Here is a 56,595-nt window from a genome sequence, read left to right as displayed (position 1 = left end):
GCAGTCCGTAATCGTGCAGCCATTGCCCGGAAGCGAGGCCGCGCGGCGTCGATTCCAGATATTCCGGCGTCACCGCGAAAGTCTTGCGATGCGCCGAGGCATCCCTGACCAGCGCACAGCCCGCCTCGAACGGTGCATGCAGCCATTTGTGCGGATCAAGCGCAATGGAATCGGCCCATTCGATGCCGGCGACGCGATGCGCATTCTCAGGCGCAATCGCAATCAGCGCGCCGATGCAGCCGTCGACGTGGAACCACATGTCTTCCTCGTGCGCCAGCTTGGCCAACGCCTGCAGATCGTCGATGGCGCCGGTGTTCACCGTGCCGGCATTGCCGATGATGCAGGCCGGCTTGAACCCGGCCGCGCGATCCTCAGCAATCGCCGCCCGCAAAGCCGCGATATCGATGCGCAGGCTGGCGTCGCTGGCAATCCGGCGCAACGCCCTGTTGCCGAGGCCGAGCGCCTCCATCCCCTTGCGGTGGCAGGAGTGGATCTGGTCCGAACCATAGAAGCGCAACGGCTTCTCGATTGCAGCAACGCCATGCTCGCGCACGTCGATGCCGGCCTTGGTGTTGCGCGCCACGGTGAGCCCGATGATGTTGGCCATCGAGCCGCCGCTGACCAGCGTGCCGCTGGCCGAAGCCGGCATGCTCATCATCTGCTTGCACCAGTCGACCACCTGGCCGTCCATCAGGGCGGCGGCATGGTTGCCGCCGCCGAGATTGGAGCCCTGGACGGCCGCCAGGAAATCGCCGAGGGCGCCCGTAAAATTGCTCGACCCCATATACCAGGACCAGAAGCGCGGATGGATGTTGCCCATCGGATAGGGCATCACCTTGTCCACGACATCGGCATAGATGTCGGCAAGCGGCGTTGGCGATTGCGGCAGGGACGCAGTGAAGAAGTCTCTCACATCTCCAGGCATCTCCTGCCACACCGGCCGTTGCCTGACATCGCGCAAATAGGCGACGGCATCATCAACGATCCGATGCGACAGGACCCGCACATCGGCCCAGTCCGAGGGGTCAAGCGTTTCCTCGGTGCTGGTAGCCGAGTGTCCAGACATCGCGTCCATGCAGATTGCTCCCGCGCCATCATGCCGGGAACTGGCAACCGGGCGTCGAGCGCGAAAGAGCAAGCTCTTCCGCATTCATCTCGGCCTCGATGCCATCGAACAGCGGCGTCGACATATAGCGTTCGCCGGTATCGGGAAGCATGCACAGGATCACAGAACCGGCAGGCGCCGTACCGGCGATCTGGCGCGCCACGGCGAAAGCCGAGCCGCCGGAAATGCCAGTGAAGATGCCCTCCTGCTGCGCCAGCGCCTTGGCCCATTTCATGCCCTCCGGCCCCGCGATCGGCATCACCTCGTCATAGAAGTTGCCATCGATCGCTTCCTGCAGGACGTTCGGGATGAAGTCCGGCGTCCAGCCCTGGATCGGGTGCGGCTCGAAGGCCGGATGGCTGGCAGCCGGCGCGCCGCCTGCGCCACGCACCTGTGGCCTGCCGCTGCCAACAAGCTGTGCGTTGGCGGGTTCGGTCAGCACGATCTTGGTCTCGGGCCGCTCACGGCGCAGCACACGCGCCACGCCGGCAACAGTGCCGCCGGTGCCGTAGCCGGTGACGAAATAGTCGAGCCGCGAGCCGGCGAAATCGTTGACGATCTCGCGTCCCGTGGTCGCTTCATGAATGTCGGCGTTGGCCTTGGTCTCGAACTGGCGGGCCAGGAACCAGCCATTGGCTTCGGCCAGTTCGACCGCCTTCTTGTACATGCCGAAGCCTTTCTCGGCGCGCGGCGTCAGCACCACCTTGGCGCCCAGCATGCGCATCAGCTTGCGGCGTTCGACCGAAAAACTGTCGGCCATCGTCACCACCAGCGGATAGCCCTTCTGCGCGCAGACCATGGCAAGGCCGATGCCGGTGTTGCCGCTGGTCGCCTCGATGACGGTCTGTCCCGGCTTGAGCGCGCCGGTGCGCTCGCCTTCCTCGATAATGTTGAGCGCCAGCCGGTCCTTCACCGATGCCGCCGGATTGAAGAACTCAGCCTTGACGTAGATGGTGGCGTGCGCCGGGCCGAGATTGTTGACGCGTATGACCGGCGTGTCGCCGACCGTGTCAAGAATGCTGTCGAACAGACGGCCGCGGCCGGCCGTGGTTCTGATTTTCTGCCGATGCAACATGGATAACTCCTGGTTTTGCTCACGGGCCGGTTACAAACCGGCGGTTTGGGCGGCGAGGTTTCGACACCTTGCCGCACTACAGGTCTTTGACGTGCCGCAATGTGGTAAACCCCACATCCGGCGCGCAAATTTGCAAGCCGGGTGCACTTTGTCGTGTTCGGTGATAAAGCAGGGGCCGGCGGGCCAGCGTGGGAGAAGGCGTGGTATCCGACGTGGAATCGAGCGTGGAGAGCAGCCGTAAAGGTCTTAGCGTGCGCCTGTTTGGGCCGCCGGCGATTGCGCGCGACGGCGTCCCGGTGGTCCTGCCGGCATCGCGCAAGTTGCGCGCGCTGCTGGCCTATCTGGTGCTAGCGCCCCACCCGGTCGGGCGTGGCAAGCTGTGCGAAGTGCTGTGGGATGTCCCAAATGACCCCAGAGGCGAGCTGCGCTGGTGCCTCAGCAAATTGAGGGCTGCTCTCGACGAGCCGGGGCGCCGCAGGATCGCAACCGCTGATGATACGATCGCGCTTGATCTCGACGGCATTTCGGTCGACGTGCTGGATGTCGCGGCGGCGACTGCCGCAGGCATCGAAACGCTCGACCCCGAGCGACTGCAGGCGCTGTCGAAGCTCTTCGCCGGTAATTTCCTGGAGGGGCTGGAGATCGACCGCAGCCCGCTCTTCAACAGCTGGCTGACCGCGCAGCGCCGTCGTTTCGGATCCTGCCACGCAGCCATCCTGGAACATCTGGTCAAGACGCTCCCGGCCGATTCCGAAGACGTCTCCTCCCATCTCGAAAAATGGTTGGAATTGACCCCGTTCGACAGCTGCGCCCACATCGCGCTCCTGGCAAGGCTGGCGCGGCGCGGCCAGTTCGGCGCCTGCGAGGACCATCTGGCAGCAGCAGCGCAGCTGTTTCAGTCGGAAGAGCTGGATTTCGGCCCGGTGCGCCAAGCGTGGCTGGCCATTCGCGCGGAACGTCATTGCGCGACTTTGCCGGCACAGCCGGCAACGGTGCCGGCTGCGAAACAGGCGCCGATCATGCTTGCCGGTGCCGAGCCCTCGACACCGCACAAGGCCTCGCTTGCCGTGATGCCGTTCGCCGAAGACGCCGGCAGCGGCATTCGCGGCGGGTTGGCCGACGGCTTTACCCACGACATCATCACCCGCCTGGCCAAGCTCAGGGATTTCTTCGTCATCGCCCGTGGCTCGGCCTTCGCGCTGGCCGAGAAAAACATCGCGCCGGAAGATGCCGGTCGCCGGCTGAATGTCGACTATGTCGCCACCGGTACGGTGCGCAGCGTGACAGGCCGCCTGATCGTCACCGTCGAGCTTGTCGAGGTGCGCACGGCCAGGATCGTCTGGGCCGAGACCTTCGAGCGCAGGCCCGACGACCTCTTCGCGATCCTCGACGATATCGGCAACAGCATCGTGGCCTCCATCTCATCCGAGATCGAGACGGTCGAGCGCAACCGCGCCATGCTGAAGGCGCCCAATTCACTCAATGCCTGGGAGGCCTACCACCGGGGCCTCTGGCACATGTATCGCTTCACCCGCAGCGAAAACGACCTCGCCCGGCATTTCTTCGATATAGCCGTGCAGCAGGATCCGACCTTCGCCCGCGCCTATGCCGGCCTGTCCTTCACCCATTGGCAGAGCGCCTTCCAGCGCTGGGGCAACCGCGACCAGGACAGCGCGCTCGCCTACGAAGCGGCCGGCCAGAGCCTGTTGGTCGACGATCACAATCCGGCCGCGCACTGGTCTATGGGCCGGGCGCTGTGGCTGCGCGGCGAAGGCAACGCGTCGCTTGTCGAGCTGGAAAGGGCTGTCGATCTCAGCCCCAATTTCGCGCTTGGCCACTATGCGCTTTCCTTCGTGCAGTCGCAGTCGGGCGACCCGCAAGCCGCGATCGGGTCGTCGGATCACTCGCGCCATCTGTCGCCGTTCGATCCGTTGCTGTTCGGCATGCTGGGTGCACGCGCCATGGCGCATGTCCGCCTCGGCCAGTTCGATGATGCGGCGCATTGGGCGCTCAAGGCCGCGGCCCGCCCCAACGCCCATGTCATTATCCTGTCGATCGCCGCCCATTGCCTGGCGCTGGCCGGACGGCTCGACGAGGCCAAAACCTTCGCCGCCGCCATCCGCAAGACGCTTCCGGACTACAGCACCGACGACTTCATCGGCACCTTCCGCTTCGACCCGGATGCCACTGCCCTCTACAAGCTCGGCGCCAAGCGCATCGGGTTGAACTGATCCAGACCGGCGCCTGGTAGGAACCCTACCGCCTCAACACCGCGCTCAGCACATCGCGTATGCCGATGGCGCCGACAAAGCGTGACTGGTCGTCGAACAGCGCCACAGGTGCCGTCTGCGAGCGGTGCATGGCCAGCATCACTGTCTTCAGCGAGGTGCCCGGAGTGGCCCAGAATACCTGCGCCGTCTCCTCCGGCTGGGCCTCGACATCCACGCACGACACCCACACTGCCGGCTTGCCGTCGCGTTCAGCCGCCGCCACCAGCCCGTGATCGTCGATCTTGAAGCGCGTCGTCTTGCGCCGGTCGAGCCACACCCAGCCGTTATCGCCGTGCTCCAGGTCGCGGCGGTCGCGCATGACGTTCCAGGCGGTCAGCACCGAGAGTGGGTTCACGTTGGCGATGAAGTCGCGGACATAGTCGTTGGCGGGCCGCAGCACGATGTCTTCCGGCGCGCCGGTCTGCACGATGCGGCCGCCTTCCATGATGGTGATGTGGCTGCCGATCTTCAGCGCCTCTTCCAGATCGTGGCTGACGAAGATGATGGTCTTCTTCAGCTCCGCCTGCAGCTGCAGCAGTTCGTCCTGCAGCTTGGTGCGGATCAGCGGATCGAGCGCCGAGAACGGCTCGTCCATCAGCAGGATCGGTGCCTCGGTGGCAAAAGCGCGGGCCAGGCCGACGCGCTGCTGCATGCCGCCGGACAGTTCATGCGCGTATTTCTTCGACCACTGGTCGAGATTGACCAGCTTGAGCTGCTTGTGCACGCGCTCCTTGCGTTCTGCGTCCGGCACGCCGGCAAGTTCGAGGCCGAGGCCGACATTTTCCTCGACCGTACGCCATGGCAGCAGGCCGAACTGCTGGAACACCATCGCCACCTGCTTCTGGCGCAGCCGCCGCAGCGTCGCCTGGTCGCAGGTCACGACATCGACAATGTTGTCGCCGTCCTTGACCAGCACCTGGCCGCGCGACACCACGTTGAGCCGGTTGACGGCCCGGAGCAGCGTCGACTTGCCTGAGCCGGACAGGCCCATCAGCACCGAGATTTCGCCCTCATGCACGGTAAGGCTGGCGCCGGCGCAACCCAGCACATTGCCGGTTTTTTCGAGGATTTCGGCGCGCGTGGCGCCGCCGTCGATCAGTGCCAGCGAACCGGCCTGATCGGTGCCGAAGACGATATCGACGTTCTTGAAATCGACTGCGACGGTCATTTCTTGCCTCCAACGCCGATACGCGTCATCCGGTCGAGCACGATGGCGAGCACGACGATCGCCAGGCCGGCTTCAAGGCCGAGGTCGATGCGGCGCGAGCCGAGCGCGCGGTTTATTTCAGTACCGAGCCCGCCAGCGCCGATCAGGGCTGCGAACACCACCATCGACAGCGACAGCATGATCGACTGCGTCAGGCCGGCCATGATGGTCGGCAGCGCCGACGGCAGTTCGACCTTCCACAGCAGCTGCTGCTTGGTGGCGCCAAACGCCTCACCCGCCTCGATGATCGACTTCGGCACTGAGACGACGCCGAGATGGGTGAGCCGCACCGCGGTCGGGATGACGAAGATGATGGTGACGATGAGGCCAGGCGCATTGCCGAGGCCGAACAGGGTCAAGACCGGGATCAGGTAGACGAAGGTCGGCAGCGTCTGCATCAGGTCGAGCACCGGCAGCATGATGCGGTAGACCTTCGGCTTGTGCGCGGCCCAGATGCCGAGCGGCACGCCGATGGCCATTGCCATGGCGGCGGCGGCCACGACCAGCACCAGCGTCTGCACCGTCTGCTTCCAGAGGTTCTGGTTGATGATGAAGATCAGGCCGAGAAAGACGCCGATGGCCAGTGGCCGCGAGCGCTGCAGCAGCCAGGCAATGATGGCAATGACCAGCGCCAGCAGCACCGGCGGCACCACCAGCAGGATGTCGACCAGTCCGTCGAGCAGGAAATTGAGGCCGTTCGAAAAAGCCCTGAACACAGTGTCGAAATTGTCGGTGAGGAAACCGAAGAAGGCCTTTCCCCAGGCGCCGATCGGTATCTTGTGATCGACCATGAATTTCGAAATCGGATCCATATCGCCCCTCTCATGCGCGAGACCGCCTGCCCCCGGCCTCTGCTGTCGTTACGTCATCTTCTCACAGGATATGAAAAAGGGCAGCCTTTTCTAGATTGGCTGCCCTTCCTGGTTCGGCTTTGCCGAATTCAGTCGGCTCAGCTTCCGAGCGCGGTCTTGACCGCTGCGGCCGCATCGCCGCCATCGAAGGTGGTGACGCCGGCAATCCATGGCGCAACCGCGTCAGGGTGCTTCTTCAGCCAGTCGGCTGCGACCGTGTTGGCGTCGCCGCCTTTCAGGATCGCGTCCATCATCTCGCCTTCCATGTCGAGATTGAACTTCAGGTTGGCGATGAACTTACCGGCATTCGGGCATTCGGTGGTGTAGCCCTTGCGCACATTGGTGTAGACGGTAGCGGCGCCGAAGCCGCTGTCGCCCATGCCGTCGAGATAGGTGATCTTCATGGCGCCCATCACCGGATGCGGCGTCCAGCCGAGGAAGGCGATCCACTCATTGTTCTTCATCGACTGTTCGGCCTGCGTCAGCATGCCGGCTTCCGAGGATTCGACCAGTTCGAAGCCTTCGAGATTGTCCTTCGGGTTCTTGATCATGTCGAGGATGATGCGGTTGCCGTCATTGCCGGCCTCGATGCCATAGATCTTGCCGTTGAACTTGTCCTTGAACTTGCCGATGTCGGTCAGCGACTTGACGCCGGCATCGGCGACATAGGTCGGCACGACGATGCCGTAGCCGGCGCCGGTCAGGTTGGTGCTGATCGTCTCGACCGAACCGTCGGCGGTATAGTCCTTGATGTCGTTGGTCATCGACGGCATCCAGTTGCCGAGGAAGACGTCGAGATCCTTGTTCTTCAACGACGCCATGGTCACCGGCACCGAAAGCTGGATCGTCTGCGGCTCATAGCCGAGCGCGGTGAGCAGCACCGAAGCGACGCCGGTCGTGGCCTGGATGTCGGTCCAGCCGACATCGGAAAGGCGCACCGCCTTGCAGCTCTCCGGATCGCCGGCAAGGGCTGCGCTCGTGGACAGGAAAGTCGCCAGACCGAGGCCGGCGACGAAGGTGTTCATACGCGACATTGATAGTCTCCCATTGTGATTCTTTGGCGAAGCGTAGTTACGGTTTCTTTGCCCGCCTTGTTTCGTCAGCCAAACACCATTCTGGTGTGGTTTCAAGCGCTAAGGCAATCACGATCAACGGCGCGGGCTGGCCAAACAGCGACACGCCTGCCGCTTTTTCGATGGCAGACGGCTTTTCCGGTGAAATGCTGCGGTGCCCCCTCCCCGCGGCAGGACAACTCGGCTTAAAAGGACGGCATGGCCAAGCTTTACTTCCACTATGCGACGATGAACGCCGGCAAGACGACGATGCTGCTGCAGGCGTCCTACAATTATCGCGAACGCGGCATGACGACGATGCTGTTCGTCGCCGGCCACTATCGCAAGGGCGATACCGGGCTGATCTCGTCGCGCATCGGCCTGGAGACCGAGGCCGAGATGTTCCGCGATGGCGACGATCTCTACGCTCGCGTTGCCGAGCATCATGAACACACGACCGTGCATTGCATCTTCGTCGACGAGGCGCAGTTCCTCGAGGAAGAGCAGGTCTGGCAGCTTGCCCGCATCGCCGACCGGCTGAACATCCCGGTGATGTGCTACGGCCTGCGCACCGATTTCCAGGGCAATCTGTTTTCCGGCTCGCGTGCCCTTCTGGCCATTGCCGACGACCTGCGCGAAGTGCGCACTATCTGTCGCTGCGGCCGCAAGGCGACGATGGTCGTGCGTCTCGGCCCTGACGGCAAGGTGGCCAGACAGGGCGAACAGGTGGCGATCGGCAAGGACGTCTACGTCTCGCTCTGCCGCCGCCATTGGGAAGAGCAAATGGGCCGCGCCGCGCCCGACGACTTCATCGGCTTCACCAGAGGCTGAACGGCCGGGGCAACATGAGAATTCTCCAGTTCACAGTCGATTGCCCGTTTCCGCCGGTATCCGGCGCCGAGATCAGGAACGCCGCGAATGCGCGCGCCTTGGCATCGATGGGCGAGGTTCTGACGGTAAGCCTAACTGGCGCCCCGGCGCCTTCTCCACCGCCAAATATCCGTCACCGGATCATCGAGGCGGCGCGCGGCAGAGGTCTCTGGGGCAGGCGCAGCCCTCACCCGACCGTGCATATGATGCCGGACGACGAACTGGCTGAAGCCGACGCGATCTGGAGAGAATTCTCGCCCGATCTCGTGGTGGTCGAGGAGATCCCACTGTCGCAGCTGCTGACGCTGGCGCCGAAGCATCGCGCACGCACCGTTCTTGACCAGCACAACATCGAATCCCGGACGGTCGCCGACCGGATCGCCGGCCTGACGCTGTGGCAGCAAATTCGAGGCTGGCGCCAAAACAGGCGCAAGAAGGCAGAGGCGCACGACGCCGACAGGCGTGCGGCTGCCATGGCCGATCAGGTCTGGGTCTGCTCGCGGACCGACGGGGCGCTGCTGTCCGCTCTCGGCCCCGTCGGCGACGTCAGGCTCATCGCCAACCCCATTCCGGACGAGACTGTGCTTTCCCTGCCGATTGGTGCCGAGCGGTACCGTGAACTCAGCTTGTGCTTCATCGGCCATCTCGGCTATTTCCCCAACATCGACGCTGTCAAGCAGATCGGCCGCAAGATGGTGCCGCGCCTTGCCGCGTCCGGTCAGCCCTGGGCGATCACCGTCGCCGGCAGGAACCCGCGCGATGTGGTGCGCGGGATTTGCGCGAAGCACGGTCTGCAGCTGATCGAGAACCCGCCATACCTGCCGGACCTGCTTGAGCGCTCGGGCTATGCGCCGATCCCGCTTCGCTTCGGTGGCGGAACCCGCATCAAGGTGCTGGAGGCGATGGCGGCGGGCCTTGTCGTCGCCGCTACCGAAAAAGCCGTCGAAGGGCTCGGCCTGCAGGCGGACAGGCATTTCCTGTCGAGCAACGATGCCGGCGAACTCGCGTCGAAAATCGTCGATCTCGCGAAACGCCCGCAAGCGGCGGCCGAGATGGCGGAGAGCGGCCGCACCTTCGTGCGTGACAACCACTCATCGGCAGCAATTGAAAAAGCGATCCGGCAGGCAATCGCGGAAATGCCGCTCCACCGAACGGGATAAGACCCGCCTTGCAATCCAGCCACCATGCGGCGTTTGTTAAGGCCCTACAGCCTATTTTGTCCGCAGCCAGAGCCAGCCGGGGACCGCCATGCTTAGAGCCATTTCGTCAGCACTTGTCATTTACTTAGCCGGTATCGCGGCCGCGCAAGCCGACGGCGATGCTGCGCTGGGCAAGAAGGTTTTCTTCAGATGCATGGCTTGTCACGAGGCGGCAACCGACCGCGACAAGGTCGGCCCGCATCTCCTGGGTGTTGTCGGCCGCACCGCCGGCACGGCCGCGAATTTCAAATATTCGCAGGCCATGAAGGATGCCGGCGCCGCCGGCCTCGTCTGGGACGAAGCCAACCTCAAGGCCTATCTCGGCGCCCCCAAGCTGAAAGTACCCGGCAACAAGATGGCCTTCTCCGGCCTGACCAGCGACGAGGACATTGCCAACGTCATCGCCTATCTGAAGGCCGATCCGAAGCCCTGAACGGCTGGATGCGTACCGTGATGGCGATGGCTTTGGCCAGCTGTCTCGCGCCTGCAACCGATTGAGTTCTCTGTCGAATTTCAGGACGTCCGCACCGGCCGAGATCGACTGCTTTGCCGGCGTCAAAGTTCAATGACAGTTGAACAATGCGTGGCCGGCTGGTTATTCACGCCATGACCCCGCCTTCATTGACTTTCAAGACGATGACGGATTTTTTTGTTTTCGGGGCGGGTCTTGTCTTGCGTCTTTCAATCCCCGGATGCCCCACATATATTCGCCGCTGTTCGCAGCCAGCGACCGGAAGCCGAAGCGGGAGGCCCCTATGGCGACATTGCAGAATTTTGATGCCGAAATTGCCAAGACCAGGCAGGTTGTGCAGGACATGCGCACCAAGATCGAGCAGTCCGGCACCGTGCTTGATACTTTGGCCACCGCTGACAAAAAGATCGGCGACGCCAATTTCGACATCGAGAACGCCCGCATCGAGGATGTGCTGAAGCAGCAGAAGGTGATGGAAGGCAACATTGCCGACCTGATCATCGGCCTGGAAGACGCCACCAACGTCTTCGGCACCGAATTCGAAAGCATGAAGAACTATACTGGCTGGGAAAGCTTCGTCGGCGTCTTCTCCGCGCAACGCAAGCAGCGCATGCGCACCGACCGCGTCCGCAACATGTCGCTGGCCGGCAATCTGCAGGAGCTTCTGGTCAAATCCGACACAATCGTCGGCATTCTGAAGGCGCAGAAAGAGGTCCTCGACCAGCGCTACAAGACCTCCGAAGCCAGCTTGTCGCAGGTGATTGAGCGCCGCAAGGTCACCATGGCCAACCTCGAAGCGGTGCAAAAACGCATCGAGGAGGTCAACCCGCTGCTGCTCGACATCGAGAACAAGATCGCGGCCTCGACCAGCCAGAAGGAACGCACGCAGCTTGAGGGCGAGCGCTCGAAACTGGCCACCGAATACAATGAAAAGCAAGCCAAGGAGCAGGAATTGCTGGCCGAGAGCCAGACGCTGGAACGCTACACCTCGATGTTCCAGACCTTCGTCGATTCGCTCAACAACCAGATCGCCGCGCAGTCGACGCTGATCAACAAGCTGACCATCGATACCGAACAGCGCATCGTGCTTTACAAGGCCCTGGAAGATTCGCTGAAGACTGCCGCCCAGCAGGACGTCGCCCACAAGATCAACACGCTGGGCAGCCAGGTCGACAACACCGCCGAAGAGACCATGGCCGGCATTGGCGCCGCCTCGCAAAAGCACATTGGCGATCTCCTCGAAATGCACGAGAAGAACATGGTCGCCAGCGCCGACATCCAGCGCCGCAAGAAGCTTGCCGACGATGCCTTCGCCCGCCGTTTCGACGACGTGATGAAGAAGCACAATTCGGCCAACTACGTGCAGTCGTAAGGAGCGGCTGCACGCGAGCACACCCGGCATGACTCCCGAAAACGAAGCAGCGGCGCGCTATTTTTCCGCCATCACCGCCGCACTCAGCGGCCTTGAAGTGTTCATGCGCGACGACCGCTCACCGCTTTACCGGCACGGTATCGTTGCCAAGATCGTCGCCGAATACATTGCCCGGCTGGACAAATCGTTCTCCTGCTGGCGCAACCGTCTCGGCTTCATGGACACGTTCCGCATTTCGCGCGCCGACAGCGGCTATCCCGTCTTCCAGAACCTGCTCGAGCTGGAAAACGATCGCCGCCAGGCCGATGCGCGGCTGGCCAACATCCCGCTCGCCGGCGAATTGCGCGAGGAAATGGCCGACTTCATTCTGCGCCACAAGGAGTTCCCCGAGGCGCTGCAAAAGTCGATGGCCGAGCGGCTCTATCTCGAAGACGTCAAGAGCGAGCAGACCTTCGGCCCGTTCTCACTGGCGCAGACGGCCAAGGTCTCGGTCAATCCAAAAACCTTCCGGCCCTATTACCTCGTCCACTGGGCGACATTCGACGGCAGCGCCAACCTGCCGCTGGTCTACATGGTGACGGTGGAGGATTCCTCCGAAGCCATGATCCGCCAGCTTGTCGACAGCAACGGCAAGCTCAACGAACAGGTCGACATCCCGCTGCCCGTCGATGGCCTGCTCAACCCCGAGCTTGCCCACCGTTTCGACGACTTCACCGAAAAGAATTCCGCCTACACGCTGTCGCCGGCGACGATTGCGGTCAATCTCGACAAGGATTTCGAGCCACTGCACCCCAAGCAACTGCGCCGCGTCGTGCTTGGCCCCTTTTATTCCGCAGGGATTACCGACAACAATTCGACGGTGACCGAGGTGCTGGCCAAGGTGCGCAAGCCCGAAAATGCCTGGCTGCTCACCTGGACCATCCAGGAGGTCTATTCCAAGGGCGAGAAACCCGGCCGCAAGGGCCTGTTTTCCAGCGAGAAGACGACGCAGGAATTCTTCATCAACACCGACGATCTCGAAGCCGCGCGCCAGGGCGTGTCGAGCTACGAGAACCACGCGCTGATCCCGCATGAAGCCTACCAGGCTCTCTACGCCGCCGGCGAGGCGCAGAAGATCTTTTCCGGCTACAAGGTTCACATCCTGTCCAACGGGCAGGTCATCTCAGACGTCTGACCGTCACACCACGGAGCATCCTTCATGGACACCGGCCTGACTACCATCCCGGAAGCCGCGATCGAAAAGCACCGCGCCACGGCGCAGAGCTTCATCACCCGCGTCGTCGTGCTGGAAGACCCTTCGCGAGAATCCGGTACCGCGCTTGCGGGCACCAATCGCCGCTTCGTCTCGACCGTCTCCGTCGGCTCGGTGCGGCGCACGCGGGAGGTCGAACTGACCAAAACCGTCGCTGCCATCCACCCCGACGACCAGCTGATGAGCATCCCGCAGCACACGCTGTTGTTTCGCGCCCGGCGCGGCCTGGCGATTTCGCTCGCCATTTCCGATGTCTTCGCCGAGGGCTCCGATCTTGAAAGCCTGCAGGCCAAGAACACACGCGCGCCGCTGGAAGGCGACGAAGCCGCCACCTTCAAGAAGCTTCTGTCAGCCTCGGCTTACGTTTCAGCCTTCAGTCTTGCCTCCTATCTGTTCCAGCTGATCGACAGCGACGGCGAGGCGCCCAACGATATCCCCGAGCCGGACTTCCTGTTCGACACGCCGCAGGATGCGGTGAAGTCGATTGTCGCCGGTCTCGACAAAGCGATTGCCGGCTCCAAGGACGATGGCGATTTGACCACCCGGGCGCGCGCCTTCGCCCGCGTCGCCATTGACGGGCTCTTGGCCCGCAAAGGCCGCTTCGATGGTATCGGCCCGTTCGAGGACGCTCATATCCGCATCGACGCTGACGATTTCACCCTGGATGGCTTCGACGTCGCGCCGGGCAAGCGCTCCAAGCCGCTGGTGATGACCTTCAAGAAGCCGGAAGAGGTCGTCGGCAACCACATCGCCAAATATCACTCGGTCAAGCTCGCCAAGATGCTAATGGCCTATGATTTCGAGCGCGAGCTGAATCCGTTCGTCGAACTCGGCGGCTTCCTCTTCACCTTCATCGGCGACGGTGCGCCGGGCACCGGCAAGACGACGCTGATCCAGATGATCGCGGGCCTGGTCAACGGCTACTGCCAGGTCGCCGGCTATCCCTTCGCCTATGAGAATTTCGGCGTCGACCAGATTTCGTCCTACCAGGGCAAGTCCGGCCAGAATTGCCGCCAGTTCATAAACAATGTCTTGAACCCGCGCGCCATCGGTTTCGGCACCGTCGACGACATCGACCAGGTGGCGGCACGCCGCTCCGACGACCGCGCCTCGGCTGGCCAGCAGGAAATCACCGGCGTCTTGATGGATGCCTTTGCCGGTGCCGGCACGGTGGTGCGTGGCAACTGCTCGTTCGGCATGTTTTCCAACTATCCCGAAAATGTCGACGACGCCCTGCGCCAGCGCGCCGGCGCCCGCTGGCTGGTCGACGGCCCGCAGAGCCGCGACGACTATATCGACATCTTCGTTTTGCTTGCCGGCAAGAACCACAAGATACCGCTCGGCGACCACAAGCTCTATGCCGCGCAGGAAATCCAGCGTGCTGTGGCCGAGGCCTATGAGGAGCATGAGAAGCCGCAGGAAGATGGGCTGATGAAGGTCTATGAGCGCTACATGAAGGAGAATGGCGCGCCGAAATCGATGGCCGACATCGGCACCTATCTGCACCTGATCAAGGACGCCGAGCCCCGCTTCACCGGCCGCGCCATCAAGAACGTCACCGACGCCATCAAAATGCGCGCCATGGATATCGAGCTTCCCGACGACTGGTTCGAGAAGCCGGAAGCCTTCATGCACAAGGGCTATGACGAGAAGAAAGCCATGATCGAGGAACTGCGCGGCCCCTTCTCGATGGACATGGTCATGCAGGAGATCAACCGCTACGCCGATTCCGAGTTCCGCTATTCCGACAAGTCGGACGATGCGGCGGTCGAGAAGCTGCTCCGCGATGCGCGGCTGCGCGAACGTGCTGGGCGGGAGATGGAGGAGATGAAGAAGAAGGGGCTGTGGAATGCGTGAAGCACGCCGACGCCCCCTTCTCCCCTTGTGGGGTCCGAAGGACGGGGCGAGACAAGTGGCTCGCCCCCGGGCGATGTCGCCGAAGGCGACGGATGAGGGGTGTTCCAGCTTGGCAAGGACGGCGATCCTTCCAACACCCCTCAACCGTCTCGGCGCTACGCGCCGATCCACCTTCTCCCACAAGGGGAGAAGGGAACGCGGTCGCGCCCCTCATCCGCCCTTCGGGCACCTTCTCCCCGTGAACGGGGAGAAGGAAAAGTGACCCCCGCCCAAAAACCCGACCTGCTGCGCGACAACGAGCTGATCTACGGCCGCCTACTCGCCGTCGATGAGTCGCACCTCATCCAGCGCTACAACAAGGCGCTTGTTGCCTTCGGGTTGAAGCCGACCAAACTAAAGAGTTTCCAGATCGACCGCACCGGCTTCTCGCCCGAGGTGGCCGAGGAATGCGGCGACTACGATTATCTCGATCCCAATGAGGTCAACCGCCGCTTCATCATCCTGACGCCGTCGCAGATCGACCTGCCGGTGGTGCACACCGCCTTCTCCAACACCTCGCAGCTGATGTTCGAGTTCATGTCCAAGAACCAGCGCGCCGTCGATGCGCTGACCATCAAGGACGTCATCTACGGCGAGATCGAAGATTCCGTCCCCGTGGTCAACGACATCGAGGATCTGCTGTCGATCAGCCAGGTCGAGTTCAAGGTGCTGTCGGCCGAGGACGTGCTGGGCAAGGCCGCCGAACTCGGCAAGCTTGTCGACCGGCTGAAGCAGGAGCCGGACGCCTGGCGCGATAGCGCCATGCTCAACCGCATGGTGGAGCTGGCCAAGGTCTGCGGCGATATCCGCGAAAATGCGCTGGTGCCCGACCAGGTGATCTTCCGCCACAACGCCTACTGGACCAGCCATTTCGGCGGGCTCTACGTTTTCGTCGACCCTAACATGACCACCGTCATCGGCGACCCGGCCGCACCCGGCTTCCGCCGGTCGCGGCCCTGGCAGGTCAGCTACCTCTCAATCAACGATGCCGACAAGGTGTTCAAATTCCTGGCCTCGACCGGCCGCATCGAACTGCCGCGGGCGTCATGGGTCGAAAGCTCGGGCTATCTCGAGCATCGCGCCGAGATGGTTGTGCGCTCGCTGATCCGTGACACCGAACCGAATCGCAATTTGACCGATGTCGACAAGGTCTGGCTGCAGACCTGGATCCACGGCCATGCTGATCTCATCACCAGCGACGGCAATTTTCCCTTCCTCAACGCCGCCAAGCGCGAAATCGCCCAGCTCGGCCATCTCAAGATCGAGGATGTCGCGCCGCGCCAGCGCTTCCTGGTCGTGCGCGGCAAGCCCGATCATCCCGATGCCTGGCTGACCAACCAGCTGATCTCGGATTTCGTACCGCAGGACTTCGTCTCGCGCTACGTCTTCAACAAGCCCGGCTTCTACAAGGACTATGACGGCTACAGCGACGCTTGGCGATCGCATGTTGTGGACGTTCTGAAAACCACATATTTGAAGGACAAGGTGGCGTTTCGAACGCGCCTCTACGGCCTGACTGACTGAGAGGTGACATCGCCATGCTCGATCCGATCGTGAACTTCTTCACCCGGATTTTCCAATGGATCGGCCGCGGCATCGGCCTGGTCATCGGTGCGATCCTGTGGCCGTTCCTGTGGGCCGGGCGCTGGTATACGCAGCGCGGCTGGATCCTGAAGGCGGTGGTCGGCCTGGCGCTTCTGGTGCTGATCGGCCTCTACGCCAACTTCTTCTACGCCACCCAGTGGTGGAACAAGTTCGACCCCAACTACGTCGACAAATACACCTTCGAGAACCGCAACATTTCCGCCGGCGAACAGGTCGCGGCCGGTGCCGGCACCGAGACCGCCAAGACCTGTGGCAATTCGGGCATCGCCCAGGTCGCGGCCGACCTCGCCGATTTCAACGTCAACCAGAATGCCTGGGTCTCGTCGATGATCCTCTACAAGCTCGGCCTGTTCGGCGTCGACTGGGATCACACGCCGTTTATGGACAACAAGGCCTCGTTCCAGCGCGGCATCAACCAGGCGGTGCGGCGCACCGCCACCGAGCTTGCCGACAATCTCGGCCGCGTGCGTACGACATCGCAGATCGACGCCGATCTGCAGGATGCGCGCGGCAATCTGCAGTTCGACGAGGAAACCTGGTATTTCGGCCTGAACCCGTTCGGACCGAAGACGCCGACGCCGAGCTATTATCGCGATGCCGTCAACAAGCTGCGCTCCTTCAACGCCCGCCTGGCCACCTGCCAGGCGACGTTCGACGCCCGTGCCGACAATCTGAAGCAGTATATAGACCGCATCTCGTCCGACATCGGTTCGACCTCGGCGATCCTCAAGGAACGCGCCGAGAACCACAATGATGGCTGGTTCGACTTCCGCGCCGACGACCGCTTCTGGTTCGCCTATGGTCAGCTCTATGCCTATTACGGCCTGATGAAGGGCGCCCAGGCCGACTTCGAGGACGTGATCAAGGAAAAGCATCTCGGCAATCTGTGGGACACGATGGACGCCCAATTTGTCTCGGCGCTGCGCATCCAGCCCTTCATCATAGCCAATGGCCGCGAGGATGGCTGGATCATGCCGACGCATCTGACGACGATGGGCTTCTATGTGCTTCGGGTGCGCTCCAACATGGTCGAGATCAGCAACGTTCTGACCCAATAAGCTTTCGCGGCCTTGTGAAAGCGATGGCGAATTTGCGCCGTCGCCTCTGTCGCATTCCGTGCATTTGGCGGCTGTTTTGAGACGGCGGAACGTCGCTTCCTCTGGCTTCTATACGGCGCGGCAACGGAGCCAGGAAGAACCGACGGCAGGTCGGCCCGGCCGCGGAGACACTTTCTTCATAGGAAACATAGTTGCATGCAAGTTGACGCCGCGGCAGCGACAGGGTTAGAACATGCCCGCGCCCGGGTTCAACATGCCTGCGAGTGAGATCAAACCCGTCCCCTCCACCGTCCAGTCCGAAGGAAAGCCGTCATGGCCGAAGTGAAGTCCGACATAGAGATCGCGCGCGGCGCCAAGAAAAAGCAGATCCAGGAGATCGGCAAGAAGATCGGCATCCCGACCGAGCACCTTTTGCCCTACGGCCACGACAAGGCGAAAATCTCGGCTGAATTCATCAAGTCGGTTAAAGGCAACAAGGATGGCAGGCTGATTCTGGTCACCGCCATCAACCCGACGCCGGCCGGCGAAGGCAAGACGACCACCACCGTCGGCCTCGGCGATGGATTGAACCGCATCGGCAAGAAAGCGATCGTCTGCATTCGCGAGGCTTCGCTCGGGCCGAATTTCGGCGTCAAGGGCGGTGCCGCCGGCGGTGGCTATGCGCAGGTCGTGCCGATGGAGGACATGAACCTCCATTTCACCGGCGATTTCCATGCCATCACCACCGCGCACAACCTTCTGTCGGCGCTGATCGACAACCACATCTACTGGGGCAACGAGCTCGGCATCGACACCCGCCGCGTCGTCTGGCGCCGCGTCATGGACATGAACGACCGCGCTCTGCGCGAAATCATCGCCTCGCTTGGCGGCGTCGCCAACGGTTTTCCGCGCGAGGCCGGCTTCGACATCACCGTCGCTTCGGAAGTCATGGCGATCCTGTGCCTCTCCAACGACCTGAAGGATCTTGAAAAGCGCCTCGGCGACATCATCGTCGCCTACCGCCGCGACAAGACGCCGGTCTATGCCCGCGACCTCAAGGCCGATGGCGCCATGGCGGTGCTGCTCAAGGACGCCATGCAGCCCAACCTGGTGCAGACGCTGGAGAACAACCCGGCCTTCGTCCATGGCGGCCCGTTCGCCAACATCGCGCATGGCTGCAACTCGGTGGTCGCCACCACGACGGCGCTGAAACTCGCCGACTATGTCGTCACCGAAGCCGGCTTCGGCGCTGACCTCGGTGCCGAAAAATTCTTCGACATCAAGTGCCGCAAGGCAGGGCTGAAGCCAGCCGCGGCCGTCATCGTCGCCACCGTGCGCGCCATGAAGATGAATGGCGGCGTCAAGAAGGAAGACCTCGGCAAGGAGAACATCGAGGCGGTGAAGAAGGGCTGCGCCAACCTCGGACGCCACATCGAGAACATCAGGCAGTTCGGCGTGCCGGCGGTGGTTGCCATCAACCACTTCTATTCCGACACCGACGCCGAGATCCAGGCGATGAAGGACTATGTCGCCTCGATGGGCGAAGAAGCGATCCTGTGCAAGCACTGGGCCCATGGCTCCGCCGGCATCGAGGATCTCGCCAACAAGGTGGTGGCGCTGGCCGAATCCGGTGCCTCGCAGTTTGCACCGCTCTACCCAGATGCCATGCCGCTGTTCGAGAAGATCAACACCATCGTCCAGCGCATCTATCGCGGCTCCGAGGCGATCGCCGACAAGTCGGTGCGCGACCAGCTGCATGCCTGGGAGCAGGCCGGCTACGGCCACCTGCCGGTCTGCATGGCCAAGACCCAATATTCCTTCTCGACCGACCCGAACCTGCGCGGCGCGCCGACCGGCCACACCGTGCCGGTGCGCGAGGTCAGGCTGTCGGCGGGCGCCGGCTTCGTCGTCGTCATCTGCGGCGAGGTCATGACCATGCCGGGCCTGCCCAAGGCGCCATCTTCGGAAAAGATCTTCCTCAACGAAGCCGGCCAGATCGAAGGCCTGTTCTAAAAATCTTTTGTCTCGACAATCAAAAGGCGCCGCAGCGATGCGGCGCCTTTTTTGTTTCCAGAGAACTAAGCCGCGTTGCGCGCCAGCGCCCGCTGGTTGGAGGCGTAGATCGTGTCGCGCTTGGGCAGGGCGCCCGTCTTCAGGCCATCGATCCATTCGGCGGTGTCGAGCACGGCCGCGAAGCGCGACTGCAGAATGATGGTCACCACGCGGTGGATTTCCTCTGCCGAGGCATAGCCGGCGCTGTTGGCGTAGGGCACCGAGCCGGTGGCGTCGGACAGGAATTCGACCGCAAAGCCGACATGCGCGGCGTGGATGATGGTCGACAGATCGCAATTGTGCGTCATGTAGCCAACCACTGTGGTCGTATCGATGGCATTGGCGCGCAGCCACGCCTCGAGGTCGGTGCCGGCAAAGGCGCTGGGCAGCGACTTTTCGACATAGTGGTCGCGCTTGCGCTTGGCGATCTCGGAATGCAATTCGCCGCCATGGCTGCCCTTGGCGAAGATTGGCGACGTCTCCGGCGCCATCTGCTTGACGACCACCACCTTCACGCCGGCGGCAGCGGCAGCGTCCATGGCGCGCGCCACATTGACGACGCTGTCGCGGAACGGCGGATGCTTGATCGCGAGGTTGCCGCCATCATAATCATTCTGGACATCGATGACGATGAGTGCGCGGCGCGGCGTGGTATTGGCGGACATGGTGTTTTCCTTTCGGGCTTGACTGGGACGAGCCGAAAATAGGCGGATCGCCCGGTTGCCAAAAGTGGCCCGATTGACATCGTTCGAAAGAATTGGGACAATCCGCTTTCGCTTGCTGGAAACGCCCATGACTGATCCGATCATTGCCGTCCTCGCCTTTGACGGCATCAGTCCCTTCCACCTCTCCGTACCGTGTGTGGTGTTCGGCACCGACCGCACCAAACTCGGCCTGCCGCGTTTCGACTTTCGCGTCTGCGCGCTCGACAATGGGCCAATCCACACCGATGCCGGGCTGACGATCGCGGTGCCGCATAGGCTCTCCGCGTTCGACGATGCCGACATCGTCATCATTCCGAGCTGGAAAGATCTCGACGCCCCGCTTCCCACCCCGCTCCTCGAAGCGCTTACGCGCGCGAACCGACGCGGCGCACTGATCGTTGGCCTCTGTCTCGGCACCTTCGCCATCGCCGCTGCCGGGCTGCTTGCCGGCCGGCGGGCGGCCACGCATTGGTCCTCCACCGACCGGTTGCAGGCGCTGCATCCCGACATCGAAGTCGACGCCGACGTGCTTTATGTCGACGATGGCGACATCGTCACCTCGGCCGGTGTCGCCGCCGGGCTCGACTGCTGCCTGCACATCGTGCGCGCCCGCTATGGCGCGGAGGTAGCGCTGCGGCTGGCCAGGCACATCGTGCTGTCGCCGCACCGGCAGGGCGGGCAGGCCCAGTTCATCGAGCGCCCGCTGGCGAAAACCCCGGCTGCCGACCGGCTCACCCAGGCGCTCGACACCGTGCGGGCAACGCTGGGGCAAACGCACAACCTCGACCGTGTCGCCGAGGCCGCCGGCCTGACCCGGCGCACCTTCACCCGCCGTTTCCAGAAATCGATGGGCACCAGCTTTGGCGAGTGGCTGGCCGGCCAGCGCATCGAACTGGCGCAACGGCTGCTGGAGGCGACCGAGAAATCGATGGACATGGTGGCTTTCGAGGCCGGCTTCGGCAGCGCCACCTCGCTGCGCCAGCATTTTGCCGCACGAATGCGGACCTCGCCGGCGCAGTACCGGCGCGAATTCTCCAGGCGGACCGGCGAGCAGGCGATGTCCGCCCTGTCTCATTGATCATCGGCGGACGCGTATTCAGCAGCGTTTGACCGCCCGCGCCGGGTTGCCGACCACGGTGGTGTTGTCAGGCACGTCGCGCGTCACCACCGCGCCGGCGCCGACAATGGCGCCATCGCCGATGCTGATGCCGCCGAGGATGATGGCGCTGCCGCCGATCCAGGCACTGTCGCCGATGGTGACCGGCCTGGCGATCTCCAGCCCCGCCTGACGGCCTGCTGCCTCCTTGTGGTGCTCGGCGCAGTAGATCTGCACATTGGGGCCAAGCAGTGTCCGGTTGCCGATACGCACCGGCGCGGTATCGAGGATGGTGCAGCCGGCATTGAGAAACGCGCCTGCGCCGAGATGGATGTTGAAACCGTAGGCGCAGTGGAAGGGCGCCTCGATGCGGGCGCCCTCGCCCGCGCTGCCGAGCAGCGCCGATAGCGCTGGACCGATGTTGCCGCGCGGTCGGGGCGGCAGCGAATTGTGCTCGAACACCGCATCGCGCGCGATCACCCGCAGCGCTTCCAACTCGTCGTCGATGCAGGTGTACCATTCGCCTGCAATCATCTTCGTGCGTTCGCTTGCGGACATGGCCACGCCTCCAATCTGATCTCCTGCCAAAGCACAATCCTCCGCCTGGGAAAACCCCACTGTCCAAATGCCCGGCCTATGCTAGCTTGCCGCGGACCGTCCGAGGTTCTGCGTTGAGGGGATCAACCATGCTCTATCTGCTTGCACTTCTGATCGGCATCATCGCCGGTCTTCGCGCCATGACAGCACCGGCCGCAGTCGCCTGGGGCGCTTATCTCGGCTGGCTGCCGCTTGCCGGCACCTGGGCAAGTTTCATGGGCCATTGGGCCGCCGTCGGCATCTTCACCATCCTCGCCATCGTCGAGCTGGTCACCGACCAGTTGCCGTCGACCCCGAGCCGCAAAGTTCCGCAGCAATTCGGCGCCCGCATCCTCATGGGCGCCTTTGCCGGCGCAGTGATCGGCGCCACCGCCGGTTCCACCATAGGCGGCCTGATCGCCGGCGCCATCGGCGCCGTTATCGGCACCTATGGTGGCGCCGAAGCGCGTGGCCGGCTGGCCGCCGCCTTCGGCAAGGACTTGCCCGCCGCCCTCGTCGAGGACGCGGTGGCGATCATTGGCGGTCTGCTGATCGTGGCGGCGGTGGCATGACGGCGAAAACCTTCGACGCCATCATCATTGGCGCCGGCCAGGCCGGCACACCGCTCGCCGGCAGGCTGAACGCAGCCGGCATGAACGTGGCGCTGATCGAGCGCAAGCTGGTCGGCGGCACCTGCGTCAACACCGGTTGCATCCCGACCAAGACGATGGTGGCGAGCGCCTATGCCGCGCATCTCGCCCGACGCGCCGCCGATTATGGCGTGACGCTCAGTGGCCCTGTCGGCGTCGACTATAAGGCGATCAAGGCGCGCAAGGACAAGGTTTCGGGCGCCTCCCGCACCGGGCTGGAAACCTGGATCGCCGGCATGGACAAATGCACGCTCTATCGCGGCCATGCGCGTTTCGAATCCGCCAACACGGTGCGCGTCGGCGACGATCTTCTGACCGCCGAAAAGATCTTCCTCAACACCGGCGGCCGCGCCTCGGTGCCGGATCTACCCGGCATCCACGACATCGACTACCTCACCAATTCCTCGATGATGGATCTCGAAATTTTGCCGCGTCACCTCGTCGTCGTCGGTGGCAGCTACATCTCGCTGGAATTCGCGCAGATGTTCCGCCGCTTCGGTAGCGAAGTCACCGTCTTCGAGAAGAGCCCACGCCTGGCCGGCCGCGAGGACGAGGACGTATCGGCGGCGATCCTGTCGATCCTCGAAAACGAGGGCATAGCGGTCCATGTCGGCGCCGACGACATCGGCTTCGCCAAACAGGGCAACGACATCGCCGTGACCTTCTCATCCGGCAAACCGCCGGCAGTCGGCTCGCACGTGCTTCTGGCGCTCGGCCGCACTCCCAACACCGACGACCTCGGCCTCGAAAAGGCCGGCGTCGAGGTCGACCGGCGTGGCTTCGTCACCGTCGACGACCAGCTGCGCACCAGCGTGCCCGGCATCTGGGCGATGGGCGATTGCAACGGCAAGGGCGCCTTCACCCACACCTCCTACAACGACTATGAGATCGTCGCCGCCAATCTGCTCGACAACGATCCGCGCAAGGTCAGCGACCGCATCGAGGCCTATGCGCTCTACATCGATCCGCCGCTCGGCCGCTGCGGCATGACCGAGGCCGCGGTGAAGAAATCCGGGCGCAAGGCGCTGGTCGGCCAGCGGCCGATGACCCGCGTCGGCCGCGCGGTCGAAAAGGGCGAGACGCAAGGTTTTATGAAGATCCTCGTCGACGCCGACACCAGGGAAATCCTCGGCTGTTCGGTACTTGGCCCGGGCGGCGACGAGGCGGTGCACTGCGTGCTCGACCTGATGTACGCCAAGGCGCCGGTCGACACGCTGGCGCGCGCCGTGCATATCCATCCCAACGTCTCGGAGCTGTTGCCAACCATCGCCCAGGAGCTGAAGCCGCTCGCCTGAAGTAACTCTGCGTCAAGCTCCGCGCTTTCTGCATTGGTGCATTGCAGCAATGTGCATTGCGCGCGTCATAGCTTCTCGTTCAGTCTGAAATTGAACCGATTCAGTCTGGACTTTCCATGCCTTTGCCGATCCTTGCGCTTGCCATAGCATCCTTCTGCATCGGCACCACCGAATTCGTCATCATGGGCCTGTTGCCCGAGGTTGCCGCCGATCTAGGCGTGTCGATCCCCTCGGCCGGTCTGCTGGTCACCGGCTATGCGCTGGGCGTCGTCTTCGGCGCCCCGATCGTCGCCATGGCCACCGCGAATTTGCCGCGCAAGCCGGTTCTGGTCGCGCTGACAGCGATGTTCGTCGTCGGCAATCTGTTTTGCGCCATTGCGCCCAATTACTGGCTCTTGATGGCTGCGCGCGTCTTCACCGCCTTCGGCCATGGCGCCTTCTTCGGAATCGGCTCGGTCGTTGCCGCCAGCCTGGTGCCGCGCAACAAGCGCGCCAGCGCTATTGCATTGATGTTCGCCGGCCTGACGCTCTCCAACATTCTGGGCGTTCCCGCCGGCACTGCGCTCGGCGAAGCCTTCGGCTGGCGCTCCACCTTCCTCGCCGTCGTCGGCATCGGCCTGATCTCTGTTGCGGCCATCGCCTGGCTGGTGCCATCCAATGTCGCCGAACCCAGCGGCGGCGGCCTGCGCAGTGAGTTGCGCGTGCTGGGCAAATTGCAGGTGTGGCTCGCCATGCTGATCGCCTCGCTGGCCTCGGCCAGCCTGTTTGCCGTCTTCACCTATATCAAGCCCTACCTCACCGACGTCTCAGGCCTGTCTACGTCAGCGGTCACCTGGGTGCTGCTGCTGTTCGGCGCCGGCATGACCATAGGCAACATCATCGGCGGTCGGCTGGCCGACTGGAAACTGATGCCGACGGTCATCGGCACGCTGCTGCTGATGGCGGTGCTGTTTGTCGGCTTCATGCAGTTCGGCGCCTTCGCCAGCGTCGCCATCGGCGTCGTCTTCCTGTGGGGCCTGCTCATCTTCGTCGTCGTGCCGCCGCTGCAGATCCGCGTCGTCGAAGCGGCGTCCGAAGGGCCGAACCTTGCCGCCACACTCAACCAGGGCGCCTTCAATGTCGGCAATGCCGGTGGCGCCTGGATGGGCGGATTGGCCCTTTCGGCGGGCGTCTCCTACGCTCACCTGCCGCTGGTCGGCGCGGTGCTGGCGCTGCTGGCCGTTACCGTGGCCGTTGTCTCACAGGCGCTAGAACGCTCAGCCCCTGTGGCGACCGTTCCGGCGGCCGCAGAATAATCCCATTGCGCCCATGGCGGCGTGAACTGGACCAATCGACAGCCCTTCGGCAAACGTGCATGTGTTCTGCCTCTTTTCCTGGAGGCATCCCATGCAGAAATCGATCGAACGCATTGCCGGCGACAGCGAAGGCGTTTTCTACGAATTTCCGGTGTTCCGCTTCGCCGGCGCCGACAAGGCCGCACCCTCGGCCTATCTGCAGGCGGCCCTTCATGCCGGCGAATTGCCGGGCGTCGTCGCCATCGACGCGTTGATGCCGGCACTGAACAAGGCCGAAGCCGAAGGCCGCATCAAGGGTAACATCACCATCGTGCCCTGGGCCAACCCGGTCGGCCGCGCCCAATATCATTTCGGCGAGCATCAGGGCCGTTTTCATCTCGGCACCCGCACCAATTTCAACCGCGGCTTCCCACTGCTTGCTGCGCCTGACACCAAGCTGTTGCCCGACACCACGCACGGCACTCCAGATCAGCGATTGAAGACACGGCTGGTGCAGCTGTCGCTCGGCCACGACATCGTGCTCGACCTGCATTGCGACGATGAGGGGCTCGCCTATCTCTACGTCCACACCAGCCTGTGGCCGGCCATGGCCGATTGCGCCGCCGCCATGGGCATCGACGCGGTCATGCTGTGGAGCGAGGACACCGACGGCACCTTCGAGGGCGCTATGGTCATGCCCTATCAGAACGTCCCCGCCGGCGTGGCGAAGCTCGACCGCCGCGTCGCCACCACGGTCGAATACCGCGGCATGCTCGATGTCGACGGCGCGCTCGCCGCTTCCGATGCCGAAGGCCTCTACCGGCTGCTGGTGGCGCGCGGCGTGATCGCCGATACCGCCCTGCCCGCCCCCGGCCCGTTCAAGGGCTTCGCCGCCCCCCTGGAAAACATCGACATGATGCCGGCGCCCCGGGCGGGCGCCATCCTCTATGACGTGAAGCCCGGCGACCGCGTCGCCAAGGGCGCGCGCCTCGCCACCATCGTCCACACACCAGGCGAGGCCGGCGGCCGCACCGAAGTATTTGCCCCGCAGGACGGCGTCATCCTGACCCGCCGCTCGCGCCGCATCATCCGCGCCGGCGAGGATCTCTTGAAGCTGGTCGGCGACAAGAAGAGCACCGACGCCAGGTCAGGGACGCTGGAGGACTGACCTAGCCTGAAATAGCCAACCGCGCCTTGGCCTCCAGCCATTCGGCCATCTGCCGGTATGGGACCGGTCCGTGGCTGATACGCGCAACGCCAAGCTCTGCCAGCCGCTGGCGCGGCGGCACATGCGCGAGCGCGATGATGTTGACCGGCAACGCTGTGGCTTTGCATAGCGCCTCGATCAACCCCTCATCGCCAAGGCCCGCAGCAAAGAAACCGCTCGCGCCGGCCTTTTCATAGGCCTTCGCCCGCTCGATCGCCTGGTCGAGGAGGCCCTTGTCATGCGCATCCGGCTTTGCCTTGAGGAATATGTCGGTGCGGGCATTGATGTAAGCGGGAATGCCGGAAGCCTTCACCGCCGCCGCTGCCGCCTCGACCCGCTTCACCTGGGTGGCGATGTTATACAGGCCTGTGCCGCCGACGATCTGGTCCTCGAAATTGAAGCCGATGGCGCCGGCCTGCAGAGCGCGCGTGACTGTCTGAGCGACGATCTCCGGCTCGACGCCATAGCCGCCCTCGAGATCCATGGTGACGGGTAAATCGACTGCAGCTACAATGCGCCTGATGTTGTCGAGTGCCAATTCCAGCGGGATTTTCTCACCATCGGCATAGCCGAAGGCGGCCGCGACCGGCCAGCTTCCAGTGGCGATAGCCTTGGCGCCTGCCTTCTCGACAATCTTGGCCGAGCCCGGATCCCAGGCATTGTAGAGAACGATCGGGTTTCCCTTGACGTGGAGGGAATGGAACGTGCGTGCGCGCTCGATCTGGTCGGTCATTGCTGTCTTTCCCGTCTATCTCGATATTGGACGGGTAGTCTAGGCAGGACCGCCAGCGTTGGCGATGTGCCATGAGTTCCGGAAGCGGCGGCCACAAACAGGCCTTTCAAACCTGTTGCGCATCCGGCTTTTCGCCGCTATGGATTTCGCCCATGAACATGCGTTCGATCAAGACCATTTGGTGGTGGGCTCGCTGACAGCGGCCTGTTCGAACGCGTGTGCGTGAAAATAGAAGGTGGCCGCAACGGAATATCCGGGCGGCCATTTGTTTTTTCAAAGCCAGTCCCGGGTCCGTTGCCCAACAAGCCAGATGGAGACGGCAATGACGACGATGAAGGTTCTGGAAAACGGCGCGGAACGCTTCGTGACCGCGGGTGGCGTCACCATTACCCGCGAGCGCCACGACAAGCCCTATGCCGGCGCGATCGACTCCTATGTCGACGGGCTGAATTCGCGCCGCGGGGCCGTGTTTTCCTCGAACTACGAATATCCCGGCCGCTACACGCGCTGGGATACGGCCATCATCGATCCGCCGCTGGTGATTTCCGCGCGTGGCCGCGCCATGCGCATCGAGGCACTGAACGGCCGTGGCGAGGTGCTGTTGCCGGTAATCGGCAAGGCGCTTGTCGGCTTGAGCGAAGTCACAATCACCGAAACCTCGAAAAAGCTGATCCGCCTCGATGTCGCCAAGCCTGGCCGGGTCTTCACCGAGGAAGAGCGCAGCCGCGTCCCTTCCGTCTTTACCGTGCTGCGCGCCATCACCGCGCTGTTCAAGACCGACGAAGACGCCAATCTTGGCCTCTACGGCGCCTTCGGCTACGACCTCGCCTTCCAGTTCGATCCGGTCGACTACAAGCTCGAGCGCAAGCAGAGCCAGCGCGACCTGGTCCTGTTCCTGCCCGACGAAATCCTGGTCGTCGACCATTACTCGACCAAGGCCTGGACCGACCGCTACGACTATTCCGGCGACGGTTTTTCGACTGAAGGCCTGCCGCGCGACGAAATCGCCGAGCCGTTCAAGACCGCTGACCGCATCCCGCCGCGCGGCGATCATGAACCCGGCGAATATGCCAATCTGGTGCGCAAGGCGATGGATAGCTTCAAGCGCGGGGATTTGTTCGAGGTCGTGCCCGGGCAGATGTTCTACGAGCGTTGCGAGACGCAGCCTTCCGAAATCTCGCGCAAGCTGAAGTCGATCAACCCCTCGCCCTATTCCTTCTTCATCAATCTCGGCGAAAACGAGTATCTGATCGGCGCTTCGCCGGAAATGTTCGTGCGCGTCAATGGCCGCCGGGTCGAGACCTGCCCGATCTCCGGCACCATCAAGCGCGGCGACGACGCCATTTCCGACTCTGAGCAGATCCTGAAGCTGCTCAACTCCAAGAAGGACGAATCCGAGCTGACCATGTGCTCGGACGTCGACCGCAACGACAAGTCCAGGGTCTGCGATCCGGGCTCCGTGCGCGTCATCGGCCGCCGCCAGATCGAGATGTATTCGCGCCTGATCCACACTGTGGATCACATTGAAGGGCGCTTGCGCGAAGGCATGGACGCCTTCGACGCCTTCCTGTCGCACGCCTGGGCGGTCACTGTCACCGGCGCGCCGAAACTCTGGGCCATGCGCTTCATCGAGCAGAACGAGAAGAGCCCGCGCGCCTGGTATGGCGGCGCCGTCGGCATGGTCAATTTCAACGGCGACATGAACACCGGCCTCACCTTGCGCACCATCCGCATCAAGGACGGTATCGCCGAGGTGCGCGCCGGCGCCACGCTGCTCTTCGACAGCATCCCCGAGGAAGAAGAAGCCGAAACCGAACTGAAGGCATCCGCCATGCTCTCCGCCATCCGCGACGCCAAATTAGGCAATGCCGCCGGCGCCGAACGCACCACCGCGCGCGTCGGCGACGGCGTCAACATCCTGCTCGTCGACCACGAGGACTCCTTCGTCCACACGCTGGCCAACTACTTCCGCCAGACCGGCGCCAATGTCTCGACCGTGCGCACGCCAGTGCCGGAGGAGGTGTTCGAGCGGCTGAAGCCCGACCTCGTCGTGCTGTCGCCGGGACCCGGCACGCCGAAGGATTTCGACTGCGCCGCGACCATCAAGAAGGCCAGGGCTCGCGACCTGCCGATCTTCGGCGTCTGCCTTGGCCTGCAGGCGCTGGCCGAGGCCTATGGCGGCGAGCTCAGGCAGTTGCATGTGCCGATGCACGGCAAGCCGTCGCGCATCCGTGTCTCCAAGCCCGGCATCATCTTCTCCGGCTTGCCCAAGGAAGTCACCGTCGGCCGCTACCACTCGATCTTTGCCGATCCGGTACGGCTGCCCGACGGCTTCGTTGTCACCGCCGAGACGGAGGACGGTGTCATCATGGCCTTCGAGCACCGCAAGGAGCCCATAGCCGCCGTACAGTTCCATCCGGAATCGATCATGACGCTCGGCCACAATGCCGGCATGCGCATCATCGAGAACATTGTTGCGCATCTGCCGCGCAAGGCCAAGGAAAAGGCGGCCTGACCAGTATGGCCGCGGCGGACAGTGTGACGGCGATCGCGGCAAAGGAGGCAGCCAAGCAAAGGGTTGCCGCCCTCGCCTTCTGGTCGATCATCGTCGCCTGCATCGTGCTCGCCCTGAAACTTGCCGCCTGGTACGTCACCGGCTCCGTCGCGCTCTATTCGGATGCGCTGGAATCGATCGTCAACGTCATTGCCTCGGCTGCCGCCTACTGGGCGATCCAGGTCAGCTACAAGCCGGCCGACCAGGACCATCCGTTCGGCCACCACAAGGCCGAATATTTCTCGGCCGTGCTGGAAGGCGTGCTGATCGTGGTCGCGGCACTGCTGATCCTCAACGAGGTCTGGCGCTCCTGGCAGACGCCGACGCCGATCGAGCAACCCTGGGAAGGCCTGGGGATCAACGGCGTCGCCACCGTCATCAACGCCTTCTGGGCGTGGACGCTGATCCGCACAGGCCGCGCTGCGAAATCACCGGCGCTGGTTGCCGACGGCAAGCACATCATGACCGATGTGGTGACTTCCGTCGGCGTCTTCGGCGGTCTCGTCGGCGCAATCCTGACCGGCTGGCAGATCCTCGATCCGGCGCTTGCCGTCATCGTTGCGCTCAACATCCTGTGGCAAGGCTGGCATGTCATCGGCTCGTCGATGAACGGCTTGATGGACCGCGCCGTCGACACCACGGAGCACATGCATATCCGCGACATCATCTCGGCCAATTGCAAGGGCGCGCTGGAGGTTCACGACCTCAAGACCCGCATCGCCGGCCGCGCTACTTTCATCGAGTTCCACCTGGTCGTCGACGCCGACATGACGGTCGGCGCCAGCCACGTCATCTGCGACCGCATCGAGGATGCGCTGAAGGCCGAAATCCCCTCTGTGCGCGTCACCATCCATGTCGAGCCGGACGACGAAGCGAAGCTGCCGAAAGGCACGACGGCCGTGCCGTTCGCCTGATGGCGTTGGAGATTGGCTGAGCCATCTCAACTTCGTCATCCTAGGGCGAAGCAAGGAGCGAAGCGACGCGGCGCAGACCCTAGGATGACGAAGCGCAGGGTCTCAAGGAGCGCAAGCAGACTGCGTCATCGCCTCCAGCCGGTAGACCTTGTCATCGGACGCGGTCTTGCCGTCCGCTGCCTTCGAGCACAGGTCGACGATCGCCAGGCTGCTGTTGGGGTTGGCCAGCATCATGGTGCCGTTGGCGCCGCGCTTGAGGTAGATTTCCTTTTGGCTGATGTCGCACGAAGAATTGCTCATCTTCGAACTCGCCGCGCAGCGCCACTGGTCCGCTTCGCCCTGGCAGGAATAGGTCTGCGTGACCTTGGCCCCGTTCTTCCTGGTGGTCACCGAAACGGCGATGTCGGCGCCGTCGGGCCAGTTGGCGACATCGCCGCCTGAGGCGAAGGAGGCAAGCTCGACCGGCCCGCGGAAGACCCGGATCGACTGCGTCACCTGGTCGGGATGAGAGCTCAGGTGCGCGGCATCGTAATCGCGCCCGAAACAGAAAGGCTGGTCCGGCTTCAGCCGCTCGCGCAACGGCGCACCCAGCGCCGGATCGATCGGATCGATCTTGGCGAATTCGGCCTTGCAGGTCGCCGCCGGCATCGGGTCGAGGCGGAAATTGTCGTCCTCTGAGCCCAGCGCCTGGCGGCCATATTCGGCTTCGCCCAGTTCGTCTTCCGATCCGGCGTCGAGATAGAGATCGGACGAGACATCGGTGAGGATCAGGCGGCCTTTGTCATCGAGCTTCAGCGAAGCCATGGTGCGGTCGCAGTCCATGCCGCAGCGGATCGGGCCTGACTTGCCGTCCTCGGACTCGTGATTGCACCAGCCGCCGGCCCATTGCGGCGTCTTGGCGCCACGCACCGTGGTGGTGAGAAAGCCATTGTAGGAGGTGTCCGCATTCGCCGTCGGCTCCTCGTTCGGATGGCTCACCGGATCATGGCCATAGAGGAAGAAAATCCGCGCCACCTTCTGCTTCGGATGCGCCTTGAGATGGGCTGCGTCATAGACACGGCCGAAACAGGCATCGGCGCCACTCGCACTGAGTTCGGGCAATTTAAGCGCATCGTCGGCCACGGCCGAACCCGCAAGTGCGCCGAGCAGCATGGCGCCAAATCCGGCGACGGCGAAATTCTTCCACTTCCTGAATGCCACTGGACCCCCTCCTCGCATCGACAGGACGTAACGTCAATTTATGCTAGTATCATGGCCGCAGCCACGCAATTTGCTATGAGCACCAAGCCGAGGAGGATGCCATGCGCCGACGCGACATTTTCCGTGCCAGCCTTGCCGGCGCCGCCGGCCTGTTCGGGCTGAGCCGGGGGGCCGCCGCCGAGGACAGACCGAAGGTGGCCTATCACCTCAGCGATCTCGACAAGGTCAATTTCGTGCTCGGCAACATCAAGAACCACTATGAAGGCACCGGCGGCAATGTCGACATCGTGCTGGTCGTGCATGGCCCGGCACTGGCCGGCTTCAAGTCGAAAGGCATATCGGCGGCGATTTCGGGACGCTTTGCCGGTCTCGTCCAGCAGGGTCTTGAGCCGCATGCCTGCGGCAACACCATGAAAGGCATGGAGATCACGCTTGCCGACCTGCTCGAGGGCTTCCACGCCGCCGACAAGGGCGGCGTTGTCAAGCTCGCCGAGTTGCAGCGCCAGGGTTACGCTTATCTCAGGCCATAAGCCGCCATGGACTTGAACGCGACGGCAACGAGAGCCTACGAAGGGAGAGCAGACATCCCGGAGGAAAAATGCCCATGACCGCGACCGCTCTTGTCATCCCTGATCTTGCCGGCAAGGCGGTGCTGGTCACCGGCGCCTCGACCGGCATAGGCGCCGCCCTTGCGCTGGCCTATGCCGCGCAAAAAAGCCGCGTCGCGCTGCACTACAATTCGAGCCGCGAGGCCGCCGAAACATTGGCCAGGACCATCCGCGACGGCGGCGGTGAGGTGTTTTTGACCCAGGGCGACTTCTCGCAGGCCGCCGATGTCGAGCGTGTCGTCGAGGAGAGCGCTGAGCATTTCGGCCGGCTCGACGGGCTGGTCAACAATGCCGGCGGCATGCTTGGCCGTGTGCCTTATGCCGAGCAGACCGAGGCGCATTACGACGCGGTGATGGACCTCAACGCCCGGTCGGTGCTGACGGCGTCACGCAAGGCGATGCCATGGCTGAAGAAGCAGGGCGGCTTCATCGTCAACACCTCGTCGATCGCCGCGCGCAATGGCGCTGGCGGCGGCGCCGGGCTCTACGGCTCGGCCAAGGCCTTCGTCTCCAACGTCACCCGCGGCATGGCCAAGGAGCTGATTGGCTTCGGCGTCCGCGTCAACGCAGTGGCGCCGGGCACGATCTTGACGCCATTCCACGAGCGCTATTCCACCGACGAACAGATCAAGGGCATGGTTGCCACCATTCCTCAGGGACGCGCCGGCACGGCCGAAGACTGCGTCGGCGCCTATCTCTTCCTGTCCTCCGACCTCCTGAGTGGCTACATCACCGGCCAGGTGATCGAGGTGAACGGTGGCCAGTTGATGCCTTGAGCCGGCAATTGCATACTGCGTCTCGCAACCCAAGCATGTTGTGCGAAAGTTTCAGCGGTTTGAAAGCAAGGGGAGACGTAAGGCGATGTACGGACTGATCGGCAAGATGCGGGCGGCGCGCGGCCAGCGCGACGCTATCATGGGCGTTTTGCGCGAGAGCACCGGCGCCCTCCCCGGCTGCCTGAGCTATATCATCGCCACCGACCCGGCCGATGCCGACGCGATCTGGGTCACCGAAGTGTGGACCGATCAGGCCAGCCACAAGGCATCGCTGCAACTACCCGAAGTCCAGGCGGCGATCGCCAAGGCGCGGCCTTTCATCTCCGGCTTCGAGTTCCAGATCGAGACCCATCCGGTCGGGGGTTTCGGCCTGCCCGCCGTCAAGAACGAGTGATGTTCGAAAGCAAACGCGGTTTTCGAGTTTTCCTCGGCGGGTTCGCATCATTCTTCTCCAAGTCTAAGACCTGATATGGATTCCTCGCCAGAACAGCCGGCCATTGAACGCATGACGCGCATGCGTCCGCTTCGGCAGTGGCTGGTGTTGCTGATCTTCTCGCTGCTGTTCGCCGGCACGCTGGAATACGCCGCACTGCCCGCCGCCCTGCTGATAGGCCCGATGCTGGCAGCGATCCTTGCCGGCACCAATGGCGCCACCGTGCGCGTGCCGCGCCCGCTGTTCGGCGCCGCCCAGGCCGTCGTCGGCTGCCTTGTCGCGGAGTCGATCTCCGCCGACATCTTTTCGGTCTTCTACAAGGAATGGCCGCTGTTCCTCGTCGTGGTGCTGGCGACCCTTGCGGCGTCCAGCCTGCTCGGCTGGCTGATCAGCCGCTGGCGCATTCTGCCCGGCACCACGGCGGTCTGGGGCTCGTCGCCGGGTGCAGCCACCGCCATGGTTCTGATGGCGGGCGCCTTCGGCGCCGACCAGCGCCTCGTCGCCTTCATGCAGTATCTGCGCGTGATCTTCGTCTCGATGACGGCGGCGCTCGTGGCCAAGATGTGGGTCGACACCTCCGGCGTTGAAATCCCAGCCATTGTCTGGTTCCCGCCGATCGACGCAATGGCTTTTGCCGCCACGCTCGGGGTGGCGCTGGTCGGCGGCCTGCTCGGCCGGCTTTGCCGGCTGCCCTCGCCCTTCTTTCTCGGCACCTTCATCTTCGGGACCATCGTCCATCTCGGCTTTGGCCTGGCGATGCAACTGCCGCCATGGCTGCTGGCGCTCTCCTATGCGATGGTCGGCTGGTCGATCGGACTGAATTTTACACGGGCGATCCTGCGCCATGCGACGCGCGCACTGCCGCAGATCGTCGGTTCGATCGTCGTGCTGATCGCCTTTTGCGGCGGGCTTGCCTGGCTGATCAGCCATGTCCTCGGCATCGATCCGCTGACCGCCTATCTCGCCACCAGCCCCGGCGGCATGGACAGCGTCGCCATCATCGCCGCCGCCGCGCAAAACGTCGACATCTCCTTCGTCATGGCGCTGCAATCGGCCCGCTTCCTGGTCGTGCTCATCGCCGGACCAAGCATCGCGCGGCTGGTGGCGAGAGCCGTCAGGGACTGAGTTACGAATTCAAGTATCCGGGAAGAGGAAATTGCCCATGAACCGTCGCGTGAATGCCGTCGATCTCTCAGGCCATGTCGCCGTCGTGACCGGCGGCGCGCAAGGCATCGGCCTTGCCGTGGCCCGACGCCTGCTGTCGTCGGGCGCCAGCGTTGCCATCTGGGATGTCGACCAGGCTGCGATGAAGAACGCCGTCGCCGAACTCGCCCCGCTCGGTCGGATCGAGGCTTTGCTGTGCGATCAATCGCTGATCGAGGCCGTCGACAGCGCCGCGACGCAAACCGAGCGCTCGCTCGGCCCGGTCGATCTGCTCGTCAACAATGCCGGCATTGCCGGACCGGCGGCCACCGTGGTGGACTATGATCCTGCCGCATGGCGCCAGATCATCGACATCGACCTCAACGGTGTCTTCTACTGCTGCAAACGCCTGGTTCCCGGCATGATCGCGCGCGGCTACGGCCGCATCGTCAACATTGCCTCTGTCGCCGGCAAGGAAGGCAATCCGAATGCCGCCGCCTATTCGGCCGCCAAGGCGGGTGTGCTCGCGCTGACCAAATCGCTCGGCAAGGAGCTTGCCGGCCACGACATCGCCGTCAACGCGCTGACGCCGTCGCCCGCCCGCACCCGCATCCTCGAACAGCTCACCGAGGCCCAGGTGGCCTACATGCTGGGCAAGGTGCCACGCGGGCGGTTTGTCGAAGTCGAAGAGGCGGCCGCGATGATCGCCTTCATGCTCTCGGACGAAAATTCCTTCACCACTGGCGCAACGTTCGACCTGTCGGGCGGACGGGCCACCTACTGAGAAGTAGCGCTAGTCCCTCGCCGTCTTCGTCATCGCCATCGGCGCCGCGAGGGACTACGAGCCGCTCAGCGTCGCGGCAAGCCGGTCGGGGAGGAAATCGACGAAAGCGCGCACCTTCGGCGACAAATGGCGATTTGACGGCCACAGCATCCGGAACTGGCCGCGGCCGTCGACATGGTCGTCCAGCACAGTGCGCAATTGCCCATCGCGCAGAGCCTCGCGGACCAGGAAATCGGGCATCGAGCTGATGCCGAGACCGGCCATGGTCGCGCCCTTCAGCGCCTCGGTGTTGTTGCAGGTCAGCATCGAGCGGACCTGCGGCTCGACACTGCCGCCGATGAACGGCCAACCCTGCAGCTTTCCGGTGTTTGGAAACCGGAAGCGTATGCCGTAATGGTTCACGAGATCGTCCGGTCCGCTCGGGTTGCCGTGCTGCTCGAGGTAGGAAGGTGCCGCGCACAACAGCAGCCGGAAGGGCGCTAGCGGCCGCGCCACCAGGCGCGAATCCGGCAGCTCACCGCTGCGGATTGCGATGTCGACGCCTTCGTCGATAAGGTCGACGATGCGATCGTTGAAATCGATGTCGAGTTCGATTTCGGGATAGCACGCCATGAACTCCGACAGCACCGGCAACAGCAGGTGATAGGTCACGATCGGCGTCGACACGCGCAGCCGCCCATGCGGTGTTTCGCGGGTCCGCGACAGCATCGCCTCGGCATCGTCGATGTCGTCGAGGATGCGCCGTACCCGCTCGTTGAACAGCTTGCCCTCCTCGGTCAGGCCGACACGGCGCGTGCTGCGCTGTAGCAGCCGCACGCCGAGGTCCTGTTCGAGCCTGGCGACGCTCTTGCCGACGGCCGATGCCGAGATGCCAAGCGTTCGGCCGGCGGCGATGAAGCTGCCGAACTCCGCCGTGCGGGCAAAGGCCAGAAGGCCGTTGAGGCGTTCCATCGCATGTCTCCATTCGAGCGTTTCAGTCCGGTATATCTGGAGATTTAATACTATTTTTCTGGGAATGTCGCGGGCCTATCTTGCCGACCGGTGCTGCGCTCCCGACGGCACACCGGCGGATCCTGCTTCAAATAGGAAAAACCATGATTTCGAAGACCACAAACGGCGCAACCGCGCCATGGCTCGTCCTGTTGTCGGTATGCCTTGCCGCCATGACCATGCCCTTGACCTTCACCGGCCCGGCCGTCGCGCTCTCGCGCATCGCAGCCGATCTCGGCGGCAGCCCGATCGCGCTCAACTGGGTGACGAACGCGTTCATGCTGACCTTTGGCGCCACCCTGATGGCGCTGGGCGCGCTCGCCGACAATCATGGCCGCAAGCGCAGCTTCCTCGCCGGACTCGGCCTCTATGTCCTGGCCACGCTGGGCGCGATGCTCGCGCCTGACATCGTCTGGTTCGACACACTTCGGGCCGCGCAAGGGCTCAGCAGTGCGGCCGCCTTCGCTGGCGGCGCCTCCGCACTTGCCCAGGAATTCGAGGGGCAATTGCGGTTGCGCGCCTTTTCCTTCCTCGGCACCAGTTTCGGCATTGGCCTCGCCTTCGGTCCGATCGCCTCCGGCCTCATCATCGAAGCATTCGGCTGGCGGTCGATCTTCGTTCTGGTGGCAGTGCTTGCGATTGCCGCCGCGCTACTGGGTCTGGGCACAATCAAGGAATCACGCGACCCCGATGCGACTGGCCTCGACTGGGCGGGGGCCGGCACTTTCACGATTGCGCTGGCCGCGCTGACCTACGGCGTGCTTCAGGCGCCGCAGAGCGGCTGGACCGATCCGCTCGTCGTCGGGCTGCTTGGCATGGCTGCTCTCTTCTTTGCCGCCTTCGTCATCGTCGAGCGGCGCGTGGGCCGGCCGATGCTCGATCTCTCGCTGTTCCGCTTTCCCCGCTTCGTCGGCGTCCAGTTTCTGGCGGCTGCCCCCGCCTATGGCTTCGTCGTCCTGCTCGTGCTGTTGCCGATCCGCTTCATCGGTATTGAGGGGATGAGCGAGATCGAGGCCGGGCAATTGATGATCTGCCTGTCGGGACCGCTGTTGATCCTGCCTCTGCTTGCCGGCCAGGTGGCGCGCTGGATCGCTCCGGCGACGATCTGCGGCGTCGGCCTGCTGATCGCCGCCGCCGGCCTTGTCTGGCTGAGCCTGACGCCGCCGGTCGCCCTCGCGCTTGTGGCGCCGCTGATGCTGATCGGCATCGGCATCGCTTTGCCCTGGGGGCTGATGGACGGACTTGCCGTCAGCGTCGTGCCGAAGGAGCGCGCCGGCATGGCGGTCGGCATCTTCAACACCACCCGCGTCGCTTGTGAAGGCGTGGCGCTGGCCATCGTCATGGCGGTCCTGTCGGGCTTCACGGCTGCACAACTGCCGGCCCAGGGCGCAACGTCGTCCCTGAGTGCAACCGCTGCCGCCCAGTTGCTGGTGACCGGCAATGTCGGCGAAGCGGCAGCCCGCTTGCCGGGAGCCGGAGCCACGGTCCTGGTCCAGGCCTACGAGACGGCGTTCGACAGGCTGCTGATCGTGCTGGCGGCAATCACCATCGTCACCGCGCTTGTCGTCTTCCTCGGCCTGCGCCGCGGATCGACCGTGGAGCACGAAACCGTTCCTCTGCCGGTATGCCAGGAAGGCTAGCCTTGCGCGGCGTCAGCTGATGACCAGGCTCGCTATGCGGTCGCCGTCCAGCGTGAAGACCATGTCCCCTTCGCCGTTGAAGCCTTCGCCTGTGACGGCGATGCGGACGTGGTAGCTACCATTGGCCTCGGCGATGCGGACAATACGCAGATTGGACTTCACGCCGATATTGTCCGACTGGTTCCAGCGCGCAATCTGCTCGCGGCCATGGAAGGATCGTCCCCAGTCGGTCAGGGATGCGTTGGCGGTAAAGGTGCCAAGAAACGCTTCGGTGTCACCTTCATTGGTGGCCTCGACGAAACGGCGGATGGGCTCGGGTGTGGCCATCAGTCCAATCTATGCATCAGATCGTCATCCAGCCAGCGGCCGAAGAAATAGACCAGCTGCTTGTGCCACCACGGCCAGTCATGGCTGACGTCACCACCCCAATAGTCGACCCAGGCGGGAATGGATTTGTCGCGCAGGATCTGTTCCAGCTTGCGCGTCTCGACCAACATGCGCTCTTCCCAGGCGCCCTGCCCGCAACAGAAGATCATCCTCAGCGCCTTCAGCCGCGCTAGCAGCTTGGGGTCGACGATGCCGGGCAGATAGTCGAGCGGCGAGTTGTAGAAAATGTCGCCTTCCAGCGCCTTGCCGAAGAAGTCGCGCGCCGAATAGACGCCCGACAGCGCGATGACGCCGCTGGCGAGTTCGGGAAAGCGGAAGACGAAATTCGAGGAATGGTAGCCGCCCATCGAGCAGCCGGTGAACAGCGGCTTCAATTTGCGCCCGCCATTGGCTTGCTCGGCGGTCGCCTGAAACTCCGGCAACGCCTCCTCACGGACATAGCGGAAATAGGCCTCGTGGCGGCCGATGCGGTGGGCGGCGTCGGCATGCTTGTTGAAGAAAGATTCCGAATCGATGCCGTCGACCGCAAACAGCTGGATGCGGCCGGTATCGATGAATTCGGCCAGCGCCCCTACCCCGCCGGAATCCTCGAACTGATAGAACCGCCCTTGCGAGGTCGGGAACACGACCACCGGCCGGCCGGCATGGCCGTAGCGCTTGTATTCCATGTCGCGGCCGAGATTGCGGGCAAAGCCCTTGTGATAGGAAATGTCCATCGCGTTTAAGCCTTTTCCGCGTGGATATAGGCGACGGCTTCGCGCAGCGCTCTCTCGTCCTTCGAGCGCATCTGGTAGGCGTAATTTCCCATGGCGCGGCTGAAAACCTTTTCTATCGGCTGATGGTGGACGATCTTGTCGCGATGCGCGGCTAGCACGTCCTCATGGCTGTGCAAATAATGGAGGTGCTGCTTGCGGCTGGCATAGGCGGTGAAATACTTGCCCTCATAGGGTCCGCTGGCGGCATCCTTGACCACCATGTCGGCCCACGCCGCATAGACGTCGATGTCGAAAGTGTAGTTGATCGCATCGGTCATCCAGGCGCCGGGCGGCCGCATATTGACCTCGAGCGCGATGACACGGTCGTCCTTGGTTTCGAACAGCTCGATGTGGAAGAAGCGCTCGCGCACGTCGAACGCTTTCAGGATTTTCCTGCCTGCCTCCTCGACCGCGGGGCTGATTTTGGGAAAACAGGTGTAGCTCATGTGGCGATCCTTGTTGACCACTTCCATGACGCTCTGGTCGTAGCGGTGGCTGGCGGCAAGCACCACCTCACCGTCGCGGTTGACCAGCCCGTCGAAGGTGACCACCAGGCCCTCGATGAACTGTTCCATGACGAAGGTCACGTCCTCGGGCTTGTCCCGGAAAAACTGGTCGAGTTCTTTGGCGTTGGAAATCTTGAAGGTGTTCGAGGCGCCGGAACCGGAATCGGGCTTCACCACCACGGGATAGCCGACGCGACGGATGAAGGTCATGGCGCCTGCCCGGTCGGAGCATTTGCGCTGCGCAATGGTATCGACGCCGCTCTTGCGGAAGAAGGCGCGCATGCGGCTCTTGCGCTTCAGATTCTTCACGAAATCGAGCTTGGTGCCGTAGATGTTGAAGTCAGTGCGGATGTTGGCCTCGAGCTCCAGCCAGTGCTCGTTGAGCGACTCGAAGCGGTCGATGCGGCCCCACTTGTGGATGAAATGGCCCATCGCCCGGAACACCGGATCGTAGTCCTCCATGTCGGCAATGCGGTAATATTCCGAAAGTGCCGCCTTCAGCTTGCCGTCCAGCGCATCGAAAGGCGCATCGCCGACGCCCAGCACCGTGGCGCCGGCCTTCTTCAGCCGGTCGCAGAAATCGGCGCCGTTGGTGGGAAAATGCGGCGAGAAGAATACAAAATTCATGGGCGACCTCCCCCGGCATCGCGACCTCGTCCAAGCATGTCGCCCGGACTGCGAAGCAACGACGACACGCACAGAAACAACACCAAGTCTGGCGTATTTGCCGCGCGCGGGGAAGAGGCCTGGAATGGGCGCAAATGCGCCTACTTGCCTCTCCATGGCCGCTCCTGTATGAAAACCGCCATGAACACGCGCGCCTCCTCCGTCGCTTCCCGTCCGACCGGCTTTACCGGCGAGACCGTTCGCGCGCTGGCATCGACCCTGCTTCTTCTCGGCCTTATCGGCGATCGCCGGGTTCGCTGAAGGAGCGCCCGGCGGTCGAACCGCCGCTTACGCGCACGCTCCTTGGCCAGTTTCAAAATTGGCAATTCACATCAAGCGAACGAAAATCTGGTAAGGCGCAGCTCGCTCTCAATCCGTCCGAAGACCGATCCGTGAGCCGCCGGGAGAACAAGACGATGAACGCACGAGAAGAGATACGATCCGGCGAAGCCGAAAGCGTAAAAAGCGCGGCCGGCCACATGCCGGGCGCCGCCCGCAAATACCAGCCCTATCCGACAGTCGGCCTCACCGACCGCACCTGGCCCAACAAGGTCATCGACAAGGCGCCGGTCTGGTGCTCGGTTGATTTGCGCGACGGCAACCAGGCGCTTATCGACCCGATGGGCCATGAGCGCAAGGCGCGCATGTTCGGCCTGCTGCTCGACATGGGCTTCAAGGAGATCGAGATCGGTTTCCCCTCGGCCTCGCAGACCGACTTCGATTTCGCCCGCTGGTGCATTGAGCAAGGCAATGTGCCGGCCGATGTCTCGCTGCAGGTGCTGGTACAGTGCCGGCCCGAACTCATCACCCGCACCTTCGAGGCGCTGAAGGGCGCCACCAACCCGATCGTGCATTTCTACAATTCGACCAGCGAGTTGCAGCGCCGCGTCGTCTTCGAGAAAGACGTCGGCGGCATCAAGCGCATCGCCACCGATGCGGCCAAGATGATCACCGACATGGCGGCGAAGGCCGGCGGCGGTTACCGCTTCGAATATTCGCCGGAGAGCTTTACCGGCACCGAACTCGAAGTCGCGCTGGAGATCTGCAACGCAGTCACCGAGATCGTGAGGCCGACGCCCGACAACAAGCTGATCATCAACCTTCCGTCGACGGTCGAAATGTCGACGCCCAACATCTATGCCGACCGCATCGAATGGATGTGCCGCAACCTCGACAACCGCGAGAACCTGTTGATCTCGCTGCATCCCCACAACGACCGCGGCACCGGCATCGCCACCACTGAGCTCGGCCTGATGGCGGGTGCCGACCGCGTCGAAGGCACGCTGTTCGGCAATGGCGAACGCACCGGCAATGTCGACATCGTCACCCTGGCGCTCAACATGTACACCCAAGGCGTCGATCCCCATCTGGATTGCTCCGACATCAACCGGATGAAGGACGTCTACGAATATTCCAACCAGCTGAAGATCCCCGAGCGCCACCCTTACGTCGGCGAACTCGTCTACACCGCCTTTTCCGGCTCGCACCAGGACGCCATCAACAAGGGTATGAAGGCGCTGAAGAAGGCCAATACGCCGGTATGGGAAGTGCCCTATCTGCCGATCGATCCGGCCGATGTCGGGCGCAGCTACGAGGCTATCATCCGCATCAACTCGCAGTCCGGCAAAGGCGGCATCGCCTACGTGCTGCAGGCCGATTACGGCCTCAACCTGCCGCGCAATCTGCAGATCGAGTTCAGCCAGGAAATCCAGGCGATCACCGACGCGGAAGGCAAGGAGGTGCCGGCCAAGCGCATTCATGACCGCTTCCTCGAGACCTATATCGACCAGCCCGTCGCGCGGCTCAAATTCCTCGACCATCACACCTATCCCTACACCGAGAAAAAGGGCCGGCGGGTGGTCGAGGCGGTGATCCTCGACAACGGCAAGGAGACGACCATCACCGGCTCCGGCACCGGTCCGATCGACGGCTTCGTCGATGCGCTGTCGCGCCATGTCGGCGTCGACATGTCGGTGCTCGATTATTCCGAGCATTCGCTCCAGCGCGGCTCGAACGCCTCGGCGATCTCCTATGTCGAGATGGAATATCCCGGCGGCAAGCTGTTCGGCGCCGGCATCAACACCAACATCGTTGCCGCCTCGCTGGAAGCCGTGGTTTCGGCCGCCAACCGCATCATCAGCCGCAAGGTCAGCTGATATTCTCCCGGGCGCCGATGTCAGCGGCGCCCGGTAATCCCCCATTTGCCAGGGTAAATTCCGATTTTTTCGTGTTAACCATCGGTAATTATCTGGTGCGGTACGCGATCGCATAACATAAGCAAGCTTGTATGGAAGTGCAGGCGCTATATGATTGCGCCTCAACCTGTGCCGACTTCGAGAGGATCGACACTTGCAGCATGCCACGCCTGCCGCCCCCGCAGTGCGCGAGACACTGGAACGACTACTCGCCAGCGAAACGTTCGGACGTTCCGAGCGCGCACGCAAGTTGCTGCGCTATCTTGTTGAGCGCGAGCAGGCCGGCGAAGCCGACAGGCTCAAGGGTTTTTCCATCGCCATGGACGTCTTCGGCAAGGACGGCGATTTCGATTCGTCGACCGACGCCGTGGTCCGGGTGCAGGCCGGCCGGCTGCGCGAACTTCTCCAGCATTATTTCGCCAATGAGGGCGTAGCCGAACCGGTCCGCATCGCCATTCCGCGCGGCGGCTATGTGCCGTCATATGAACTCAACGCCATTCGCCTGCCGGTTGGGCAGGAGCCGGTGGCGCTGGCGCAGGCGGTAGCCGCCCTGCCGGGATCGCCTGACCAGGCGGCTCCTGCCGCGCTCCCCACGACAGCTTCGGCGATTACAGAACCTGGGCCTTCGCTGGCCCGCCATCTCCAGTTCTTCTGGATCGCCTTGACGCTGGTCATCCTCATGCTGGGCGTGCTCATCCTGCGCCAGGGCAGCGGCGCACTGCTTGCCAGCAGCGATCCGGGGGCGGTGGTCGAGACCACAGGCGTAACGAGCAGCATCGCATCGCCGACGATGGAGGCTCTGCCCCTCGTCTACATCGCCGTGAAGGCCACCGGCCCCGAGGCAGGCCGCGTCTCCGCCTCGCTGCGCGCCGGTCTTGCCGGTTTCGACACAATCGACTTCATCGGCCGTGACGCCGACAGCAAGCGCGACCCGAGCACCGACCCGACCAGCTTCGTTTTCGATGTCCTGCCGGGACCAATGGCAGGTGACGTGACGCTCGAGCTGCAGAGTGTGGCGACCGGCCGCGTGCTTTTGTCCCGCAATCTGACGGTCGCCGACAGTGCGCCTGGTACCGTCGAGGATCGTATCGCCGCCATCCTCAGCTCGACCATTCCCGCCGCCGGCCCGCTCTACAGCTACATCGAACAGAACGGCATTCAGACCGGGCTGACGAGGTGCCTGATCCTCAACGACAGATATTATCTCGACCAGAGCACCAAGACCCACGAGGCCGCCTATCGTTGTCTGGAAAACCTTGCCAGCCAAGGCGCAAAATCGTCGCTCGTTTATTCGGAACTGGCATCGCTCCATCTCGAGGCCGCGACCGATCACTACGCCTATCCGCCCGACGCGACGGTCGAACAAGCGATGTCTTTTGCCCATCGCGCCATTCAGATGGGGCCGACCAGCCCCTATGCGCATCGAGCCTACGGCTACCTTTACTCACGCCTCGGCAACCCCGAGGAGGCGATCCGCTGGATGCGCAAGGCTTATCAGCTCAACCCCTACGACCTCAGCATGGCTGCCGCCTACGGCTATGGCCTGATCTTCGCCGGCAAATATGCCGAGGGAACACCGATCCTGACCCGTGCCGTCGAGACGTTCAGCGGCCACCCGACTTGGTGGGATTACGGGCTCTTCGCCGGGCAGTTCATGCTGGGCGATATGAACAAGGCCGCGATCGCCAGCGAGTCGCTGCGCACGACGGCGATGAAATCGCATTATCTGGCGGCGCGGCTGATCGGCGCCAAGGCTGCCGGCCGCGAGCAGCTGGCGGCCAAGCTTCTGGATGAGCTGACCACCAAATTCCCGAGATTCGCCGCTGACCCGCGTGCGGCCTTCGCCGAGCGGAAATATCCCGCCGATCTGACCGAGCGGCTGGTCGAGGCGTTGCGCGCCGCGGGCCTCGGTAACGCCAGCTAGTATCTTTCCGGATCGCGAAAATTTTACTGGCCATCGGTCTGGACTGGGAGCAATCCAGCCCAACTCGAAATTTCCTGTCCTATCTTGCAATAATCATACATTTTTCATGGTCTCATCCCTCTATGTTGCCGAGCGGGGCGCCGGGCCGAAGACGGTCGTCCTGCTGCATGGCTTCGGCGGTTGCCATGACATCTGGCGCGAGGTGACCGCGACGCTGGCGCCCGGGATCAGAACACTGGCCTACGATCTTCCGGGACACGGACTGTCGCTCGATTTCCCCGGCAGCGGTCCGGCCAGGACAGCGGCGCGAGCAGTTCTCGCGGATCTCGCCGCACGCGGCATAGCACGGGTGCATGTCGCCGGTCATTCGATGGGCGGTGCGGTAGCCACCCCGATGGCATTGGCCGAACCCGAAACAATAGCCTCGCTGACGCTTCTGGCGCCGGGCGGTTTTGGCCCGGAGATCAATGGGCCGCTGTTGCGTCGCTACGCCGCGGCGGCCGACAGACGCGAAATCCGCACCAGCCTTGCCGCCATGTCGGGACCGCAAAGCCCGCCGCCCGAACGCATCGTTGGCGTGCTGGCGGAAGTACGCCGTCGCCCCGGCCAGTTGCGCAAGCTGATCGAGATCGCAACCGTCATGACCAGGGATGAGCGGCAGGGCGTCATTCCCCGCGAACAGCTGGACACGCTCGACATGCCGGTGATGGTGGTTTGGGGAACGGACGATCCGGTCCTGCCCTATACCCAGGCTGACGGCCTGCCGACGCATTTTCACATCCATCACGTCCTCGATGCCGGCCATATGCTGGTCGAGGAGGCGCCAGGCGTGGTCGCCCAGGCCGTGCGCCGGAACATGGACCGGCGCGGCAGGCGTCCGACATTCGACGCCGCAGCGAGCTGAACTCACCGTCTTCCGGCATCTCGCCAGTGCATTTTGCAAATGGCTGTGTTAACTCGCTATTAACCATATATTAGCGAGGGATGATGAAGGACTCAGACGAGCAATTCACCTCTTTAACCCCGTCGCGCAAACTGTCCGATGCCGTTCGCGACGTGAAGAACGCCTTCGCCGATCGCGACGATGTCGTGGTCGACATGCGCGAGGCTCACCGGATGCGGCTTGATCTTCTTGCCGCCGAACTCGCCCCGGTCTTTGCCGACGTGCCCGCCGACATGGACAATTTCGACTTCGTCATCTCGTCGGGCCTGCAGCCGCGGCTGTGGATCGACGCCGTCAGCCATGTCGCCATGGGACGCGACCGCCGCACCTACCGTTTCCTCAGGGATACCCGCATCGGCCGCGTGGTACTTGCCGAATCGACCGACATGAAACCGGTTGCCGATCAGGTCACGCGCTATGTGGCGGAGCGCATCGTCGAGCGCCAGCGCATGATGGAGGGTGGCGTCGAGCCCGCCGTGGCCGGCCTGAACCGCGCCACCGTGCGGGAGGCCGAACCACCCTTGCAAGCAACCGCGCCCGGCAGGCGCTGGTCGACCTTCCTGTCCGGCCTCGGCCTGATCGCCGCCGGCGCGCTGGTGGGGCTGGCTGTGTCGGCGGTGCTGTTTTGGGATCGCATCCTGGCGATGAAGATCAGCTTCTGACCAGTGGTTTAGATGCCTCGGCATCCACGCCAAGTTCCATCACCTGGAGGTCGGATGGCGGTATGGCCGGCCCGGTCAGGCCGCGACGCGTCAGCCGGATCCGCCAGTTGCCCTTTTCGCCGTCGATGTCGAGCAGATTGTACTGTGCCGCCGGGTTCTTGCCGCCGGGCGACTGCCCGGCAGCGGCGACGCCGACAACCGGAATCCTGGTGCCGCGTCCGCCAATGAAGAACAGCGACGGCAGGTGCGAATGGCCGTGCAGCACAAGCTCGGCGCCGTGCCGGTGAACGGTCTTGTGGAAACGGGATATGCCAAACAGGCGCTTTTGCTGGGTGACGGCGCCGCGCACCGGCGGATGATGGATCATGATCACCCGCAACAGGCCGCGTTTGGCAGTGGCGTCGAGCATCGAGGCCAACCTTTGCGCCTGACCTTCGAGGAAGAAGCCGTTGGCCATGAACGGCGCCGTGGCGCGCGCCGTCGAGACGCCGATCAGCGCGACGTTGCCGCGCACGCGCAGATAGGGAAAAGTGTTGCGGTCGATTGGTGTGGTGACGCCGTCGCCGCTCATCCACGCCGCCCAGGAGCGGCAGACCTTGTCGAAGGCGCCCGGCACATAGGCGTCGTGATTGCCCGGCACTACCGAGACATCCTCCGGAGGGCCTAGCGTCTCCAGCCAGTGCTTTGCCATTTCGATCTCGCCATCCAGCGCCAGATTGACCAGATCGCCAGTGACGGCGAGGTGGTCGGGACCGCTCGCCTTCATGTCGGCGACGATGGTGTCGATGACGGCATCGTGCATATGGCGGCGGCGGTTGCGCTGCCAGTTGACATAGCCGACCACGCGCTTGGACGCGAGTTCGCGATAGGTTACACCGGGAAGCGGCCCCAGATGGACATCGGAAATATGCGCGAGCCTGAACATCCTTCCTTCATAGGCGACGCGCCCCCCGCTTTCCACTCACTGTTTCCTGTCTGCTTACGGTTTCGCTAGCGATGGCGATATCGGATCCGGAGCAGGCGTTTCGCCAGACCAGTTGGGCCGGCCTCAGGGCAAGGTTGTTCCATCTCTATTTCCTGCTGCGGCGGCCAATGACGCTTGGTGTGCGCGGCCTGATCCACGATCGCGCGTCGAACTCCGTCTTCCTCATCCGCCACACTTACGTTCCCGGCTGGCAATTGCCGGGCGGTGGCGTCGAGCTGGGCGAAACGCTTGGCGAAGCGCTGACGCGGGAATTGGCCGAGGAAGGCAACATCGCGCTCACCGCCCCGCCGGTGCTGAAATCAATGCATTTCAACCGCCGCTCCAGCCGCCGCGACCATGTCGCCTTCTACCTGATCGAGAGCTTCAGCCAGACGGCGCCGAAACTGCCGGACCACGAGATCGCCGAAGCCGGCTTCTTCCCGCTTGATCGCCTGCCCGAAGGCACGACGCCGGCGACGTTGCGGCGGATCGCTGAGGTTTTTGGTGGGGAGCCGGCATCGCCGCACTGGTAGGCCAGAGTTCTCCGACTGCATTAGCTGCTGCGATAACTCTCGCTGCTGAAATCGCAACGTAGTGCGCTATGCGCTCGATTGGATTTGGCGTCACGCCGCCTTCCTGAACCGCGCCCGGTCATGCGGCGCGGCGTAGTCAAGCTCCGGGCCGACCGGCACGATGCGCGTCGGGTTGATGCTCTCGTGGCTGCCGTAATAATGCGTCTTGATGTGGTGCAGGTTCACCGTGCCGGCGACGCCGGGCACCTGGTAGAGATCGCGCAGATAGTTCGACAGGTTCGGATAGTCGGCGATGCGGCGCAGATTGCATTTGAAATGGCCGACATAGACCGGGTCGAAACGCACCAGCGTCGTGAACAGCCGCCAATCCGCCTCGGTGATGCGCTCGCCGGTGAGATAGCGCTGTTTTGACAGCCTCTCCTCCAGCGTGTCGAGTGCCGAGAACAACTCTGCAAAGGCTTCTTCATAGGCTGCTTGTGTGGTGGCAAAGCCGGCCCGGTAGACGCCGTTGTTGATGGCCGGATAGACCAGCGCATTGACCTTGTCGATCTCACCGCGCAGCGCCGGCGGATAGAAATCGACGCTGGCATCGCCCCATGCGTCGAAGGCGGAATTGAGCATGCGGATGATCTCGGCGGATTCGTTGGAGACGATGGTCTGTTCCTTTTTGTCCCACAGCACCGGCACCGACACCCGGCCCGAATAGGTGGGATCGGCTTTGGTGTAGATCTGACGCAGGAAATCGAGACCGTAAACCGTGTCGCCGGTGGCCCCATCCTCGGCCAGAAAAGTCCAGCCGTCGGCACCGAGGAAATGATGCACGACCGAAACCGAGATGATCCCTTCGAGCTTCTTCAGCGCGCGAAAAATCAGCGTGCGGTGCGCCCACGGACAGGCGAGCGAGACGTAAAGATGGTAACGGCCCGGTTCGGCCTTGAAGCCGCGCGTACGGCCTTTAGCCGGCGAGCCATCACGCGTGATCCAGTCACGCCACTGCGCCTCGGCGCGGATGAACCTGCCGCCGCTATCGACCTTGGCCGGGTGGTCCTGCCATTTGCCTTCGACCAGCAAACCCATGCGAAATCTCCTTGCCTGCCTTGGCCAATGTAGGCGCAAAGCGGCAATGTCGAAGTCGTCATCTGCTGAACAGAGCGTCACTCGTCCGAAATGCCTGATAAAAGCGACCGATTGCAGCGGCCGAAAAATGATGCTAGCGGACACTCCGCATGTTCGACTTTGCCTCGATCCGGTTTGACCGACGACGAAAGGGCGCCCGCGCTTAGAAAGCGCTGACTGGCGAACGCTGCCGCTTGCAGCAACCTTCCTCGTATATCGGACCGCGAAGACCATGAGCCTTGCCGACGTGAAATACCTGCCGGAAACTCCGGCGCATGACCCCGAAATCGAAGCCATCAACGACGAAGCCTTCGGCCCCGGCCGCTTCGTGTTGGCCGCCTACAAGATCCGCGAGGCCGGCGGCCACGAGCGCTCGCTGTCCTTCGTCGCCGTGGACGGTGACCTCGTCGTTGCTTCGGTGCGCATGACCCGCATTGCGGCCGGCGCCGGCCGCGCGCTGATGCTCGGGCCGCTTGCCGTGCGCCCTGCGTTCAAGAATCTCGGCATCGGCCGCCGGCTGGTGGCGATCGCGCTGGAAGCGGCTGCCAAGGCTGGCGCGCCGGCGGTGATCCTTGTCGGCGACGAGCCCTATTACGGCCCGCTCGGCTTCAGGAAGATCCCGCGCGGCCAGATCTCCATGCCACGCCCGGTCGACCTCGACCGGCTGCTGTCGCACGAGATCGTGCCTGGCGCCGTGGCGCGTCTTTCCGGCGAAGTCTGCCATGCCAGCGTCGCCAGGATTGCCGAGCCCGCGCCGGCGATGGCCTGATTGCCCGGCCGATCGAGACGTCTCGATGGACCGGTTAGGTTGCACCATGCCAGCGACCTCCGTAGCATGATCCGCAAAAGCAGGGAGGACGCGGCATGAACCCGAACGGCCAGATTGCGATCGTAACCGGTGGCGGCTCCGGACTCGGTGAGGCAACCGCCCGCGCGCTGGCCGACAAGGGCACCCGCGTCGCGATTTTCGACATCGGCATCGACCGGGCGGCGAAAGTGGCGGGCGACATTGGCGGCACCGCCATCCAGTGTGACGTCAGCAGCGCCGACAGCGGTGCGGCCGCGGTCGCCGAAGTGGAAAAAAGGCTTGGGCCGGCGCGCATCCTGGTGAACTGCGCCGGCATTGCCATCGGCGTGCGGACCATCGGCAAGGATGGTCCGCACCCGCTCGACCAATATCGCAAGGTGATCGAGATCAACTTGATCGGCACCTTCAACATGATCCGCCTCGTCGCGGATCGCGCCGCCAAGCTCGAGCCATTGCAGGGCGGCGAGCGCGGCGTCATCGTCAACACGGCGTCGGTCGCCGCCTATGACGGCCAGATCGGCCAGGCCGCCTACGCCGCCTCCAAGGGCGGCGTCGTCGGCATGACGCTGCCGGTCGCCCGCGATCTCGCCCGCTCCGGCATTCGCGTCTGCACCATCGCGCCCGGCATCTTCAAGACGCCGATGATGGCCGGCATGCCGCAGGACGTGCAGGATTCGCTTGGTGCGGCCGTGCCGTTCCCGTCACGTCTTGGCGAACCGTCCGAATATGCGGCGCTCGCCCTGCATATCGTCGAAAACCAGATGCTCAACGGCGAGACCATCCGCCTCGACGGGGCGATCCGCATGGCGCCGAAATAGACGGCCATGGCGGCCGGCGCAGCCGCAGTGAAGACCGGCCCCCTGGCCGGCCTGAAAGTCATCGAGATGGCCGGGCTCGGCCCGGTGCCGCTGGCCGGGCTGATGCTGTCGGAGATGGGCGCCGAGGTGCTGCGCATCGAGCGCAGCGGTTCGGACCAACCCCTGCTGCCGCTCTCCGATGAGTACAATCTCGACCGTCACGGCCGTTCCATCCTGCGTGTCGATCTCAAGCAATCACAAGGCATCGAGCTGGTGCTGGATCTCATCGAACGGGCCGATCTACTGGTCGAGGGCTTTCGCCCCGGCGTCATGGAGCGGCTCGGTCTCGGCCCGGATGCTGCATTGGCGCGCAACAAGGCGCTGATCTACGGCCGCATGACCGGCTTCGGCCAGGACGGGCCGCTCGCAGGCCGCGCTGGCCACGATATCACCTACCTCGCCTATTCCGGTGTGCTGCATGCCATCGGCCGGGAGGAAAGCCGGCCGGTGCCGCCGCTGAATCTGATCGCCGACAATGGCGGCGGCGCCATGATGCTGATCGCCGGCGTGCTTGCAGCGCTGTTTGAGCGTTCGCGCTCCGGCAAGGGCCAGGTGGTCGACGCCGCAATGGTCGAGGGCGCCTCGATGCTGACGGCGCCGATACACGCCTTCATGGCGGCAGGCCTGTGGAGCGACAGGCGCGGCGCCAACCTGCTCGATTCCGGCGCCCCCTTTTACGACTCCTATGAAACGGCGGACGGACGCCACGTCGCGGTCGGCTGCCTTGAGCCGCGCTTCTTCGCCGAATTCGCCAGGCTGCTGCCGCTCGGCGAGCATTTTGTCCGCGGCCAGTACGACAAGGCGTTGTGGCCGGACATGCGCGCCACCTTCGCCGACCGGTTCCGGCTGAAGACGCGCGACGACTGGGCCGGTCTGTTTGAGGGCACCGACGCTTGCGTCGCGCCGGTTTTGTCGCTTGCGGAGGCCAGGAACCATCCGCACAATCGTGCTCGTCACGCATTTGTGAAGACGGGCACGTTCGAACGCCCGGCACCTGCGCCGCGCTTTTCCGCCTCGCAGCCGGCGCTTGCGACCATGCCGGATGATGACGACCAGCGGCCGCAAATCGTGCTGGCGCGCTTCGGCTTTTCGGCAGATGAGATCACAGCGCTTGTCAAATCCGGTCTGATTGGCCAATAACTGGATGAAGAAAATCAACTTAGCCCGGTGAGCATTTTGAACGAGCCGAAGAAGGACGTCATTCGCGCGACGGACGCCGAGGCGGTCAGGCTGGCAACAACCTTGATCCGCAGCGCCCGCTTCGGCGCCCTGGCGGTCATCGAGCCCTCGACCGGTTCGCCGCTGGCCTCCAGGGTCGGTGTCGCCACCGACACCGATGGCACGCCGCTGATCCTTGTCTCGGCGCTCTCCGCCCACACCGGGGCGATGCTTGCCGAGCCGCGTTGCTCGCTGCTTGTCGGTGAGCCCGGCAAGGGCGATCCGCTGGCGCACCCCAGGATAACACTGGTTTGCCAGGCCCAGCCGCTTGAGCGCGGATCGAGCGCGCATGCCCGCGCCGAGCGGCGCTATCTCAATCACAATCCCAGGGCTAAGCTCTATTCCGGGCTCGGCGATTTCTCGATCTTCCGCCTCGAGCCGGAGCGCGCCAGCCTCAATGGCGGTTTCGGCAAGGCCTATCTGCTGGGCCGTGCCGATCTCATCACCGATGGGCCGATCGTCGACGAGCTGGCCGCCAGCGAACAGTCCGCCCTCGACCACATGAATGCCGACCATCTCGACGCAATCGCTGTCTATGCGCATCATTTTGCCAAGGCCGAAGGTGATGGCTGGACCATGACCGGCTTCGATGCCGAGGGCATGGATTTGGCATCGGGCGACGCCGTTTGCAGGGTCTATTTTCCGCAACCATTGAAGACCGCGCGCGACCTGCGGCCAGTTCTTGTCGACATGGCCAAGACCGGACGTATGCCGGCTACGCAAGGATAATCGTCATGAATCAAAAGCATGTCTTGAGATTTGGGCGAAATGATCTACGATTCATACGACGCTGAATCAGCAGCGCGATCCACAGCTGAATTATAGCACCCAACGCTATTTGCCCCCATAGCGTTCGGATGAGCAGGGAAACATGGGGCATGGTCTCGACCAAATTAATCGCCAATGCCGAATCGGCGGCGACATTTCTGACCCTTATGGGCAACGAAAAGCGGCTTTTGATCATGAGCTATCTGGCCGACGGTGAGATGTCGGTCGGCGCCATCGCCGAAAAGGTGATGCTCAGTCAGTCCGCTTTGTCGCAACATCTGGCCAAGCTCAGGGCGCTCGATCTTGTCGAGACCCGCCGGGACCGGCAGATGATCTACTATTCCTGCAAGTCGGACGCCGTGCGCGAGCTGTTGCGCATGCTGGACGGCATTTTCGGGATCGGCGACTTGTCCCAGATGGCAACGCGTCTGCGCCGCGCCGGGACTTGACCTGCGGCTCCGATCGCTCCTTACCTCGCTGACGATTTTTCGGCGGCCGAGGTATTGATGGGTCCGATCCAGATCGACGACGCGCGCGATCCGCGGGTCGCCGCCTATCTCGACATCCGCGAACGCGATCTCACCGGCCGCCATGGCCGGTTCGTCGCCGAAGGCAAGGTGGTGCTGGACGTCCTGCTGTCAGCCGGACGCTTCGCCGCCGAGTCGGTCCTGGTTCTGGAAAACCGGCTGGCCGGGCTCGACGACATCCTGCGCAAGGCCCCTGCCGACCTGCCGGTTTACGTTGCGACAAACGACGTCATGGACAGGATCGCCGGCTTCCACATGCATCGCGGCATATTGGCGATCGGCAGCAAGGGTGCGCCGCAGCCCGCAGAGGCCTTGCTCGACACCTTGCCTGCCGACGCGCTGATCGTCGTGCTCATCGGCATCGCCAACCATGACAATATGGGATCGATCTTCCGCAACGCTGCCGCCTTCGGCGCCGATGCCATGTTTATCGACGCCACCTGTTGCGATCCGCTGTATCGCAAGGCGATCCGCGTCTCCGTCGGCGCAGCGCTGAAAGTTCCCTTCGCCTCCTTCAGCCACACTGAAGCTTTCATCGCGAAGCTCGACGAGTTGGGCTTCGGCCAGATAGCTCTATCGCCGCGCGGTGAGGCTGACATTCGCAATGCCGCGAGACCGAAACGACTGGCGCTCTATCTCGGCACCGAAGGCGAAGGCCTGCCCGAGAGGCTGCTTGACCGGCTGCGGACGGTGAGGATTGCGATGTCTGAAGGGTTCGACAGCCTGAATGTCGCTGCAGCCTCAGCCATCGCGTTGCATCATTTTTCGACTGCCAAGTCGGTAGCCGCCCAGGATTCTTGAAAGCCAGCGGCCTGAAGCTCAGCCCGCCGAATCTGCCTTTTGCAGCGCCCGCACGCGATCGGCGAGGCTGATGGTTCCCGATCGCGCTTCCTGCGGCGCAGCCAACGCCTTGGTGATCGGCGAATCGGGTCCTTCAAGCTTGGCGGTCAGGCTGACGACCTCTGCCGCGAGCGTGTTCATCTGTTCGCGCAACGCATCACCGGCGCTGCGCCCGTCGTCGCCATTTCTCGTGGTCTCGGAACCACCAAGCTCCGTCTTCAGCCGCTTGTTCTCACGGGCCAGCGTCGTCAGCCTGGCTTCCAGCCGCTCGCGATCGCCTTCGAGCTTGGCTAGCACCTTGTCGACGTTACCAGCGGGGGCATTGTCCTGCGCGCCAACAAGGCCAGCAGCCACGGCGCCTCCCGCAGCCTCGCCCTTCATCCGTTCGCGAAGCCGGACCAGTTCCTTTTCGCGGCGATCGAGCTTGTCCTCGCGATCGGCAAGCGTGGCGAGCAGGCGCTCGAGCTTCTTCTCGAGATCGGCGGTTCTCTTCTTCTCGGCTTTCAGAGAATCGTGCGTGGCCTTGCTCTCGGCGACGACTTCCTGATGGTGCTTCTCGGCTTCCTTGCGCTGGCCGCGCAGCACCGAAATGTCGTTGGCAAACTTTTCCAGCTCCGATTCCCGCGCCACCAGTTCGATCTGACGATTGCTGGAGGAGAAGGAGGCGTCGTCATACATGTGCTCGAGCTTTTCGAGCTCAAGCGCGCGCTTTTCCATCATGCGCTCGGCCTGCACCAGCTTGTCCGTCAGCTGCTGTATCTGCTGCTCGCGATGCAGGAGCAATTCGTTTTTTTCTCCGAGCTCGGTAAGCGCCTGCTTCTTGTCCTTGCGCTCGACCGCCAGGCCTTTCAGCGCCTCGCGCCCGCGACTGATTTCGACGAGTTGCTCATTGGCCTGCTCACGCAGCGTCTTGACGCTGATTTCGAGCCGGCGCGCCGTCATGGCGAACTCTGCGCGCAAGCTGTCCTTGTCGGCCTGGATCTCGGCCAGCGTTCGCGGCACCGACGCCTCGACACGCCTGCGCGTCAGCGCGACCGCCCGCCGCCAGATGGCCGGCGCAACCAGCAGCGCCAGAAAGCCGGCGCACAGAAAGCCGAGGGCGAAGAACAGGATCGATTGAACCAAGGTGACTACCCGTTACAGGCGGGCCGCTAGCCGACAACCGCCAAGTCTGGACTTTGCCATGTTCGCATGACGCAAATCCAGCGCTGCGGCAAGAGTATGCCGCAGCTTGATCGGGTCAGAACCTGTTGATCGGGTCGACCTGTGGTCGGAATCGCTCAGAAGGGATTCCAGGTCGGCCTCTGCGTCAACTTCAGATAGCCGAGATTGACGCCAAGCCGGGCGCCGACGCCGGTGCGGATCGGCACCAGCAACACCCTGTTGTTCTGCAGCACGTTGAAGCCGACGCCGGCCACGACATAGGCAGAGCCGGCAACGCCGCCGAACCGGTTGTAGAGATTGCTGACGTCGTCGAGATTGTAGACGAGCATCATCACCCGCGATCCCTCGCCACCGAAATCCCAGCCGAGCGACGGACCTTGCCAGAACACCTTATGGTCGCCGGCATTCTTGGTGTAGAGCGTGCCTTCGCCGTAGGTCAGGCCGCCGATCACCGCGCCAGAACCCTCTTCGCCGAGCAGATAGCCATTGGGCAGGCCGTAGGAGGCAAAAATCTTCTCGACGACGGTGGCGAGACCGCCCGACGTCGCGCCGAAGAACTTGTGGCCGGAATCGACGATCTCCTGAGCGGTGTATTCCTGCGCCCGCGACGCAGAGGTTGAGAAGGCGAGCGCGCCCAGGAGGGCAATCGCCATGAAGAAGACACGGACAAAGGTCCGGTCGTAGAATCGGGAAACCATGCTTCCAATCTCCGTCAGGGAGCACTTTCGCCGACGCCTCGCACCCCGTCCGGCTCTTTGGGCGGCCGTTAAGGATGACTGTTACGGGCAAACTATGCCGTAATCCTTTTTCAACCATTAACCTTCCACATGAACATGGCGGTTCGAAGGCTGTCTGACCGTCTGTGCGGGCTCCCATCCTGTGCAAACACGCCATTTTTGCTGACGAGAATTGTGGATTTGTTGCTGCACGCTCGGGCGCTGTGTATTCAGAAGCGCTGGGGAAAGAGCGTGATTCGGGTGGGTGAGGCGCGGCGGTCGCTCGCGTGGCCACCAGGATGTCAATTTTTGCAGGGATTTTCGCCGATGGCCGAGCTTTTCTCTCTCTCCGCACCCGATCTCGCAGCCTTGTTGTGCAGCCGCGTCTGCCACGACATCATTTCGCCGGTTGGGGCCATCAACAACGGCCTTGAACTCCTCGACGAGGGCGGCGCCGACGAAGACGCCATGAAGTTGATTCGCCAGAGCGCCAAAAACGCTTCGGCCCGGCTGCAGTTCGCCCGCATCGCCTTCGGCGCCGCAGGTTCGGCCGGCATGATGATCGACACCGGCGATGCCGAGTCCGTCGCCATCGCGTTCCTGAAGAACGAGAAGCCGGAACTGGTCTGGAACGGCGTTCGCGCCCTGCTGCCCAAGAACAAGGTCAAGCTGCTGCTCAATTTGCTGCTCGTCGCCAACGCCGCCATCCCGCGCGGCGGCAAGCTGGTGGTTACACTGGAAAACCTCGACACCGAGCCGCGCTTTGCGCTTGCGGCAAGCGGCCCGATGCTGCGCGTGCCGCCAAAATTCCTCGAACTCCATTCCGGCAACAAACCCGAGGAGCCGATCGACGCCCATTCGGTCCAGCCTTACTACACGCTGCTTCTTGCGCGTGAGGCCAACATGACAATCTCGATCCACGCGACCGCCGAAGAGATCGTGCTGTCCGCGGTCTGACGAGCCGAAGTCGTTTCCGGCTCGGCCGACAGCCAAGAACAAGTCAAGTATCTTTTTTCGCTGATATTTGCGGGCTTGGCCGAAATTCAGAACAGCCAAGTTTCTTCGTCGGCGACGCGTCCGCTGGCACGGCGCGCAAACGACATCTTTGCAAAAACTTTACCTAACGGCTTTTCGGCTTCTTTACCAGATCGGCC

General features: G+C 63.4%; 52 protein-coding genes (1 of these 52 running past the window's edge). 35 read left to right on the top strand and 17 right to left on the bottom strand.

Going from position 1 to position 56,595, the window contains the following annotated elements:
* Both AC1D1L_RS03910 and AC1D1L_RS03905 read right to left on the bottom strand, forming a co-directional pair.
* Positions 1-1,075, bottom strand: the 5' portion of a protein-coding gene (locus AC1D1L_RS03910; protein WP_477338982.1) for a pyridoxal phosphate-dependent decarboxylase family protein. The gene continues 401 nt to the left of window position 1, outside the view; 1,075 of the gene's 1,476 nt are visible here — the first part of the coding sequence; the start codon lies at positions 1,073-1,075; its stop codon lies off the left edge, out of view.
* Between the two features lie 19 nt (positions 1,076-1,094).
* Positions 1,095-2,180, bottom strand: coding sequence for a PLP-dependent cysteine synthase family protein (locus tag AC1D1L_RS03905; protein ID WP_477338980.1), 1,086 nt, complete (start codon positions 2,178-2,180; stop codon positions 1,095-1,097).
* A gap of 200 nt (positions 2,181-2,380) precedes the next feature.
* Between AC1D1L_RS03905 and AC1D1L_RS03900 the strand changes: the two genes are divergently transcribed.
* Complete coding sequence (locus AC1D1L_RS03900; protein ID WP_477338978.1) at positions 2,381-4,411, top strand: transcriptional regulator; 2,031 nt, start codon at positions 2,381-2,383, stop codon at positions 4,409-4,411.
* 25 nt (positions 4,412-4,436) lie between these two features.
* Here AC1D1L_RS03900 and choV read toward each other — a convergent pair whose 3' ends face one another.
* From choV to AC1D1L_RS03885, 3 genes are all read right to left on the bottom strand, one after another.
* A complete protein-coding gene (gene choV / locus AC1D1L_RS03895; RefSeq protein ID WP_477338976.1) occupies positions 4,437-5,618 on the bottom strand; it encodes a choline ABC transporter ATP-binding protein in 1,182 nt (393 codons plus the stop codon).
* On the bottom strand, positions 5,615-6,469 hold the full coding sequence (gene choW / locus AC1D1L_RS03890; protein ID WP_477338974.1) for a choline ABC transporter permease subunit: 855 nt from the start codon (positions 6,467-6,469) through the stop codon (positions 5,615-5,617). The genes choV and choW overlap by 4 nt, the downstream gene beginning before the upstream one ends.
* Positions 6,470-6,606: 137 nt before the next feature.
* Positions 6,607-7,542 carry a choline ABC transporter substrate-binding protein gene (locus AC1D1L_RS03885; RefSeq protein ID WP_352588342.1) on the bottom strand — a complete coding sequence of 312 codons (936 nt, stop codon included), beginning with the start codon at positions 7,540-7,542 and terminating at the stop codon, positions 6,607-6,609.
* 237 nt (positions 7,543-7,779) lie between these two features.
* Here AC1D1L_RS03885 and AC1D1L_RS03880 point away from each other — a divergent pair, with 237 nt between their 5' ends.
* The 9 genes from AC1D1L_RS03880 to AC1D1L_RS03840 all read left to right on the top strand — a co-directional run bounded on the left by AC1D1L_RS03880 (position 7,780) and on the right by AC1D1L_RS03840 (position 19,276).
* Complete coding sequence (locus AC1D1L_RS03880; protein ID WP_477338972.1) at positions 7,780-8,391, top strand: thymidine kinase; 612 nt, start codon at positions 7,780-7,782, stop codon at positions 8,389-8,391.
* Between the two features lie 14 nt (positions 8,392-8,405).
* Positions 8,406-9,590 carry a glycosyltransferase gene (locus AC1D1L_RS03875; RefSeq protein ID WP_477338970.1) on the top strand — a complete coding sequence of 395 codons (1,185 nt, stop codon included), beginning with the start codon at positions 8,406-8,408 and terminating at the stop codon, positions 9,588-9,590.
* 88 nt (positions 9,591-9,678) lie between these two features.
* Complete coding sequence (locus tag AC1D1L_RS03870) at positions 9,679-10,062, top strand: c-type cytochrome (protein ID WP_477338968.1); 384 nt, start codon at positions 9,679-9,681, stop codon at positions 10,060-10,062.
* A gap of 322 nt (positions 10,063-10,384) precedes the next feature.
* Positions 10,385-11,473: a hypothetical protein gene (locus AC1D1L_RS03865; RefSeq protein ID WP_477338966.1), complete on the top strand. Its 1,089-nt coding sequence runs from the start codon at positions 10,385-10,387 to the stop codon at positions 11,471-11,473.
* Positions 11,474-11,501: 28 nt separating this feature from the next.
* On the top strand, positions 11,502-12,647 hold the full coding sequence (locus AC1D1L_RS03860) for a hypothetical protein (RefSeq protein WP_181061309.1): 1,146 nt from the start codon (positions 11,502-11,504) through the stop codon (positions 12,645-12,647).
* A 24-nt stretch (positions 12,648-12,671) separates the two neighbouring features.
* A complete protein-coding gene (locus tag AC1D1L_RS03855) occupies positions 12,672-14,582 on the top strand; it encodes an AAA family ATPase (RefSeq protein WP_477338964.1) in 1,911 nt (636 codons plus the stop codon).
* 258 nt (positions 14,583-14,840) lie between these two features.
* Positions 14,841-16,145 carry a DUF6638 family protein gene (locus AC1D1L_RS03850; RefSeq protein ID WP_477338963.1) on the top strand — a complete coding sequence of 435 codons (1,305 nt, stop codon included), beginning with the start codon at positions 14,841-14,843 and terminating at the stop codon, positions 16,143-16,145.
* Between the two features lie 14 nt (positions 16,146-16,159).
* Positions 16,160-17,284 (top strand): DUF2333 family protein, encoded by a 1,125-nt coding sequence (locus AC1D1L_RS03845; protein WP_477338961.1) that lies wholly within the window; start codon positions 16,160-16,162, stop codon positions 17,282-17,284.
* A 312-nt stretch (positions 17,285-17,596) separates the two neighbouring features.
* The gene (locus AC1D1L_RS03840) at positions 17,597-19,276 is read left to right on the top strand and encodes a formate--tetrahydrofolate ligase (RefSeq protein ID WP_352588321.1); all 1,680 of its coding nucleotides are present in this window, start codon (positions 17,597-17,599) and stop codon (positions 19,274-19,276) included.
* 65 nt (positions 19,277-19,341) lie between these two features.
* Here AC1D1L_RS03840 and AC1D1L_RS03835 read toward each other — a convergent pair whose 3' ends face one another.
* Positions 19,342-19,980 (bottom strand): isochorismatase family protein, encoded by a 639-nt coding sequence (locus tag AC1D1L_RS03835; RefSeq protein ID WP_477338959.1) that lies wholly within the window; start codon positions 19,978-19,980, stop codon positions 19,342-19,344.
* A 127-nt stretch (positions 19,981-20,107) separates the two neighbouring features.
* On the opposite strand from AC1D1L_RS03835, the gene AC1D1L_RS03830 reads away from it, so the two are divergent.
* Complete coding sequence (locus AC1D1L_RS03830; protein ID WP_477338957.1) at positions 20,108-21,097, top strand: helix-turn-helix domain-containing protein; 990 nt, start codon at positions 20,108-20,110, stop codon at positions 21,095-21,097.
* A gap of 18 nt (positions 21,098-21,115) precedes the next feature.
* On the opposite strand, the gene AC1D1L_RS03825 is transcribed toward AC1D1L_RS03830, so the two are convergent.
* Positions 21,116-21,673: a sugar O-acetyltransferase gene (locus AC1D1L_RS03825; RefSeq protein ID WP_477338955.1), complete on the bottom strand. Its 558-nt coding sequence runs from the start codon at positions 21,671-21,673 to the stop codon at positions 21,116-21,118.
* A gap of 128 nt (positions 21,674-21,801) precedes the next feature.
* On the opposite strand from AC1D1L_RS03825, the gene AC1D1L_RS03820 reads away from it, so the two are divergent.
* The 4 genes from AC1D1L_RS03820 to AC1D1L_RS03805 all read left to right on the top strand — a co-directional run bounded on the left by AC1D1L_RS03820 (position 21,802) and on the right by AC1D1L_RS03805 (position 26,078).
* Positions 21,802-22,263, top strand: coding sequence for a DUF4126 domain-containing protein (locus tag AC1D1L_RS03820; protein ID WP_477338953.1), 462 nt, complete (start codon positions 21,802-21,804; stop codon positions 22,261-22,263).
* Positions 22,260-23,636, top strand: a complete 1,377-nt coding sequence (locus AC1D1L_RS03815; protein ID WP_477338951.1) for an FAD-containing oxidoreductase — start codon at positions 22,260-22,262, stop codon at positions 23,634-23,636. The genes AC1D1L_RS03820 and AC1D1L_RS03815 overlap by 4 nt, the downstream gene beginning before the upstream one ends.
* Before the next feature lie 116 nt (positions 23,637-23,752).
* The gene (locus tag AC1D1L_RS03810; RefSeq protein ID WP_477338949.1) at positions 23,753-24,931 is read left to right on the top strand and encodes an MFS transporter; all 1,179 of its coding nucleotides are present in this window, start codon (positions 23,753-23,755) and stop codon (positions 24,929-24,931) included.
* A gap of 91 nt (positions 24,932-25,022) precedes the next feature.
* On the top strand, positions 25,023-26,078 hold the full coding sequence (locus AC1D1L_RS03805) for a peptidase M14 (protein ID WP_477338947.1): 1,056 nt from the start codon (positions 25,023-25,025) through the stop codon (positions 26,076-26,078).
* A 1-nt stretch (position 26,079) separates the two neighbouring features.
* Here AC1D1L_RS03805 and AC1D1L_RS03800 read toward each other — a convergent pair whose 3' ends face one another.
* Complete coding sequence (locus AC1D1L_RS03800) at positions 26,080-26,850, bottom strand: isocitrate lyase/PEP mutase family protein (RefSeq protein ID WP_477338945.1); 771 nt, start codon at positions 26,848-26,850, stop codon at positions 26,080-26,082.
* Positions 26,851-27,160: 310 nt separating this feature from the next.
* Between AC1D1L_RS03800 and AC1D1L_RS03795 the strand changes: the two genes are divergently transcribed.
* Positions 27,161-29,365, top strand: a complete 2,205-nt coding sequence (locus tag AC1D1L_RS03795; RefSeq protein WP_477338943.1) for an anthranilate synthase — start codon at positions 27,161-27,163, stop codon at positions 29,363-29,365.
* A gap of 5 nt (positions 29,366-29,370) precedes the next feature.
* Positions 29,371-30,318, top strand: coding sequence for a cation diffusion facilitator family transporter (locus tag AC1D1L_RS03790; RefSeq protein WP_477338941.1), 948 nt, complete (start codon positions 29,371-29,373; stop codon positions 30,316-30,318).
* Positions 30,319-30,420: 102 nt separating this feature from the next.
* Here the strand turns inward: AC1D1L_RS03790 and AC1D1L_RS03785 are convergent, their stop codons facing one another.
* Positions 30,421-31,470 (bottom strand): hypothetical protein, encoded by a 1,050-nt coding sequence (locus tag AC1D1L_RS03785; RefSeq protein ID WP_477339741.1) that lies wholly within the window; start codon positions 31,468-31,470, stop codon positions 30,421-30,423.
* Positions 31,471-31,619: 149 nt separating this feature from the next.
* Here AC1D1L_RS03785 and AC1D1L_RS03780 point away from each other — a divergent pair, with 149 nt between their 5' ends.
* From AC1D1L_RS03780 to AC1D1L_RS03760, 5 genes are all read left to right on the top strand, one after another.
* Entirely contained in the window at positions 31,620-32,048 is a 429-nt protein-coding gene (locus AC1D1L_RS03780) for a DsrE family protein (RefSeq protein ID WP_477338939.1), read from the top strand.
* Between the two features lie 68 nt (positions 32,049-32,116).
* A complete protein-coding gene (locus AC1D1L_RS03775) occupies positions 32,117-32,902 on the top strand; it encodes an SDR family NAD(P)-dependent oxidoreductase (RefSeq protein ID WP_477338937.1) in 786 nt (261 codons plus the stop codon).
* Between the two features lie 85 nt (positions 32,903-32,987).
* On the top strand, positions 32,988-33,296 hold the full coding sequence (locus tag AC1D1L_RS03770) for a putative quinol monooxygenase (protein WP_112561138.1): 309 nt from the start codon (positions 32,988-32,990) through the stop codon (positions 33,294-33,296).
* A 75-nt stretch (positions 33,297-33,371) separates the two neighbouring features.
* Positions 33,372-34,460: an AbrB family transcriptional regulator gene (locus AC1D1L_RS03765; RefSeq protein ID WP_477338935.1), complete on the top strand. Its 1,089-nt coding sequence runs from the start codon at positions 33,372-33,374 to the stop codon at positions 34,458-34,460.
* A gap of 49 nt (positions 34,461-34,509) precedes the next feature.
* Positions 34,510-35,262, top strand: a complete 753-nt coding sequence (locus tag AC1D1L_RS03760) for an SDR family NAD(P)-dependent oxidoreductase (RefSeq protein WP_477339739.1) — start codon at positions 34,510-34,512, stop codon at positions 35,260-35,262.
* 54 nt (positions 35,263-35,316) lie between these two features.
* Here the strand turns inward: AC1D1L_RS03760 and AC1D1L_RS03755 are convergent, their stop codons facing one another.
* Positions 35,317-36,213, bottom strand: coding sequence for a LysR family transcriptional regulator (locus tag AC1D1L_RS03755; protein ID WP_477338933.1), 897 nt, complete (start codon positions 36,211-36,213; stop codon positions 35,317-35,319).
* A 143-nt stretch (positions 36,214-36,356) separates the two neighbouring features.
* Between AC1D1L_RS03755 and AC1D1L_RS03750 the strand changes: the two genes are divergently transcribed.
* Positions 36,357-37,892, top strand: a complete 1,536-nt coding sequence (locus AC1D1L_RS03750) for an MFS transporter (RefSeq protein ID WP_477338931.1) — start codon at positions 36,357-36,359, stop codon at positions 37,890-37,892.
* Positions 37,893-37,904: 12 nt separating this feature from the next.
* Here AC1D1L_RS03750 and AC1D1L_RS03745 read toward each other — a convergent pair whose 3' ends face one another.
* Genes AC1D1L_RS03745 through AC1D1L_RS03735 form a run of 3 tightly spaced genes read right to left on the bottom strand, consistent with a single transcriptional unit; the run spans position 37,905 to position 40,167 of the window.
* Complete coding sequence (locus AC1D1L_RS03745) at positions 37,905-38,219, bottom strand: nuclear transport factor 2 family protein (protein WP_477338929.1); 315 nt, start codon at positions 38,217-38,219, stop codon at positions 37,905-37,907.
* Entirely contained in the window at positions 38,219-38,995 is a 777-nt protein-coding gene (locus AC1D1L_RS03740; RefSeq protein WP_477338927.1) for an esterase family protein, read from the bottom strand. The genes AC1D1L_RS03745 and AC1D1L_RS03740 overlap by 1 nt, the downstream gene beginning before the upstream one ends.
* Positions 38,996-39,000: 5 nt before the next feature.
* Positions 39,001-40,167: an ATP-grasp domain-containing protein gene (locus AC1D1L_RS03735; protein WP_477338925.1), complete on the bottom strand. Its 1,167-nt coding sequence runs from the start codon at positions 40,165-40,167 to the stop codon at positions 39,001-39,003.
* Between the two features lie 518 nt (positions 40,168-40,685).
* Here AC1D1L_RS03735 and leuA point away from each other — a divergent pair.
* From leuA to AC1D1L_RS03715, 4 genes are all read left to right on the top strand, one after another.
* On the top strand, positions 40,686-42,362 hold the full coding sequence (gene leuA / locus AC1D1L_RS03730) for a 2-isopropylmalate synthase (protein ID WP_477339737.1): 1,677 nt from the start codon (positions 40,686-40,688) through the stop codon (positions 42,360-42,362).
* Positions 42,363-42,555: 193 nt separating this feature from the next.
* Complete coding sequence (locus tag AC1D1L_RS03725; protein ID WP_477338923.1) at positions 42,556-44,325, top strand: tetratricopeptide repeat protein; 1,770 nt, start codon at positions 42,556-42,558, stop codon at positions 44,323-44,325.
* Between the two features lie 106 nt (positions 44,326-44,431).
* Complete coding sequence (locus AC1D1L_RS03720; protein ID WP_477338921.1) at positions 44,432-45,229, top strand: alpha/beta fold hydrolase; 798 nt, start codon at positions 44,432-44,434, stop codon at positions 45,227-45,229.
* An 83-nt stretch (positions 45,230-45,312) separates the two neighbouring features.
* Positions 45,313-45,930, top strand: a complete 618-nt coding sequence (locus AC1D1L_RS03715) for a hypothetical protein (protein ID WP_477338919.1) — start codon at positions 45,313-45,315, stop codon at positions 45,928-45,930.
* Here the strand turns inward: AC1D1L_RS03715 and AC1D1L_RS03710 are convergent.
* The gene (locus AC1D1L_RS03710) at positions 45,920-46,855 is read right to left on the bottom strand and encodes a metallophosphoesterase family protein (protein WP_352588569.1); all 936 of its coding nucleotides are present in this window, start codon (positions 46,853-46,855) and stop codon (positions 45,920-45,922) included. The two genes, AC1D1L_RS03715 and AC1D1L_RS03710, sit on opposite strands and share 11 nt — an antisense overlap.
* 71 nt (positions 46,856-46,926) lie before the next feature.
* Between AC1D1L_RS03710 and AC1D1L_RS03705 the strand changes: the two genes are divergently transcribed.
* Positions 46,927-47,427, top strand: a complete 501-nt coding sequence (locus AC1D1L_RS03705; RefSeq protein WP_477338917.1) for an NUDIX domain-containing protein — start codon at positions 46,927-46,929, stop codon at positions 47,425-47,427.
* A 90-nt stretch (positions 47,428-47,517) separates the two neighbouring features.
* On the opposite strand, the gene AC1D1L_RS03700 is transcribed toward AC1D1L_RS03705, so the two are convergent.
* The gene (locus AC1D1L_RS03700; RefSeq protein ID WP_477338915.1) at positions 47,518-48,504 is read right to left on the bottom strand and encodes a glutathione S-transferase family protein; all 987 of its coding nucleotides are present in this window, start codon (positions 48,502-48,504) and stop codon (positions 47,518-47,520) included.
* 271 nt (positions 48,505-48,775) lie between these two features.
* Here AC1D1L_RS03700 and AC1D1L_RS03695 point away from each other — a divergent pair, with 271 nt between their 5' ends.
* The 6 genes from AC1D1L_RS03695 (at position 48,776) to AC1D1L_RS03670 (ending at position 53,522) form a co-directional block, all read left to right on the top strand.
* Positions 48,776-49,312, top strand: a complete 537-nt coding sequence (locus tag AC1D1L_RS03695) for a GNAT family N-acetyltransferase (protein WP_436261125.1) — start codon at positions 48,776-48,778, stop codon at positions 49,310-49,312.
* Between the two features lie 95 nt (positions 49,313-49,407).
* Complete coding sequence (locus AC1D1L_RS03690; protein WP_477338913.1) at positions 49,408-50,169, top strand: 3-hydroxyacyl-CoA dehydrogenase; 762 nt, start codon at positions 49,408-49,410, stop codon at positions 50,167-50,169.
* A 6-nt stretch (positions 50,170-50,175) separates the two neighbouring features.
* Complete coding sequence (locus AC1D1L_RS03685; RefSeq protein WP_477338911.1) at positions 50,176-51,348, top strand: CaiB/BaiF CoA transferase family protein; 1,173 nt, start codon at positions 50,176-50,178, stop codon at positions 51,346-51,348.
* Positions 51,349-51,384: 36 nt separating this feature from the next.
* Positions 51,385-52,155, top strand: a complete 771-nt coding sequence (locus AC1D1L_RS03680; RefSeq protein ID WP_477339735.1) for a HugZ family pyridoxamine 5'-phosphate oxidase — start codon at positions 51,385-51,387, stop codon at positions 52,153-52,155.
* 149 nt (positions 52,156-52,304) lie between these two features.
* A complete protein-coding gene (locus AC1D1L_RS03675; protein ID WP_112561151.1) occupies positions 52,305-52,643 on the top strand; it encodes an ArsR/SmtB family transcription factor in 339 nt (112 codons plus the stop codon).
* 57 nt (positions 52,644-52,700) lie between these two features.
* A complete protein-coding gene (locus AC1D1L_RS03670; protein WP_477338909.1) occupies positions 52,701-53,522 on the top strand; it encodes a TrmH family RNA methyltransferase in 822 nt (273 codons plus the stop codon).
* Between the two features lie 18 nt (positions 53,523-53,540).
* Here the strand turns inward: AC1D1L_RS03670 and AC1D1L_RS03665 are convergent, their stop codons facing one another.
* The gene (locus AC1D1L_RS03665) at positions 53,541-54,686 is read right to left on the bottom strand and encodes a coiled-coil domain-containing protein (RefSeq protein WP_477338907.1); all 1,146 of its coding nucleotides are present in this window, start codon (positions 54,684-54,686) and stop codon (positions 53,541-53,543) included.
* Between the two features lie 155 nt (positions 54,687-54,841).
* The gene (locus tag AC1D1L_RS03660; protein ID WP_477339733.1) at positions 54,842-55,378 is read right to left on the bottom strand and encodes a DUF1134 domain-containing protein; all 537 of its coding nucleotides are present in this window, start codon (positions 55,376-55,378) and stop codon (positions 54,842-54,844) included.
* Positions 55,379-55,768: 390 nt separating this feature from the next.
* Between AC1D1L_RS03660 and chpT the strand changes: the two genes are divergently transcribed.
* Positions 55,769-56,398, top strand: coding sequence for a histidine phosphotransferase ChpT (chpT, locus tag AC1D1L_RS03655; protein ID WP_142869636.1), 630 nt, complete (start codon positions 55,769-55,771; stop codon positions 56,396-56,398).
* Positions 56,399-56,595 lie beyond the last annotated feature (197 nt).

It is taken from the genome of Mesorhizobium sp. P2_D6, from assembly GCF_056404315.1.
The sequence above is the reverse complement of the archived record's forward strand: the minus strand, read 5'-3'. Positions and strand labels throughout refer to the sequence as shown.

Coding starts and splice junctions, on each gene's coding strand:
- AC1D1L_RS03905 (WP_477338980.1), bottom strand. CDS start 2,180: ATGTTGCATCGGCAGAAAATCAGAACCACGGCCGGCCGCGGCCGTCTG.
- choV (WP_477338976.1), bottom strand. CDS start 5,618: ATGACCGTCGCAGTCGATTTCAAGAACGTCGATATCGTCTTCGGCACC.
- choW (WP_477338974.1), bottom strand. CDS start 6,469: ATGGATCCGATTTCGAAATTCATGGTCGATCACAAGATACCGATCGGC.
- AC1D1L_RS03885 (WP_352588342.1), bottom strand. CDS start 7,542: ATGTCGCGTATGAACACCTTCGTCGCCGGCCTCGGTCTGGCGACTTTC.
- AC1D1L_RS03880 (WP_477338972.1), top strand. CDS start 7,780: ATGGCCAAGCTTTACTTCCACTATGCGACGATGAACGCCGGCAAGACG.
- AC1D1L_RS03875 (WP_477338970.1), top strand. CDS start 8,406: ATGAGAATTCTCCAGTTCACAGTCGATTGCCCGTTTCCGCCGGTATCC.
- AC1D1L_RS03870 (WP_477338968.1), top strand. CDS start 9,679: ATGCTTAGAGCCATTTCGTCAGCACTTGTCATTTACTTAGCCGGTATC.
- AC1D1L_RS03865 (WP_477338966.1), top strand. CDS start 10,385: ATGGCGACATTGCAGAATTTTGATGCCGAAATTGCCAAGACCAGGCAG.
- AC1D1L_RS03860 (WP_181061309.1), top strand. CDS start 11,502: ATGACTCCCGAAAACGAAGCAGCGGCGCGCTATTTTTCCGCCATCACC.
- AC1D1L_RS03855 (WP_477338964.1), top strand. CDS start 12,672: ATGGACACCGGCCTGACTACCATCCCGGAAGCCGCGATCGAAAAGCAC.
- AC1D1L_RS03845 (WP_477338961.1), top strand. CDS start 16,160: ATGCTCGATCCGATCGTGAACTTCTTCACCCGGATTTTCCAATGGATC.
- AC1D1L_RS03840 (WP_352588321.1), top strand. CDS start 17,597: ATGGCCGAAGTGAAGTCCGACATAGAGATCGCGCGCGGCGCCAAGAAA.
- AC1D1L_RS03835 (WP_477338959.1), bottom strand. CDS start 19,980: ATGTCCGCCAATACCACGCCGCGCCGCGCACTCATCGTCATCGATGTC.
- AC1D1L_RS03830 (WP_477338957.1), top strand. CDS start 20,108: ATGACTGATCCGATCATTGCCGTCCTCGCCTTTGACGGCATCAGTCCC.
- AC1D1L_RS03825 (WP_477338955.1), bottom strand. CDS start 21,673: ATGTCCGCAAGCGAACGCACGAAGATGATTGCAGGCGAATGGTACACC.
- AC1D1L_RS03820 (WP_477338953.1), top strand. CDS start 21,802: ATGCTCTATCTGCTTGCACTTCTGATCGGCATCATCGCCGGTCTTCGC.
- AC1D1L_RS03815 (WP_477338951.1), top strand. CDS start 22,260: ATGACGGCGAAAACCTTCGACGCCATCATCATTGGCGCCGGCCAGGCC.
- AC1D1L_RS03810 (WP_477338949.1), top strand. CDS start 23,753: ATGCCTTTGCCGATCCTTGCGCTTGCCATAGCATCCTTCTGCATCGGC.
- AC1D1L_RS03805 (WP_477338947.1), top strand. CDS start 25,023: ATGCAGAAATCGATCGAACGCATTGCCGGCGACAGCGAAGGCGTTTTC.
- AC1D1L_RS03800 (WP_477338945.1), bottom strand. CDS start 26,850: ATGACCGACCAGATCGAGCGCGCACGCACGTTCCATTCCCTCCACGTC.
- AC1D1L_RS03795 (WP_477338943.1), top strand. CDS start 27,161: ATGGAGACGGCAATGACGACGATGAAGGTTCTGGAAAACGGCGCGGAA.
- AC1D1L_RS03790 (WP_477338941.1), top strand. CDS start 29,371: ATGGCCGCGGCGGACAGTGTGACGGCGATCGCGGCAAAGGAGGCAGCC.
- AC1D1L_RS03785 (WP_477339741.1), bottom strand. CDS start 31,470: ATGCTGCTCGGCGCACTTGCGGGTTCGGCCGTGGCCGACGATGCGCTT.
- AC1D1L_RS03780 (WP_477338939.1), top strand. CDS start 31,620: ATGCGCCGACGCGACATTTTCCGTGCCAGCCTTGCCGGCGCCGCCGGC.
- AC1D1L_RS03775 (WP_477338937.1), top strand. CDS start 32,117: ATGCCCATGACCGCGACCGCTCTTGTCATCCCTGATCTTGCCGGCAAG.
- AC1D1L_RS03770 (WP_112561138.1), top strand. CDS start 32,988: ATGTACGGACTGATCGGCAAGATGCGGGCGGCGCGCGGCCAGCGCGAC.
- AC1D1L_RS03765 (WP_477338935.1), top strand. CDS start 33,372: ATGGATTCCTCGCCAGAACAGCCGGCCATTGAACGCATGACGCGCATG.
- AC1D1L_RS03755 (WP_477338933.1), bottom strand. CDS start 36,213: ATGGAACGCCTCAACGGCCTTCTGGCCTTTGCCCGCACGGCGGAGTTC.
- AC1D1L_RS03750 (WP_477338931.1), top strand. CDS start 36,357: ATGATTTCGAAGACCACAAACGGCGCAACCGCGCCATGGCTCGTCCTG.
- AC1D1L_RS03745 (WP_477338929.1), bottom strand. CDS start 38,219: ATGGCCACACCCGAGCCCATCCGCCGTTTCGTCGAGGCCACCAATGAA.
- AC1D1L_RS03740 (WP_477338927.1), bottom strand. CDS start 38,995: ATGGACATTTCCTATCACAAGGGCTTTGCCCGCAATCTCGGCCGCGAC.
- AC1D1L_RS03735 (WP_477338925.1), bottom strand. CDS start 40,167: ATGAATTTTGTATTCTTCTCGCCGCATTTTCCCACCAACGGCGCCGAT.
- leuA (WP_477339737.1), top strand. CDS start 40,686: ATGCCGGGCGCCGCCCGCAAATACCAGCCCTATCCGACAGTCGGCCTC.
- AC1D1L_RS03720 (WP_477338921.1), top strand. CDS start 44,432: ATGGTCTCATCCCTCTATGTTGCCGAGCGGGGCGCCGGGCCGAAGACG.
- AC1D1L_RS03715 (WP_477338919.1), top strand. CDS start 45,313: ATGAAGGACTCAGACGAGCAATTCACCTCTTTAACCCCGTCGCGCAAA.
- AC1D1L_RS03710 (WP_352588569.1), bottom strand. CDS start 46,855: ATGTTCAGGCTCGCGCATATTTCCGATGTCCATCTGGGGCCGCTTCCC.
- AC1D1L_RS03705 (WP_477338917.1), top strand. CDS start 46,927: ATGGCGATATCGGATCCGGAGCAGGCGTTTCGCCAGACCAGTTGGGCC.
- AC1D1L_RS03700 (WP_477338915.1), bottom strand. CDS start 48,504: ATGGGTTTGCTGGTCGAAGGCAAATGGCAGGACCACCCGGCCAAGGTC.
- AC1D1L_RS03695 (WP_436261125.1), top strand. CDS start 48,776: ATGAGCCTTGCCGACGTGAAATACCTGCCGGAAACTCCGGCGCATGAC.
- AC1D1L_RS03690 (WP_477338913.1), top strand. CDS start 49,408: ATGAACCCGAACGGCCAGATTGCGATCGTAACCGGTGGCGGCTCCGGA.
- AC1D1L_RS03685 (WP_477338911.1), top strand. CDS start 50,176: ATGGCGGCCGGCGCAGCCGCAGTGAAGACCGGCCCCCTGGCCGGCCTG.
- AC1D1L_RS03675 (WP_112561151.1), top strand. CDS start 52,305: ATGGTCTCGACCAAATTAATCGCCAATGCCGAATCGGCGGCGACATTT.
- AC1D1L_RS03670 (WP_477338909.1), top strand. CDS start 52,701: ATGGGTCCGATCCAGATCGACGACGCGCGCGATCCGCGGGTCGCCGCC.
- AC1D1L_RS03660 (WP_477339733.1), bottom strand. CDS start 55,378: ATGGCGATTGCCCTCCTGGGCGCGCTCGCCTTCTCAACCTCTGCGTCG.
- chpT (WP_142869636.1), top strand. CDS start 55,769: ATGGCCGAGCTTTTCTCTCTCTCCGCACCCGATCTCGCAGCCTTGTTG.